Raw genomic sequence first — 56,125 nt, forward strand, 5'->3', positions numbered from 1 at the left:
CCGTGCCGGTGCGCACCACCTTGCCTTGCTCCAGCACGCAGGCGTGATGCGACAAACGCAGAGCCAGCCGGGCATTCTGCTCAACCAGAATGATCGACAACCCGCCCTCGCGGTTCAGCGTCAGAATGGCCTGCGCAATTTCCGCGATGATCTTCGGCGCCAGCCCCAGCGTGGGTTCGTCCAGCATCAGCAAGCGCGGCTGCGCCATCAGCGCGCGGCTGATCGCCACCATCTGCTGTTCGCCGCCCGACAGCGACCCTGCCATCTGCGCGCGCCGTTCGGCCACGCGCGGAAACAGCGTGTACACCTGGTCCATCGTGCGGCGGCGCGTGGTGGCGCTGCCCACGGTATGGGCGCCGACTTGCAGGTTTTCCAGCACCGACATCCGGGGAAACAGCCGCCGGCCTTCCGGTGACAACGCGATGCCATTACGCACGCGGGCGGCGGCGGGCAGGGTGGTGATGGCCTGGCCGTCCCAATGCAACGTGCCGCGCGTCAGCGGCTTCAAGCCCATCAGCGCTTTCAGCGTGGAGCTTTTTCCTGCGCCGTTGGAGCCGACCAAGGCCAGGATCTGGCCGTTTTCCACGGTGAACGACACGTCGTGCACGGCCGTCAGCGGGCCGTAGCTGACGGCCAATTGCCGCGCTTCAAGAGTGGGCATAGTCGGGGGCTCCCAAATAGGCTTCGATGACGGCGGGGTCTTGGCGGATGGCGTCCGGCGTGCCTTCGGCCACCTTTTCGCCTTGCACCAGCACGACGATGCGCTGGCACAGCTCCATGACCAGCGCCATATGGTGTTCCACCAGCAGCAGGGACAAGTGGCGTTCGTGTTGCAGGCGTTTGAGCAAGCGGCCGAACTCGGCGCATTCCTCGCCGTTCAGGCCGGCCGCGGGTTCGTCCAGCAGCAAGACGCTGGGACGCGTCGCGATGCCAATGGCCACGCCCAGCTTCTTCTGGTGCCCATAGGCCAGCCCGCCCGCCTGTACATCGCGGAAAGGGCCTAGCCCGGTCAGCTCCAGCACGTCGTCCACTTCACGGTGGATGCGCGCAAGACCCTCGCGTTGCGCCGCCGTGTTGATGCCGTGCGTCCAGATTGAGCCGGGCAGGGTGGCCAAGGCGCCGCGATGAATGTTCTCGGCCACCGTTGCGCCCGGATAGACCGACGCGGATTGAAACGTGCGCGCCAGCCCATGCCGCACCACGCGGCTGGGCGACATGCCCGTGATGTCGCGGCCATCCAGCCGCACCTTGCCCGCGCTGGGCCGGATGGTGCCCGTGATCAGGTTGAAGGCGGTGCTTTTGCCCGCGCCGTTGGGGCCGATCAGGCCGACCACTTCGTCACGCGCCACCGAAAAGCTCAAACCCGACACCGCCTTCAATCCGCCGAATTGCTTCGACAACCCGTCCACCTGCAATAGCGCGTTCATCGCTTGTCTCCCACGAGGCGTCCCAGGCTGCTTAAGCCTTGAGGCAGAAAGCGCAACATCAGGATCAGCGCCGCGCCATAGAAAATGTTCTGCGTTTCCACCGCGCCCCGGAACAGCTCGGGCAACGGCGTCATGACCAGGGCGCCCACAAGCGGGCCGAACAGATAGGCGCGCCCGCCCACGACCATCATGATGATCAGCGCCACCGACAAGTGCATGTTGAACGACTCGGGTGACACATAGCCCAGGTAATGCGCCGTCAACGCGCCGCCCAGCCCAGCCAGCGCGCTGCCCAGCGTGAACGCAAACGTCTGCGTGCCGCGCACACCCAGGCCACTGGCTTCCGCCAGGTTCGCGTTTTCACCGACCGCATCAACGGCATGGCCGGCAGGTGAGCGGTAGAGCCGATGCAGCAGGAAGAACACGGCGGCAGTGATGACGACGGCCAGGCAATAGAACGACGCCTTGGTTGAAAACACGTAGCCGAACAGCGCCGCGGGCGGAATGCCTGTGATGCCGTTTGCGCCGCCTGTTACCGTGTCGCCTTCCAGCAGGCATAGCCGCACCAGTTCGCCGAACGCAAAGGTCACCAGCACGAAGTACACGCCGCGCAGGCGCAGCACGATCGCGCCCAGCAGCCAGGCGAACGCCGCGCTGGCCACCACCGCGACCAGCAAGCCAGCGGCAAACGGCAGGCCCGCGCCCATCACCACGGCCACCGACGCGTAAGCGCCGATGCCCGCAAACGCGCCGTGGCACAGCGAGACCTGTCCTGTGCGCGCCAGCAGCGACAAGCCGCTGACCTGGATGGCGTTCAGGCAGATGAAGATGGCCAGATGCAGGTAGAACGCGTCGTTCAAGGCCAGCGGCAAGACGGCCAGCGCGACCAGCGCCATCAATCCGGCGATGCTGCTGGGCCGCAACGCGCGGCGCGGCGGCGTCACCGCTAGAGAACGCAGTGCTTTGGTATGGTTCATGTCAGGCCTCCGCCCGGCCCAGCAACCCCGACGGGCGCAAGACCAGGACAAGCATCACCAGCACCAGGATCAGGATCTCGGCAATGCTGTTGTTCATGAAGGTGCTGGCCACGCTCTCGGTCACGCCAAGCAGCAGGCTGGCCAACGCCGCGCCAGGAATGCTGCCCAGCCCGCCCAGGATGACGACGACAAACGCCTTGAGCAGCGGCGTCGCCCCGATGAACGGCGACACCGAGAACAGCGGCGCCATCAGCGCGCCGGCAATCGCGGCCAACCCCACCCCGATGCCGAAGCCCAGCGGATAGATCAGCCGCGCCCGGATGCCCTGCGCGGTGGCGATTTCCATGTCCTGCACCACGGCGCGCAGCGCCCGGCCGTTGCGGCTATGGCCCAGGAATACGTACAGCGCCACCAGCACCGCCACCGAGAAGGCCACCACATACAGCCGCGACATGGGCAGCACCACGCCGCCAATCGTCAGGATGCCGTCGGCAACCGAAGGCATGAATTGCGGGTCGGGGCCGTACAGCATCAAGGCGCCAGCCTGCAAGATCATGGCCAGACCAATGGTGGCGATCATGCCGTTCAGCTCGTCGTGCCGGAACGGTTTCAGCACCAGTTCTTCGATCACCCAACCCAGCACCAGGGCGATGACAAAGGCCAGGCCGACGGCGGCGATGAAGGGCATCTGATAGTGCGATACCAGCAGATAAGCGGAGAAGGCGCCCAGCATGTAGAACTCGCCATGGGCGAAGTTCACGATGCGCATGACGCCAAACACCAGCGTGAAGCCCACCGCCATCAATAGATACAGCAGGCCGATGATGACGCCGTTGACCAGCGCCTGGGCAAGTAGGGTGGATACGCTCATGGCCGCCTACCGGTTGATGGTTTCGCAAACCTTGACCGAGCAACGCGCGCGGATCACTTCCTGCCCGTCCTTGACCTCGGAGATGAAGAAGGGCGCTTCCACCTGGTGGTCGATGCCGTAGCGCGCCTTGCCGCCCCAGTTCAACTTGCCCTGGATGCCGGGGTAGTCTTTCAACTGTTCAAGCGCCGTGCGCACCTTGTCGGAATCGGCCACCGTGCCTGCCGACTGCATCGCCGCGAACAGCATGTGCGTGGCGTCGTAGAAAGCGGGGCTGAAGCCGTTCATCTTTTTCTTGTACTTGTCCTGATAGCGCTGCGCGTAGTCCGACACCGCCTTGCTGTCCGGGTCGGTCAGGGAGCCCACCAGCATGCCTTCGGTGGCCGGCTTGCCGGCTACCGCGACGATCTCCGGCGTGGCCGGGCCGCCGTTACGCACGATGCGGCCCTTGAAGCCCAGTTCGCGCGCCTGGCGCACGATCAGGCCGGCAGTCGCCGGGGAATTGCCATCCAGCTCGATCGCGTCAATGCCGGACGCCAGCATGCGCGTCAAGAGCGGCACCATGTCCACCCGCTGGCGTTCGAAGAATTCCTTGGACGACATCTGCGAGCCGGCTTTCTCGTAGGCCTTTTCCAAGTCGCGCGAAATCTGCTGGCCCGATTCATCGTTGGGGAACAGCGCGCCCACCTTCTTCAGCTTGTATTCCTTGACCATCCATTCGATCGACGGGTAGGACGTTTCCTCGGTCGTCAGGTTGGGGCGGAACGAAAACGGCTTTTCGGGGCTCAAGGCTTTGGCGGTGAAGCCCAGCGTCATCGTGATGACCTTCTCGCGTTCGGTCAGCGGCGCCACGGCCAGTGCGGGCGCGGAACCGGTAGGGCCGATGATGTACTTGACCTTGTCGTCCGAGATCAGCCGGTTGGCGGCCGTGACGGCGTCGTTGGACTGGTACTTGTCGTCATACGGAATGATCTGCACCTTGTAGCGCTTGCCCCCGACCTCCAGCCCGCCTTTGGCGTTGACGTCATCGGCGGCCAGCTCGGCCGCGTACAGCATGGCCTGGCCCCACGCGGCGCCAGCGCCAGACAGCGTGACCAGCGCACCAACTTTCAGGGTTTCCTGGGCCTGCGATACGCCAGGCACAAGGCCGGGCGCAAGCAGCAGGGCGGACAGCAACAGGCTTTTTTTCATGGTTGTCTCCTTGGGGGCACTTTTTGGGGCATTGCCTGGCGGCATTGCTTGGTTCTTCGTGGAAACCGGGGCGCACTCGCCCCGGCCGGCCTCGCTATGCTGCGATGTCCAAAGGCACTTCAATATCCAGCAACGGCGCATGCTGCTGCGCGCCATACACGTCCGTGTCGCCCACCGCACCCGACGGGATACGGCGGCGCAAAGTGGCTTTCCAGGCCAGCGCCGGGGCGTACTCGGTGAACAGCACGTCTTCAGGGCGCACGTGATACAGCTCGGAGATCAGTTCGGCATTGATGACGCCGGTGGCGCGCACGGCTTCGAACAGCGCGGGCTTGTCGAACATGATGTCCAGCGTGATGTGGAAGGGCCCGGCGTTCTTGCTCTTGCAGGCGCGAGCGATGTGTTTCAGCTTGATCATGGCGCTAGACCTCTTCGTATTCGATGGGGAACATGGCCAGCGGATCGTCCACGCGGACGACGTGCTGCAACATGAATTCGTAGATCGCGCCGCGTTCGATATCCGACGGCGAAAACGGGAACGCCATGTTGCCCTCGCGGCACATGCGGCCCGGAAAGTCCGAATGCAGCAGCGTCACGCGTGCGAGCGACAGGGCAGCGTTGGCCACTTCCTGCGTGGGCGCCACCACCTCGGCGATGATGGCGACCTCCTGCGGCGTGGTGCCGGCGTTGGGCTCCCATTGCCCCATCACGCCATCGCGCCCGTAATGGCGCAGCACCAGCTGATAGCCCGCCGGGTCGATGCCCAGCGCCTGCACCTTGGTGGCGGTGGATTCGCGAACGAACGCCAGAAAGCTGTCGATCTGCCCGATCAGGCCGGGGTCGCGCGTGGCGGCAAACGCGATGGCGCTATAGCCCGCCAGCCGTGCGCCTTCCAGCTTCACCGTGTACGGCGCCGGATGCCATTGCATGCCGGTGATACGCACGCGGCGGTCGCTTATTGCATCCAGGCGGCACGCGCTGGCGTCGGCGACGCCGCCCGGTTCGTGGCGCAACACGGGGCTGGCGGTTTCATGCAGCGCCTGCACCGCAACCGACAGCGGCGTGCAACGCAGCTCGGGGTTCAGCGGTTCGGCTTCAACATAGTCTTCACCCACCGTCACCATCAGGCAATCGTGCTTCTTCGGTATGGCGGCGTTGCACGCGCACTCCAGCATCTTGCCGGCGTACCACGCGGGCGCGGGCGGCAGGCCGTGATGCATGGCAAGCGCGGCCCAGGGCGCGGGGTCGGTGCCGCGTCCGCCCAGAATCACCTGCGCACCCGCCTTCAAGGCTTGCAGATACGGCTCCGGGCCCATCATGCCCACGATGCGCACGGCGTTGTCGATGGCGCCCGCAGTMAGCGCCGGGGCGTTGTCCAAGGGCTCAACGCGGCCGGCGCGCAGTTGCTCGATGAGCCAGCCCTTGTCTTGCTCGGCATGAATCAGCGCCATCTTGAAATGCAGCCCGTGTTCGGCGGCAATGTCGCGGATGATGTCGGCGCAGGCTTCCAGATGGGGTGCGCCGCCTGCGCCGCCGCAGGTGCCCACCATCAGCGGAATGCCGTTGGCGATGGCGCCACGCAGCAGCAGCGACAGGTCGCGCTTCATGGCCATCCGGGAGTTCAGCGTCTTGCCAGAACCCAGGTAATGCGGGCCGGGGTCGCTGCTGCCGCCGTCCACGCCGATCATGTGAGGTTTCAGCCGCAATGCCGCGGCCAGCGAGGCTTCAGGAAAGCCATAACCCAGGATGCCGCTTGCCGACATCATGCGTACGGGGGGTGTCGTCATGGCCGGGCGCTCAACGGGCAGCGCGCCAATCGCCGGCGCGGGGAATGGTCAGGCCCAGCGTGCCGCGCAGCGTGGCATCGCCATATTCCTTGCGGAAGAGACCCCGCTTTTGCAGCTCGGGCACCACCAGACGCACGATGTCTTCATAGGTGCCGGGCACGGATGTGGCCGACAGCACGAAGCCGTCGCAGGCGGTGTTGAACCATTCCTCCATCTGGTCGGCGACTTGTTTGCCGGTGCCGCAGAACACCGGCCCATCGTTCAGCGTGCCGCGCCCCGAGGCTTCAACAAAGTCCTTCACGGATGGGTTGCGCTTGCCGCTGACTTGCACGACCTTGTCGCGCAGGCTTTGCCACGACACCGCCGCCAGCTCTTCGTCTGTGAACGGCTGTTCGTAAGGGCGGCCGGAAAAGTCGATGTTCAGGGTTTCCCCGATCATGGTCAGGCCATCGATGGGGCGCGACAGGCTGGCCACCAGATCCCGCTGTTCTTCAGCCTGCGCCTGCGTGTCGGCCACGATGATCTTCAGCTCGGGGCAGATCTTTACGCTGCCGGGGTCGCGGCCGGCGCTTTCCACGCCATCCTTCAAGGCCTTGTATTGCTTCTTGCCGTTGTCCAGCGTGGGGTACTTGGCGAACACCACTTCGGCCCAGCGGGCGGCAAACGCCAGCCCGCGTCCGCTTTGGCCGGCTTGCAGCACCACCGGATGCCCTTGCGCGGAACGCGGCACGGTCAGCGGCCCGCGAGATTGAAAGAAGCGGCCTGCGTGGTCCAGGCGGCGCACCATGTCAGGGTCGGCGAAATGGTCAGCTTCCTTGTCGGCCACGATGGCGCCTTCGGCCCAGGTGTCCCAGTGGCCCATCACCACTTCCATGAATTCGTCGGCGCGGTCATAGCGCAGATCGTGTTCCAGGTGTTCGGAGTGGCCGAAGTTCGCCGCTTCCGAATCATTCATGGACGTGACCACGTTCCAGGCCACGCGGCCCTTGGTCATCAGGTCCAGCGTGGCGAACAGGCGCGCCACATGGAACGGTTCGTAATAGGTGGTGGAGTAGGTGGCGCCCAGGCCCAGGCGCGACGTCACCATGGCCATCGCCATCAGCACCGACGTGGGTTCCAGCTTGATGGCGCGCACGCCATGGGCCACGGTTTCGCGGTGGCTGGCGCCGTAGATATCGGGCATCGCCAGGCGGTCGTCAAAGAACGCCATATCGAATTTTCCGTCTTCCAGCGTGCGGGCGATGCGTTGGTAGTATTCCGGCGACAGGTAGTCGTTCATGCTTGACGGATGTCGCCACGAGCCCACATAGTTCGAGCAGTTTTGGGCTTGCAGGAAGGCGACAAGAGTCATCTGGCGGGGCGTCTTGGGTGTCATGTTTGATCCATCGGCAGGGTTCGAAAACTGTCAGGAAGTATTGACGTCGCGCCGCCACCCACACAATTTCCCTAGCGTGATACTTTTATAACCACCATGAATAAATCGTCGGACCGCCCCTCGCTGACCCGGATCGAACTCGACGAGCTCGAAACGTTTCTATGGGTGGTGCAAGAGGGCAGTTTCAGCGTCGCCGCGCGCAAGCTGCACCTGTCTCAGCCGGCGGTGACCAACCGCGTCAAGCGCCTGGAAGACAAGCTGCGCGTGAAACTGCTGCTGCGCACGACCCGCCATGTGGAGCCCACCGAAGACGGCCTGTTCCTGCGTGATGCGGCTGAGCAGGCGGTGTCCGGGTTGCGCGCGGCGCTGTCGCGTTTCCAAAGCGCTGCCGAAAGCGAACGCAACCGCGTCACGGTGGCCGTCACCCCGATGATCTCCGCCACCGTCATGCCCGCGATCATCCACGCCTATCAGGAACGCTATCCCGACGTGCGCGTCGTGCTGCGAGATCTGCCTTACGAACAAGTGGTGCGCAGCGTGGTCGACGGCAAGGCCGATATGGGCGTGGCCGCGCTGGACGGCACGCCGCGCGGGCTGCGCTTTCAGTTGCTGGCCGAAGAGGACATGCTGCTGGTCGTACCCGCCAACCATCCGCTGGCCGACGCGGGCGTCGTCACGCTGGACATGGTGCGCCACCATCCCCTGATGTTCCTGGACCGGTACGCGGCGCTGCGCAAGCGCCTGGCCGACGAGTTCGGGCGGCGCAACCTGGCCTTCAACCCGGAAATCATCTCGACGCTGCCGGTGCTGCTGGGCATGATCGACGCCGGCAACGGCATCACCTTCCTGCCGCGTTCCATGGCGCAGAACAACGCGCGCCGCACGCGCACTACCGTGCAGGTGCAAGACCTGGACGCCTCGCGCCGTTACGGCAGCGTCGTGCGCAGCAAGGCCGAGCTCAGCGCGGCGGCGCAGAATTTTCGCGCCTACCTGCGCCAGCATTTCCGCGAACGCCTGGAAGCGCTGGGCTAGCAATTTATTCGCGATCGTTATAAGTCAATTCACTTCCGCAAATTGTGGCCGCCGGTAGCCGCTCCTAGACTGCGCTTGTTCAGTCAGAAGGAGAGGGACCATGGAGGTTCTGCGGGCAGATCTGCGCAACGTCACGGCCGACCGGCCAGAGCGCGCATTGGATTCGGTAGAAGGCGCCATCGCCGCCATTGCGCGCGGTGAATTCGTCATCGTCGTGGACGACGAGGGCCGGGAAAACGAGGGCGACCTGATCATGGCCGCCGACGCCATGACGCCGCAGGCGCTGGCTTTCATGCGGCGTCACACCAGTGGCTTGATCTGCGTGGCGATGCCAGGCGCGGCGCTCGACCGCCTGGCGCTGCCGCTGATGGTGCAGGACAACGCCGAGTCCTTTCAGACTGCATTTACTGTCAGCGTGGACTTGCGTCACGGCATATCCACGGGCATCTCCGCCGCCGACCGCGCAGCCACCTTGCGCGCGCTGGCCGACCCGGCATCCCGCGCCGAAGACTTCGTGCGACCCGGCCACATCTTTCCGCTGCGCGCGCGTAGCGGCGGGGTGCTGGAACGCCCGGGCCACACCGAAGCCGCCGTAGACCTGGCGCAACTGGCAGGCAGAAACCGCTGCGGCGTGCTGTGTGAAATTGTCCGCGACGACGGCGGTATGGCGCGGCGCGACGACCTCGTCCGCTTCGCACTGCATCACGCGCTATGCATCATTTCGGTCGCGCAATTGATCGACTATCGGAAAAGCAAGGAGGGCAGGGCATGAACACGTTTGATTCCCGCGAATTGCGCCGCACGCTGGGCGCCTTTACCACCGGCGTCACGGTGGTGACCACGCTGGACGCCGAGGGCCGCCCCTTTGGCGTCACCGCCAACTCCTTCAGCTCGGTATCGCTGGACCCGCCGCTGATCCTGTGGAGCCAGTCGCTGAAATCCAGCAGCTATCCCGCGTTTCGTGACGCGCCACGCTTTGTCGTCAACATTCTGGCCGACCATCAGGTGCCGGTATCAAACCGCTTCGCCAAATCCGGCGGCGACAAATTCGAAGGCGTGGGCTATCGCGCAGGCGAAGGCGGCGTTCCCATTCTTGACGACTGCGCCGCTTATCTGGAATGCGAAAAGATTGCGGCGTACCCGGGTGGCGACCATGTCATCTACCTGGGCCAGGTTCACAACCTGCATCGCGCTGGCCAGCGGCCATTGGCGTTTGGCGATGGCGCCTATCGGCTGACCTTTGCGCATGACTTGGGCGAAGCGTCTGGCACCGCAGCGGAGCCGGGCTCCGGGCTATCCGCCTTGCACGCCGTGCGATACGCCACGGCGGCATTGCCCGAGATTTGCCAGCGGATCGGCCAACGTACCGTTGGCCTGGCGGTGTGGGGCAACCAGGGCGCCACCATCATCCGATGGGAACCGTCGCCCACGCCCGTCAGCCCGTACTTGCAGACAGGCGTCGTCGTCAGCCTGACGCAATCGGCGACCGGCGCGGTGTTCGCGGCGTTCATGCCGCCAGAAGTCGTGCAATCCGTCATCGCGCACGAACTGGATGCCCGCGCGGCAGAAGGCCACCCCGACACCGGCAATTTTGCGCAACGCGTGGAAGAGGCCCGCGTTCACGGCTTGGCGCGCGTGGTCGGCAGCGCGCCATCGCCGCGGCACAAGGTCACGGTCAATGCGTTTTCGGCGCCGGTGTTCGACGCCAATGGCGACATGGTGCTGGCGCTATCCACCACCTGCGAAGCGGCGCGCCTGCCGCCGGACTGGGATGGCGACGTGCCGCGCGCGTTGCTGGCGTGCGCGGCGGAGCTGTCGCGGCAGTTGGGATTTAGGGGATAGGGGATAGGGGATAGGGGATAGGGGATAGGGGATAGGGGATAGGGGATGGCGCATTCAGGGTGGCGGCTCTGCGCCGCCGCTATTCCGTTTAGCGCACCGCGTACTGCGCGTCGCTGACTTTTTCCATCCAGTCGACCGCCTTGCCATCCAACGCTTCGGCAATCGCGATATGCGTCATGCCCGTAGCCGGCGCCGCGCCATGCCAATGTTTGACCTGCGGCGGAATCCAGACGACATCACCCGGGCGTATCTCACGTACCGGGCCGTCCCATTCCTGCACCAGTCCGGCGCCCGCAGTCACGATCAAGGTCTGACCCAGCGGATGCGTATGCCACGCGGTACGTGCTCCGGGTTCAAACGTGACCGTGCCGCCACCGACTCGGGCAGGCGCGGGCCGGTTGAACAACGAATCGACACGGACAGAACCGGTGAAGTAGTCCGCCGAGCCCTGCGCGGACGGCTGCGTGCCAATGGGGGTGACGGTAATCAACGCGCCATCTTCCTTGGCGGACGCCGCAGAGACGGCAAGCGATAGGGAAACGGCGGCAGCGGCTAGGGGTTTCATGATGGGTGGGCGTCCAATCGAAGGCGGTGGGGAAGGGACCGGGGCCGCAGCGTTTATGCGGGCAGGTCCGTCGTTGAAATGAGTATAGGGAGCCATCCATTGGGCGATAAGATGGCAAAATCCGCATACACCTATGCATGGAATTCACCAATGGCCACGGAAAACCTCAACGACTTGCGCGCGTTTGTCGCTGTGGCGCAGGCGCGCAGCTTTACGCGCGCGGCAGCTCAGTTAAATGTGTCGCGGTCGGCGCTGAGCCACACCATGACCACGCTGGAAGCCCGTCTGGGCGTGCGTCTGCTGACGCGCACGACTCGCAGTGTGTCTCTGACCGAAGCCGGCGCGCGCCTGTTGAGCACCTTGTCACCGATGTTCAGCGAGCTGGACGCCGAGCTGGCCGCGTTGCGCTCGGCGCAAGACAAACCCGCTGGCACCGTACGCATCACCGCCAACGACCACGCCATTGCCACGGTGCTGTGGCCCAAGTTGCGCGAACTGCTGCGCGCGTACCCGGACGTGCGTGTGGAGTTGAACGTGGATTACGCGTTGACCAATATCGTCGAACAGAATTTCGACGCCGGCGTGCGCGTGGGCGATATCGTAGACAAGGACATGATCGCCGTGCGCATCGGGCCGGATCTGCGCATGGCGGTGGTGGCGTCACCCGATTGCCTGGGTTCGCAGCCGCTGCCCTCAACGCCCAACGACCTGACCCGCTATCCGTGCATCAATCTGCGCTTGCCGACGCATGGCGGCCTGTACGCCTGGGACTTCGAAAAGGGCAAGAAGTCGTTGGCCGTTCGCGTGCAAGGGCAGGCGATTTTCAACAACACGTTCTTAATGCTGCAAGCGGCGTTGGATGGGCAGGGGCTGGCGTATGTGCCCGAAGATCTGGCCGCGCCGCATCTTGAAAGCGGCCGCCTGATTCCGATTCTGCAAGACTGGTGGCCGCGGCTGCCGGGATATCACCTTTACTACGCCAGCCGCCGCCAGATGGCGCCGGCCATGGCGTTGGTGATTGAGGCATTGCGGGTTCGGCGTTAGGGCAGCGTGGGGCGCAGGCAGAGCGGGGCGGACATTGATGAATCGATTTCACGAGTGAATGCGGAATAGGGGGCTTAATCCAACAGCCCTAGGCCCGTACCATTTCAGCTTCAGTCACGCCAAGCCGGAGCGAAGCCCGAAATGAAGAAATCCCTCAGTGCGCTGTGCGCGTCGTTCTTGATGTCGGGCATGATGCCGGCCGAATCCCTCGCGAAATCGGGGGATGCGGCGGCTGGTACGTCGGCCGCCGCGGCATCGGCCGCCGCGGCATCGGCCGCCGGTGCCGCCGCGTCGACGAATGCAACGGCCGACACCTCCGACGCCTTGAACGCACGGCAACAGGCGATTCCGCCTATTGCCGCATTCATGGCCACCAGCGACATGCCCCGGCTTAACGCCGCCTTGAACGCCGGGCTTGACGCCGGCCTGACCATAAACGAATCCAAGGAAATTCTGGTTCAGCTTTACGCGTACACGGGCTTTCCGCGCAGCCTGAATGCGCTGTCTGAACTAATGAAAGTCGTGGACGCCCGCAAGCAGCGCGGCATTCAAGACCCGATCGGCGTAGAACCCAGCCGCGCCGTCGCCACCGGCGATGCATTGTTGGCGGCCGGCAAGGCCAATCAGACGAAGATCTCCGGCGCGCCGGTACAAGGCCCGTTGTTCGACTTTGCGCCCGTCATCAACCAGTTCCTGCAAGCGCATCTGTTCGGCGACATCTTCGAACGCGACAACCTGGATTGGCAAAGCCGGGAGCTGGCGACCGTCGGCGCGCTGGCTGCGACGCCCGGCGCGGAGCCGCAATTGCTGGCGCATGTGCGGGCCAGCATGCGCGTAGGATTAAGCGCCGGCCAGATGCGTCAGCTGACGCAGGTGCTGGCGGAACAGGGCGATGCGCAGGCGGCGGAACGCGCAAAAGCGGCGTTGGCGCAGGCGTTGGCATCAAAGTCCTGAGTGGTGAACGGCTCCAACTGACGCAGGCCCAATAGAATACGTTGTCACATGCTCTCGCCCTTCAACGCCGCAAACGGCTTGGGCTGGAATTGAACAACCGAGTTTTGCTGCGGCTTGCTCCGCAAAGAGCCAACCAGGATGGAAACCACCACACAATCCACCGTCGCCATCATCGGCCCGGGCGCCATCGGGACGACGGTTGCGGCCGCACTGCACGAGGCCGGCCGTACGCCATTGCTGTGCGGACGCTCGCCGCGCGATAGCCTGACCCTTCTGGATGGCGATCGCCGCATCATCGTTCCCGGTCCGGTGCGAACTGATCCTGACCAGATCGATCGCACGGTCGAGCTAGTGTTCCTCGCGGTAAAGGCGACACAAGTTGAATCCGCCTCGGAATGGCTTGCGGCATTGTGCGGGCCGGAGACCGTCGTGTGCGTCCTGCAAAACGGCGTAGAGCAGTTGGAGCAAATTGCCGCGCATGCCCCGCGCGCGAAGATCGTTCCCGCTGTGGTGTGGTTTCCTGCCCAGGCGCAGCCCGATGGCTCGGTACGCTTGCGCGGCGATGTGCGGCTAACGTTGCCGGACACGCCGGCATCCCGCGTGGTGGCCAACACGCTGCGCGACACCCGGTGCGCCGTCGACATCACCGCAACCTTCAAATCCGAGGCCTGGCGCAAGCTGATGCAGAACGCGGTGGCGGGGCTCATGGCGCTGACGCATCGGCGTTCAGGGATGTTCGCCCGGCCCGACATCGCCAAGCTCGCCCTGGCGTATCTGCAAGAGTGCCTGGCCGTGGCGCGCGCCGAGGGCGCCGAACTGGGCGACCACGTCCCGCAGGAAATCCTGCACAAGTTTCAAGCGGCGCCGGCCGACATGGGAACATCCATCCTGACAGATCGCGTAGCGGGCCGGCCCCTGGAATGGGACATCCGCAACGGCGTCATTGCACGTCGCGGGCAGGCTCACGGGATTCCCACGCCGATCAGCGACGTGCTGGTGCCGCTGCTTGCTGCGTCGAGTGATGGTCCGGGTTGATCCTGGGCGTAATGCGCATGCTTGGTAACTGCGGTACCTGTCGCGCAGGCGTGTTTTCAACGTTGGGCCGAGCAGCGACGCCAAACGCCTCCATTTCCACGTGGGAGGTGTTGCACGGACACATCAGGCGTCGTCGTTGCACTTGTTGTGTGTCGCCCCGAAAAGGGCGGAGGCTGCCGTCTGGAATTCGCCGGAAGGCAATTGCGGGGATGGCAGCCGGGCTTCTCCGTTGCCGGCTTCCGACCCACAAGCGACAGTAGCGCTTTCCGGATGCGGATGCCCCAGTCTGATTCCGGCGACGATACATTCAGCAATGCCCTGTACGAAGGGCCTTTTCCCATTCAGGTCGCCGGTTCCGGGCGGCTACATTCGCAGCCTCGTGCCAGTCGTATTCAACAGCGCGAAACTCGACGTCCCATCCCGATGCAGTTCTCGTGACGAGGGCATAACGAGCGTGCGGTGATCCCATTTCCATACGATGCGGAAACGGAAGACTATCCTCGTATGCTTGCAGCCCGACACTGCCTGGGTTCACGATCAGGCACCTCTGATCTAGTCGCATCGATCGTTGCAGGTGCGTGTGTCCACAGAGAATCAGAGTCGCGTTGGCATCGCAAGCGCGGCTTTCGACCTCATCAAACGTCGCTGGCCGACATCCATGTTCCGTTACGGTCTCGAGGAAATAGAACAAATCGCTTTCTGGCGTGCCATGCACAAGCAGGACGTCGTCGGTGAGTCGTAATGTCGCCGGCAAATCGCGTATCCATGCCAGTTGATCATCTCGTAGCGCGCGGTGGGCAAAACGGTCTGACAGTCCCATGCGGGACGGATCGCCAGCAAGCAGTTGTCTTTCGTGGTTGCCCTTGATTGTCGGTAGTCCGAGAGGCATCAAGCGATCAGCCGTTTGAGATGGATAGAGTGCACCGGAAAGTATGTCACCGAGATTTACGATCACGTCGGCGTTGTGCTGATGGGCGTCATTCAGCACGGCGTCCAGAGCCGCGAGATTGCCGTGAATGTCCGATAGGGCTGCGATCTTTGTGATGCTCATCATGGTTTATTGGGTCAGTGATCAGTCGTGATTGTCAGCGATTCAGGGCGTTGTGTCGATTGTCCGGAACTGGCCGCGGACCGCCCTTGATGATCGGCCGATGGCGACCCTGAGCGGACATCTGAAATAGATCATCGTCGAATATATTCCCATGGGTTGTTAACCATTCCAGACAGCTTTAAGATCGACACGTATCGAAAGGGACTTAGCCTCATACGTGTGCTCAGGTGAATAAGAAGGACATGAGAAACCGATTATTCGGTAGCTAGGAGAAAGATGGTCACACGATCGATGGAAGAAGTTCGGGAGGACTACATCTCCAGCATGGGACATGAGCTTGGTCCCAGTTTTCATGAGCTGTCCCGAAAGCTAATCGAGCTTCATGTGGTGTGGCAGCAGTACCGGCAACTGTATGGCGATGAACCAGAGATCGTTCATTTACTCAATCGAACTTCGGGGTTGTTCTTTAAGATTGTCCAGGACGAGCTTTGGGATAGTGTGCTTTTGGGAATCTCTCGAATGACAGACCCGCCCCAGACAGGCAAAAGGAAAAACTTGACGGTCCAGTCGCTGCCAGTACTGATTGATGATTTCACTTTGCGTTCTGAGATACAGGCACTATGTGATAAGGCTTTGACTTCAGCAGCGTTTGCGCGAGAGCATCGGCACAAGCGGATCGCCCATCAGGACCACGACTACCTCAGCACACGCGACTTAAATCCTCTCAACGGAGTTAGCAGGGCTTTGGTGGAGGAGATATTAGCTGCGCTTAGAGCTGTCTTGAACCGGCTCAATAGTCACTTTAGAGGTAGTACGGTCATGTATGAGGGCTTCGTGGATGAGAGCGGCGCCCGACTTTTGATTCATAAGCTGAAGAAGCTGGAGCGGCTGTGTTGCGCAGACAAGTAGCTCAGCAAAGGGGTACTCTGCCCTACACTACCGACCTGGGCCATTGTCCTCCCATGCCTCATAAAGAACTGTCCGCACCATTGCAATTGAAAACATGGCAATAAAAATCACGCCACACCTTGTCCATCTTGCGTATGAAGCGGCGCTTAGATCCTTCTGGAGAAAAGAATCCCTTCGCAAGTTTCTGCGACAAGCCCATGTTGCAGAAACGCACTTGGCAACGTGGTCTCTCGAGGAAAGTAAACGCGATTTCCTCGACCGAACGTTCGCGTCACTGCAACGAAGTGATAGAGGCAAGGCAGTAATCGGTGAAATGGCACGTTTTCTTGCCGAACAGACCACTTTTCCGGACCTCCGAAACTGGGAAGATTCTGCAGCGAAGATCCAAGACGCATCCAAAGCAGTCGCGGAACTGAAGGCGCTTATAGTGCGACAGTCAGAAGAGGTTCGATCTGAACGTGAGCGCGAGGCAGTGAGGGCCAAGGCGCGGGAGGAGCGAGAAACGCTTCAACGTCAAAGATCCTCCCTTGCAGGACTGATGCAACGGCTCAACGAACTTTCGCGGCAGCAAGGAACGGCTTCAGGGGGCTATGCCTTTCAAGATTTTTTCTACGATCTGTTGTCATTCACTGAAATCGAACATCGTAAGCCATACAACACAGGCGGCCGACAAATTGATGGCTCCCTCACTATTGACGGAACCACCTATCTCATCGAGCTGAAGTTCACTTCGGACCAAGCAGGCGGCCCAGACATTGATGTATTTCGGAGCAAGGTCGAAAGCAAAGCCGACAATACAATGGGCTTGTTTGTCTCCATGGCGGGATACTCGTCGGTGGCGGTCCGAGAAGCATCCGGCAAGAAAACCACTTTGCTGCTTCTTGACGCGTCGCACATATATCTGGTGCTCAGCGGCGGCATGCCTTGCATCGACGTCATTCGGCGAGTTCGTCGGCACGCGTCTCAAACTGGGGAGTCACTCCTTCCGGTTGCGTCTTTCGGGGGCTAAGGTGACATCGATTGGGGGTCGATTTGTTACTGCGTAGCCAATTCCAGCCCCGCTCAACTCGGACCTCCAACGGGCTAAGTCTCCCAGTTTTAGTAGCCGTTGCTTCGGGAGGCTGGCGGTCCCTTGATGGTGCTCTTATTTTTCCTATTTCGGGGCTCGTCAGCCTAGGGCGTTGAACTCTCGCGCCTTTGATGCCGTTGACCGCTCCTGGCCGGAAGCGGCCAAGTGAATCCAGTACAGGCACCATTTCGACGGAACTTGTGGTGGCGCTAAAGCCCCGTTAGCATCGGCTCACCTGCATTCCCGTTCTGCGCCCACATCCATGATGGAAGCCACCGTGACCAAACCCACCGCCATTGAAGTTTCAGGCGAAGCCGCATCTCATAAGGGCAAATTTTTCCTGATCGACGCCAGCTTCTTGGAAAACGGCAGGGTGTCCGGCATAGAAATCGCCAACGAACAGAAGCTGATCGATCCGGGGATGAATGTCGTCTCGCGTCCTAATGGAATGCCAGATCAGTATCCGCAGCGTCCGCACCTGGTTCATGTACCGGAGAAGGGCGCAATGCCACGCGATCTGGAAGAGCTCGCCGGCATATGGATTGTGTCGGAGCCGTTGAAGCAACTGTTTGAGCAATTGGACGCCGAGGCGTTTGCATTTGTGGCATGCGACTTCAGCCTTGCTGACGGGAGCCCCGGTCCTAAGTACTACCTAGGCAATGTGCTGCGCAGACTCGATGCCCTGGATGAAGCCGCTTCTTGCGTGAGGATCAAGCTCGACCACAATTATCAGACCGGCGAGGACGAGAAGCTTTATAGCCTCGTTGGCGGGGCCAGCTTGGTGTTCAAACAGGATGTTGTGGGAGATGCCCATATCTTCCGCCAAGATCGCATGGGCGCACCTCCCATTTGCGACCGCGCGATGTTTGATGCATTGAGTGCGGCCAACTTCTCCGGCGTACGGCTGCGCGATGTAGCCGATATTTAGAGCTGATACGCCAGAGGAGGGTTATGGCCGCTGCGGGACCCTAAGCGGCCACCCTCGGATGTCGGTGCGGTGACGCGAATGCTCGCTTTCCTCTTCACGGGCGTCACCGCACCCCTCAACGCCGCTCGAATTTCGGTGCGCGCTTTTCTTCAAATGCCTTCCGTCCTTCCTTGGCGTCGGCGGTGGCGAAGCAGATTGCTTGCAGATCGCGCTCGTATTCCACGGCCTTCTCAAGCGGCATCGACAACGCGGCGCGCAGATTGACGCGTGCCGTCTCGGCCGCTATAGGCGCGCGCGAGGCGATGGTGGCGGCAAGCGCTTGTGCGCGCTCGCGCAACTGTTCCTGCGGAACCACCTCGCTCACCAGGCCCCACGCCAGGGCCTGCTCGGCGCGGATGGGGTCGCCGGTCAGCACCATCAGTGCGGCGTTGCTCGGGCCGACCGCATGGACAAGCTGCGCCGTCATGCCGCCGCCGCCGATCCAGCCCAGCTTGATCTCGGGCGCGCCCAGGCGCGCGTTGTCGGAGGCGATGCGGATATCGCAGGCCAACGCCATCTCGAGGCCGCCACCGAAGGTATAGCCGTTGATCGCCGCCACCGTGGGCTTCTTCAGCATGCGCACGCAGTCGCAGTAGTCGAGCCGATTGCGGAAATCCCAGGGCGTGGCGTAGCGGTCAAGCTCGGTAATGTCCGAGCCGGCGCAGAAGGCCTTGGGGCCCGCGCCGGTCAGGATCACCGCGCGCACCTGCGAATCGGTGTTGCATTGCTCCACCGCCGCGATCAGCAGGTCGGCCATCTCGGGCGTCATTGCGTTCAGCTTCTCGGGACGACTGAGTTCGATGATGGCGACATGGCCATCGATACTGAGATTAACGAGTGCGCTCACGTCGAAATCCTTATGTTGCGGTGTGCTTGTGGGCGCCGGCCAGGCTGGCCTGGAAACGCTGAGTCAGGCCGCGCGCCAATGCGTGGGAGGATGCGCGGGCGGCGACGCCGTTACGCAGAAACTGCGAGGCCTCGGTCTGGAAGGCGATGTAGCCATCGTGCCGCGGCCGGATCGAGGCGGCTTCAAGCGTGCGGGCCGTGTTGGCATAGAAGTTGCCGCTCGCCGCATTCACGTTTGCATCGGCCCAACTGCCGCGATGGCTGGGCTGCCCTTCGTGCTGCGGGATGAAGCCGCTTTGGGTATCGGCCGCCAGCAACCACAGTAGATGCGCGCGCAACTCCGGCCCCACGATGCAGCGCCGTGATATCGCAATGCCGGTGCCACCGAGGATCGAGCCGGGCCTGCCCGCTTCGGCCTCGGGCGCGTCGCGGAACGTGAGCGGTTTCGCGACCGCAGAGGTGGCGTAGTTCACATAGCCATAGACGAGCGGGCAGAGCGCGATGTCATCGCGCGAGCTCATGTGGCCGAGCAGCGCGATCGGGTTGTAAGCCAGGGCGTGCGCGGGCGTGAGCCGCGCCAATTCGCTGAGCACATCGCACGCGTCGGCGAGCGTCGCCTCGTCGTGCCAAGCGCCGTGCGGGCGCAGGTCGGTATCGGGCGCGATGGCGGCCGCGATCGACAGCAGCGACAGGAACGGGTGTGGACCGCCCCAACTGAGCGCGACCGCGCCGCTGCGTTGCGACAGCGTCAGCACCTCGCGCCAGGTGCGCGGCACGGGGCCGTCGAGCCGATCGGCGCGCGTGGCCATGACCTGCGTGGCGGCGTCCAGCGGCAGCGCCCATTGGCGGTCGGCCATCCGATAACTGTCGTATGACAGCCCGATGCTATCCCGCGCGATGCGCGCCAGCTCGTCGGGCGCGAACACGGTGTCCAGCGCTTGCAGGCAATCATGCGCCAGGGCCTCGCCCAGATGGGGATGATCCAGCACCACCAGGTCGTAGCGGGCGCAGAGTTCGGCGATGGGCGCCGATTCGAAGCCTTCAAGCGACTGCTTGTCCCAGTGCACCAGCGGCGTGAGAGCGGTGGCGGCGTGCAGGGCATTGAAGCCGCGCGGATGGTCCCAGGTAAGGCCGCGGTAGGGCAGGGCGCGCTCGCTCATTCCGAGGCTCCACGCAGCACCGCGCCCGAGGCCGCATGCGCGGCGATCTCGTCGGCGCTGAAGCCAAAATCGCGCAGCACTTCGTCGGTGTGTTGGCCGGTGAGCGGTGCGCCGCGCGCCACCTGGCTCGGCGTCTTGGAAAAGCGGATCGGAAAACCCGGTGTCTTGATCAGGCCTTCGGTCGGATGCTCATACTCGACGAAGGTGCCGTTGTGCGCGATCTGCGGATCGTCGACCAGATCGGCGTATCCATAGACGGGGCTGCACCAGATGCCGGCGGCATCGAGCTTGGCGAACCAGTCGGCCGTCGAGGCCTTTGCGAGGGTGTCGCGAACGAGCCCATAGATCTCGTCGCGCTTTTCCCAACCGTCGCGCTCGCCGGTGTACTCGGCCAGGCGCGGCTCTTCGGTCACGCGCGCCAGCACGTTCATGTCGGGCATGGCAAGCGCCAGATAGCCGTCGCTGGTCGCGAAGGTGCCGTAGGGCGCGCGGATGTACACGTGGGCATGCGGCTCGGCACTGCGCACCTGCGGCTTGTGCCCCACGGTGTAGACCGAAAGCTCCTGCATCTGGATTGTGGTGATCGCATCCAGCATGTTGACCTCGACCTTCTGGCCTTCGCCGGTGCGCTCGCGGTGCAGCAGCGCGGCCAGCACGCCTTCGAAGGCGCAATACGCAGTGACGGCGTCGACCACATACTGGCCTGCCGCGCGTGGCGCTTCGCCCGCACGGCCCGACGACAGCATTGCGCCCGACATCGCCTGCAACAGCAGGTCCTGACCTGGGCGCGTGGCATAGGGGCCGTCTTCGCCGAAGCCCGACATCGATACATAGATCAGGCGCGGGTTCAGCGCCGACAGGGTCTCGTAGTCAACCCCCAGACGGCCGGCGACACCCGGACGGTAGTTCTGGATGAACACATCGGCCTGCGCCGCGAGCTTCTGGATGATCTCCTTGCCGCCGGCGCTCTTCAGATCGATCGCGAGCGAGCGCTTGTTGCGGTTCAGCGAAAGAAAGGACACGTTGATCTTGTTGCCCGTGATGCCGCCGGCGGGCGCGTGCCGCTGCCATTCGCCGGTGGGCGGCTCGATCTTGATCACGTCAGCGCCCAGGTCGCCCAGGCGCTGCGCCGCGAAAGGCCCCGCCATGGCGATGGAGCAGTCCAGAACCTTGTAGCCAGAAAGAATACTCATGCTTCTACCCTCTGCGTGCGCCGATGCGCCTCAATGCATGACCCAGCCGCCGTCAACTGCCAGCGTCTGTCCGGAAATGAAACCCGCCTCGTCCGAGGCAAGGAAAATGATGGCCGCGGCGATGTCGCCTGCGTGCCCGCGGCGCTTCACCGACTGGCGTTCGAGCACCATGCGGTTGTAGCCGTCGGGATCGGGATGGATCTTCTCGGCGTCGGTGGGAAACGCGCCCGGCGAGATGGCGTTGACCGTGATGCCCCATTTGCCGAACTCGCGGGCGAATGCACGCGTGGCGCCCACCATCGCACCCTTGGATTGCACGTAGGGCAGCAGGTTTTCCCAACCGCCGGACAGCGTGATCGACGAGATGTTGATCACGCGGCCCCATTGCTGCTCGCGCATGCCGGGCAGCGCCGCTCGGACGATCTGAATCGCCGCCTCCACGTTGACGCGGTGCACGCGCGCCAGCTCTGCGTCGCTGTATTCCTCGAACGGGCGCGAGGGGTAGATCGCCGCGTTGTTGATGACCACATCAATCGGGCCCTGGGCGGTCAGCTGCTGAAGGTGCGACTGCAGCGCGCTGGCGTCGGCAAGATCGGCCTGCAGAATGTGAAGCTGGTCGGAAAACCGCGCCGGCACGGTGCTGCGCAAGCGATCGATATGCCCGGCGTGGTTGTCCAGCGCGATCACGCTTGCGCCTGCTTCCAGCAGCGCAAGCGTGGTGTCCACCCCGAAGCCGCCCGCCGCGCCCGTGAACAGCACGCGACGGCCCTGCAAGGAGAAGGGCGCGCTCATGAACGCTCCGCGATGGGCGCGAAGCGCCCCGACAACGGCGGATAATCGGCCTCGGGCTGCACCGCGATCGCGCGGATGCGTGCTTCGCATGCCGCGATATCGGCGGGCGAGCCCAGCACGCTGAACGTAGTGTCGTAGCGGCGTTCTTCCCCATGCTCGAGCCAGATGAGCTCGTTGCGCTCACGCGCGGCACCCTGGCCCAGCACATGGTTGGTCGAGGGCTCGATGCCCATCGCATACTGGCCCGATTGCAGGTTCTGCCATTGATACTGGCACGGGAATTGATGCTTGAAGGTGYTGACCTGCATGCCCAGGGCCAGCTTATCGTTCACCAGGGCCACCGGGACGCTGCCGTCGGCGGCGGCGGCCATCTCGTGCTGCCACACCTGCTCATGAAAGCCCAATTGCGGCGCCGGCATGCGGCGGTAGCCCACGCCCTGCTCGCGGTAGGTTTGCTCGTGCGCCGCCCACACCACATCGCGGATCGGCGCCAGATAGCGCGAGTCGGCGTCCAGCACCGGATAGCCCAGGTTGATGTGATAGCAGAGCATGTGCGGCGTGCGGTAGAAGCCGCGATTCACCACGCGATCCGACAGTTTGATGTCGTTGGTGCCCACCTCGATCTCGATGCGGCGGTGCAGCTCCAGGTGCTCACCGAACACGGTGCCCTGGCTCACGACTCCCTCCGCCCACAGCACGCAGCGATCGCCGTCCCAGCGTTCGCCGTAGCCGGTCAGGCGCGCCGGAATGGTGCCCACGCGGCCGTGGATGGACTGCTTGGCGGTCTTGCGCGGGCCGTACACATAGTTGTCGGCCGGTGCGTCGTACATGAACAGAATGTGGTCCAGTCCGCAGGTGATCATGAGGCCCGAGAACGAGCGCATCCAGCCCAGTCCGCCTTCGCCTTCATAGTCATGCAGGCCAGGATGGCGAAAGCCCGACGGCGACTGCCATCCCATGGCGAAGCCGCGGTATTCGCAATCGGCGATGTCCATCGCGCGATCCACCAGCACCGTAAAACGCAGGCCCGTGCCGCTGCGGAACTCCAGCATGCGGATACCGCGCTCCAGCCCGTCGTCCAGCGTCATCAGGCGTACGCCGGCAAACTGCGCAAGCTGTCCGGTGCGCGCCTCCACGTCGCGGCGCGTCATCCAGGTTCCGTAAATGTCAGGCATGAGTTCTCCCTGGCAAAGGCGCGGGTGCGCGTTTGCCGGTGTCGGTGTTCAGAATCGTGTTCGCAGGCGCGCCGCGGGCCTTAGGGAAGGGTGGTTCGCGGTGCGCCTCTGTTGCGGCAGGCGGCCTACAGGCCGTTCGCGCGCAGCCGCTCGTCCAGGAAGTTCTTGGCGCGCGGCACGTCGTCTTCGGTCAAGTGCTCGATGATGATGGGAATGTTGGGGTGCTTTTTCGCCAGGCGCTGCAGGTAGAGGTCGTAGTTGAGCGCGCCCAGGCCCGGCGCCGGCAGCTCGATCTCGCCCACGCCACGGAAGGTATGGCTTTCGGCCGCGCCGTCGTCTCCAATGTCGCTGTGCTTTTCCGACTTGTCATCGCCCGAACGCTTCACGTCCTTGGCATGCGCGATGCAGATTTTGTCCGAGAGGGCGTCGAACACCTGATTGAGCGTGCGGTCCATCTGGTCGATGTTGTGCGCTTCGAAGTAGTTCGTCGGGTCCATCAAGAGGCCAAGGCCAGGGTGATCCACCTCGGCGAACATGCGCAGCGTTTCCTCGACTGATCCCACCACGTTGTTCACGTAGGTCTCAAGCAGGAAGACCGCGCCATGGTCATAGGCATGTTGCGACAGTTCCGCGATCATCGCGCGGCACTGGTCCCAGCCTTCCTCGGTCTTGTTCTTGGGGTGATGCACCCAGTCGCTGTCGGTGGCGAACGTGCCGGTTTCCGAGATCACGTAAGGCGAACCCAACTGGCGCGCGTGCGTGAGGATCTCTTTGAGATAGCCGTTGCGGCGTTGGCGTTCGGCGGGATCGGGATGAACGATATTGGTATAGGCCGAGATGCAGGACACCGGCAGGTTGTAGTGGCGGAAGGTGTCGCGGATCTGTGTGCATTTCTGCGCGGTCAGCTGCCCCGGGCCGAGCTCCATGTCCTTGAAATGCAGGTCCAGCTGCACGGTGTTGAAGCCGTGCGAGCGGATCACCTTGGCGGTGCGCTCCAGCTCATAGGGAAAGTAGCCCGAGAAGATTCCGGTCTGGATCATGATGCTTGTCTCCGTCTGTTTTTTCTGTCTGGTTATTCAACAGCCGGCAGCCGTACTGTGCGGCCTTCGGCGATGGACGTGTACGCGGCCTCGACCAGCGCCATCGTGCGTACGTTGTCGGTCACGCTCAACGCAGGCTCGGTGCCGCTGGCCAGCGCGTACTGCAACTGCTCCATCACGCCGATGAAGGCATGCGGAAACCACATCGTGTCCCACGTGGGAGTGACCCAACGCCCGTCGGTATGGCCCTTGGCCGCGCGCGAGGCGTAGCTCAGGGTCGACGGCTCGCCGGTGGGCCAGCCGATGGTGCCGCGCGCGACGCCCTCGGTGCCTTCCACGCGCCAGCGGATGTGCTGGTCGTCGGGGTATCCCTCGGCCCGCGGGCCTGACCACACATCTTCAAGCGACAGCGCGAGCAGGCCGTTGCCAAAGCGCAGCGTGGTGCTCACCAGCCCATCCTGATGCGCGAACTCGGTGCGCGGATCGGGGCGGGTGATGCTGGTGATCTCGGTGGGCTCGCCAAACAGATAACGCAAGGCATCGAGGTGATGCACGCTCATGTTCGAGAGCGTCAGCCTGTCATAGCCGCGCAAGAAATCCTGCCAGTGCGGGATCGCGTGCATGTCGATCTGCGCGAACACCGGCGTGCCCAGCACGCCCTGGTCGAGCAGCTGTTTGAGCGTGCGCATCGACTGGTCGTAGCGCATGTTCTGGTTTACCGACAGGATCTTGCCGGCGGCCCGCGCCTCGTCGCGCAAGGCGCGGGCTTCGTCCAGCGAAAGGGCAAGCGGCTTCTGTGCCAGCACGCCGCGCACGTGCGGGGCGCGCAACGCAGCGCGAATCAGCGCGGGTTGCAGGTCAGGCGGATACGCGATGTCCACGATGTCGATCTGCGGATCGGCGATCAGGGCCAGCGGATTCTCATGCACACGCGGGATGCCGTAGCGTTCGGCGACCTCGGCCGCTTTGCTGCGGGTACGCGACGCGATCGCCGCCACCGTGAAGCCGGCCTGCTGGTAGGCCGCCAGATGGCACTCGGCCATGATCATGCCGGCGCCAATGCAGCCGATGCGAAAGCGCCGTTCCCGAACGGGCGGGTCGGGCACCAGGGTAGGGTGCGACATGTGCTCCTCCTGCCGGCTTGGTATGCACTGTCGACTGCCAGGCATCCTGCCGTGCGGTGTTTGATGTTATTGAGCCGCGATAATCACATCAAAACAATCAGTGGTAAAGGTAGATGGCGCTTCCAGGGCCAGAACGTTACCTTTTTGATCCCGAATGATTGCAAATGATGGGTTATGATGGCCTCGCCACCATCGTCCTGATGGTGTTTTGAGAGCCTGGCCCCGCATGCGTCCCACAATTTCCCTCATTGCCCGTGAAGCCGGCATGTCCACCGCCACCGTGGACCGGGTGCTGAACGACCGCGACGGAGTGCGCGGCAAGACGCGCGACCGCGTGCTGGCAATCGCCAATCGCCTTGGCTACTTCGTCCAGGGCGCCGATGCCGCCAGCCAGGATGTGCGGGTCGATTTCGTTTTACCCGCCGGCACCAACAGCTTCATGACTGCGTTAGGCCAGCACCTGCTTGAAGAAGCCGCCACCCGGCCCGATGTGCGGGCCCGCCTGCATCTGATCGAAGGATTCGACGCCAATAAGCTCGCGCAAAAGCTCTACGAGCTGCGCGAGCAGACGCAGGCCGTTGGCCTGGTCGGGCTGGATCATCCCCAAGTGCGCGACGCCATCATGGCGCTGCGCGACAGCGGCGTGCATGTAAGCACCCTGGTGTCGGACATTCCAATCTCGGCGCGCCTGGGTTACGTGGGCATCGACAACCGCGCCGCAGGCCGCCTGGCTGCGCTGTTGCTGGGCCGGTTTCTGCCACAGCACACAGAGCGGAAGGTCGCGGTGTTCGTGGGGTCACTGGCGTATCGCGGCCACGAAGAGCGGGAGATGGGCTTTCGCTCGCTGCTGAGCGAAGAGTTTCCGCACCTGCGCATTGCACACATTCTTGAGATCGGCGACGACCGCGACCGCGCCTTTGCCGTCACGCAGGATCTGCTGCGCAAAGAGCCGCCGCACGCGATTTACAACATCGGCGCCGGCAATCAAGGCATCGCGCGGGCGCTGAAAGAGGCGCGGCCGGCTGAGGCGCGGCCCGCCGAGGCGTGGCCAAACGAGGGTCGCGCAGGTAAGGCAGCCTCCGCTCATCGCATTGTCTTCGTGGGCCACGACCTCACCGAAGCCACGCGCCGCCTGTTGCTCGATCGCACCATGGACGCCGTGATCGACCAGAACCCGCGCGTCGAGGCGCGCGAGATCGTCAAGCTGCTGGTGGCGGCCGTGAAGGGCGCGCCCGAACCCAGCTACCTGCCGCGGCTTCAGGTCATCTTCCGGGAAAACATTCCGGAGCCGTGATGGCATTGCGACGGCGGCCAAGGCTGGAGGATGGGGAGCAGGGGTTGCTCCTCGGATGAAGATTAGCTTTGGCACAGGCTGGGTGGTGGGTACCCCGCTAGCTCTGGGCGTAATACGCATAATGTGTATTATGTAAAGTAAGGTTTATGGGTGAAGCCCTACTTATCGACCCATTCAGGCTCGTTGCACGAACCAAAGCCACGCAGCCAGGCCAACGCTCACCCACACTGCCACGATCAGCACGGCTCCCATCCTGCTGCGCGGCTTTGAGGCTGCCGACTCCATCCAGGCCTCTGCGTGGCGTCTGCAATCGGCAAGCACGTCCGGCGGCAAGAGTTTGATGGCCAGGTAGATCAAGCCTGGCAGCAACAGTACGTCATCGACATACCCCAACACCGGAATGAAGTCCGGGAGCAGATCGAAGGCGCAGCGCGTTTGCGCCGCTCAATGTTGAAAACTCAAAGCGACAAGCGGACGTCCATCTTCCCGATCACAAACTCGTACTGTTCTACAGTTCTACAATCGTTGTATGATCGAACAATGAACGAAGATCAAACAGTTTCAGCCCTCGGCGCCCTCGCCCACGCCCAACGTCTACGCGTTTTTCGCGCGCTCGTCGTGGCTGGGCTCGGCGGTCTCACTCCCAGCGTCTTGGCCGACCAGCTCGGCGTGGCGCGCAACACCTTGTCTTTCCATCTGAAAGAGCTGTCGCACGCCGGCTTGGTCACGGTTGAGCAACAAGGCCGAAATCTGATCTATCGCGCTGACTTCTCGCAGATGAATGCGCTGCTTGGCTACCTCACTGAACACTGCTGCCAAGGCGCCCCTTGCGAGGCCTCCGACTCCAAACTCTCCACTCGTTGCTGCTAGGACTTCCCATGTCGCACCCCCCTTTCAATGTGCTGTTTCTCTGCACGGGCAACTCGGCCCGCTCCATGCGCGGCATTGGCAAAGCCCAGGAGTAAGCCGATGTCAGTCCCTACACAGGCAGCGGCGCCCGTGCCTCACGCGAACGGTGGAATGAGCGTCTTCGAGCGTTACCTGGCGCTCTGGGTGTTTCTCTGCATCGTCCTCGGCGTTGCCTTGGGCCAGCTCATGCCCGCCCTATTTCAAACCATCGGGCATTTAGAAGTCGCGCAAGTCAACCTGCCGGTTGGCATCCTGATCTGGGTGATGATCATTCCGATGCTGCTGAAGGTGGACTTCGGCGCACTGGGCCAGGTCAAACAGCATTGGCGCGGCATTGGCGTGACGCTGTTCATCAACTGGGCAGTCAAGCCTTTCTCCATGGCGTTCCTGGGGTGGCTATTCATCCGCCAGGTCTTTTCGCCGTGGTTGCCGGCTGATCAGTTGGATAGCTATATCGCTGGCCTGATTCTTCTTGCCGCAGCCCCATGTACCGCCATGGTGTTCGTCTGGAGCCGGCTGACCGGCGGTGATCCGGTGTTCACGCTTTCCCAAGTGGCGTTGAACGACACGATCATGGTGTTCGCCTTCGCGCCCATTGTCGGGCTGCTACTGGGCTTGTCGGCCATCACCGTGCCGTGGGACACCTTGCTCGTGTCCGTTGGGCTCTACATTGTGATCCCGGTCATCCTCGCCCAGCTCTGGCGCCGCGCGCTGCTGCGTCGTGGGCACGACGCATTCGAAGCGGCGTTGGCGCGGATCGGGCCGTTTTCCATGGCCGCCTTGCTGTTGACGCTGGTGCTCCTGTTCGCATTCCAGGGCGAAGCCATCATTGGCCAGCCGTTGGTGATCGCCATGCTGGCGGTGCCGATCCTGATCCAGGTGCTCTTTAATTCAGGCCTGGCGTACTGGCTGAATCGTCGCGTGGGTGAAAAGCACAGCATCGCTTGCCCGTCAGCGCTGATTGGCGCATCCAACTTCTTCGAGCTTTCCGTCGCCGCCGCGATCAGCCTGTTCGGGTTTCAGTCGGGCGCCGCGTTGGCGACGGTGGTCGGCGTGTTGATCGAAGTGCCGGTAATGCTGCTGGTTGTGCGGGTGGTGAATCAGTCCAAAGGCTGGTACGACGCTGGCGCGAAACGGGGCTAAGGTCAGAGCGATAACGGACGACTACTCCAAGGCAGCCGCGCGCAGCGTGGCTTCCAGCGCCAGCACCGCCTCGGACACGACCGACGCACGGTCGATCACGAAGTCCAGTTCGCCCAGATCAGGCAAACCGGCGTCCAGCCGCACCAAGCCATCTGGCACCACATAATCGGCGAAGGCGCTGATACCCAGCCCCGCAATGGCCGCCGACTTCAGAACCGCGATACTGCTGCTGACGGTGGCGATGCGGTATTCGCGGTTCGCCGCCTTCAAGGTTTCCAGCACCCGAGTGCGCGACACGCTGGGTTCCGGATGCAAAGCGAGCGGCAGCACAGACTCGCCACCGGTAATTCTGGATTGCGGACCCACGCACCAATACAGCCTTTCGGTACGCACGACCTGGCCGCGATGGCTGCCTGACAGCCGCTTGGCGAACACCAGGTCATGGCGGCCTTCGTCCAGTTCCCGAAAAAGATCACCGCTAAGTCCCGTGGCGATGACCAGTTCTACCTGGGGATTTCGCTGCAGAAAATTGGCCAGCGCGAGCGTCAGCCGGGTTGACGCGAAGTCTTCCGACAGGCCCAGGCGCACGGTGCCATTTAACGCCGGACCAGATATCGCGGTAAACGCGTCATCCATCAGTTCCAGAATGCGTTGAGCGTAGTCGTACAGGGTTTCGCCCTGGCGCGACAGCCGCACGTTGCGCGTGTTGCGCTCGAATAGTGGCTGACCCACGATGTCTTCAAGACGGCGTATGTGCTGGCTGACCGTCGATTGTGACAGGCTGACGCGCTCCGAGGCCGCAGTGAAGCTGCCGCTTTGGACGACCGCCACAAAACTGCGCAGCAACTCGGGAGATAAAGGACGCATTACGAAACCCTCTGAATGGCAGCAGATAACTTCATAAATCAAGGCCGCGACTGGCGTTAGGATTTTACGCAGACGGTTGCCGATCAACGGCGGCCGTACGGATCAACAGTGGAGAATGCCTGATGACGGCCTGGAATAGCGCCCGGCGCGCGAAAGAAGAACGGATAACGGCCGGAGCCCGGTACGCCCAGGGCAAGGAGGTGGCCGCGGACGACGCCACCGCCTTGCTGGAGGCGGTGATCCGGCCCGGCGACCGTGTCTGCCTGGAAGGCGACAATCAAAAGCAAGCGGATCTGCTGGCCGTGGCGCTGGCTGCCGCTAACAACCAGATCCTGTATGACCTGCACATGGTTCAGTCGGGCGTCGTGTTGCCCGAACATCTGGATGTGTTCGAAAGCGGTATCGCAAAGCGGCTGGATTTTGCGTACTCCGGTCCTCAATCGCAACGCATTGCCCAATTGTTGTTCGGCGGCAAGATTGCACTGGGCGCCGTCCATACGTATCTGGAGCTATTCGCGAGGTACTTCGTTGATTTGACGCCCCAAGTCGCCCTTATCGCTGCGGTCAGCGCCGACCGGGACGGCAATCTGTACACCGGGCCGAACACCGAAGACACGCCCACGGTCGTCGAGGCCACCGCGTTCAAGGACGGCATCGTCATTGCGCAGGTGAACCAGATCGTGGACAAGGTGCCGCGCGTGGACATCCCCGGAGACCGCGTGCATTTCGTGGTGCAGGCCAACAAACCGTTTTATGTGGAACCGCTGTTCACGCGTGATCCAGCCGCCATCACCGAAACGCAGATTCTCACCGCCATGCTGGCGTTAAAGGGAATCTATGCGCCGTACGGCGTCCAGCGTCTGAATCACGGCATCGGCTTTAACACGGCGGCCATCGAATTGCTGCTGCCCACCTACGGCGAACGGCTGGGCTTGCGCGGCAAGGTCGCCACGCAATGGGCACTGAACCCGCATCCGACATTGATTCCGGCAATCGAATCGGGCTGGGTGCAGAACATTCATTGCTTTGGCTCCGAAGTCGGCATGGACGAATACATCCGTGCGCGCTCCGACATTTACTTCACTGGGCCGGACGGGTCGTTGCGGTCCAACCGCGCGTTCTGCCAGACGGCGGGTCTGTATGCCTGCGACATGTTCATCGGGTCCACGCTGCAGATTGATCTGCAGGGGCATTCGTCCACGGTGACCGCGGGTCGTATCGCCGGCTTTGGCGGCGCGCCCAATATGGGCAGCGATGCGCGGGGTCGCCGCCATTCCAGCGCACCCTGGCTGATTGCCGGCGAACAGGCGGACCCTGCTACCCCCGCCGCGCTGCGGCGCGGCCGCAAACTGGTCGTGCAAATCGGCGAGACCTTTGGCGACAAGAATGCACCGTTGTTCGTAGATCGTCTGGACGCGTTGACGCTGGCTGAAAGACTGCAGTTGGATCTGGCGCCCATCATGGTCTATGGCGACGACGTGACGCACATCGTGACCGAAGAAGGCATCGCCAACTTGCTACTGTGCCGCAACGCGGATGAACGCGAACACGCGATCCGCGGCGTTGCCGGCTACACGCCGGTTGGACGGCAACGCAACAAAAAGCTGGTCGAACAGCTGCGTGAACGCAAGATCATTCAACGTCCGGAAGACCTGGGCATTGATCCGCTAGACGCCGACCGCAGCCTGCTGGCCGCACGCTCGGTCAAGGATCTAGTGCGCTGGTCGGGCGGTTTGTATTCGCCGCCCGCGCAATTCCGCAATTGGTAAAGGTGAACACATGGAACATTTAAATTATCGCCACAAGACGACGCGGCAAGCGTCGGGCACGCAGACCAGCGCGGTGGTGGGCGTCGTGGCATCGGGCAATCTGGAAGTCCTGGTCGAGCGCGCCCTTCCCCACCATGACTGCGAAGTCGACATACACAGTCAGGCCACGGGTTTTGGCGATGTATGGAGTGCGGTGATCGCGGATTTTGTATCGCGCCGCGCCGTGGGCGGCCTGCGATTTTCGATCAACGATGGCGGGGCGCGCCCCGACACGGTGGCGCTGCGCCTGGCGCAAGCCGTGCGTGTCATGGAAGGAGGACAGCAATGAGCGCCCAACCACACGAGGTAACCACGCGGCCGCAGCCGGCCTTGGCGCCCATCCCGGCAAGCTGGTATGAATCCTCCGCGCGCAAACGCGTGACGGGGCTGTTGGACGAGGGAACGTTCATTGAATTCCTGGGTCCCGAGGCGCGCGCGGTCAGCCCGCACTTGCCGCTATTCGACCTGCCGCAACAATTCGACGACGGCATGATCGTGGGCAAAGGCCTGCTGGATGGCAAGCCCCTATTCGTCGCGGCGCAAGAAGGCCGTTACATGGGCGGCGCCGTGGGTGAAGTCCATGGCGCGAAGCTGACGGGGCTGCTGCGCGCCGCGCGCGACCTGGCCACCGTGCCCGTGCTGATTCTGTTCGACACCGGCGGCGTGCGGCTGCAGGAAGCCAACGCTGGCGAACTGGCTATCGCGGAAATCATGCGTGCCGTGGTGGAAGCTCGCTTGGCGGGTGTGCCGGTGATCGGTCTGATCGGCGGACGCTCCGGATGTTATGGCGGCGGCGGGCTGATCGCCGGTTGTTGCTCGGCGTTGGCCGTTTCCGAATCTGGCCGCATCAGCGTGTCCGGCCCAGAAGTCATCGAGACCAATCGCGGCATTGAAGAATTCGATTCATCCGACCGGCCGCTCGTGTGGCGGACCATGGGCGGCAAACACCGGCGCTTGCTGGGCGGCGCGGATGCGTATGCCGACGACACGTTGGCCGGATTCCGCCAGGCCGCGTTGAACTTGCTGGCCACTGCCCTGCCCTTAAGTGCTTCGGTATTGCAGAACGAACAAGCACGTCTGGAAGACCGGTTGACGCAATTCGGCGCCTGCGCCGACGCCCGGGATATCTGGGCGGCGCTGGGAGTTCCCTTACCTGCGGACGTACCCGATCTGGACTACGAGGCATTTTCGGAATTGGCGGATAGATTGCAGGAGGCGCGTCATGACGCTCGATGACATTCTGGGTTCGCTATTCGCGGACTCGCAGGGCTTGGTGCGGGAAAACGGCTTGTTGTGGGGACGCGCTCGGCTGGCGGATGACGGCCAGGACCGCATGCCAACCGTGATCGGTGTGGAAGGACGTGCGTTTGTCGGCGTGGACGATGCCATTGTGCTTGCCCGCGTGGTGCTGCAGACGATCGCCCAAGGCGCGGCGCAGGGCTCGCAAGAACCCATCCTGGTGCTGATCGACAGCAGCAGCCAGCGCATGAGTAAACGCGATGAATTGCTGGGCCTGAACGAGTTCCTGGCCCATCTGGCCAAAAGCCTGATCTACGCCCATGCGCGCGGTCATGCGACGGTGGGATTGTTATACGGCCATACGGCCGCCGGCGCATTCATCGCAACCGCCCTGGCAACCAGCACCTTGTTAGCACTGCCCGGCGCGCATCCCGCCGTCATGGATCTGCCGTCGATGGCGCGTGTGACCAAGTTGCCGCTGACGGTGCTGGAAGAAAAGGCCAAATCCACGCCGGTGTTCGCGCCCGGTCTGGACAATCTGGCGCAAACCGGCGGCGTGGCGCAGGTGTTGAATCCGGACCAGCCGTTGTCGGCGCAGGTGCGAGACGTCCTGGCTACGTTGACCACGGGCTTGACCCCGCGCGAGCGCGCACAAGATCACCGCGACCGCTTGGGCAAAACGCGCGGCGGCCGGCCCGTGGCCGCGGATATCGCCGACCAGGTCTATGCGCTGGCTCGCGCCGCAATCTAAGGGGCGTCAATGACACGCGCCAGCCCGCCTTATCCCCGTCATAGCCTGGTATGGGTGCGGCCCGATGCGTGGCGGGCCGTGATGGCAAGCCGGCCCGATTTGGCGGCGCTGCCACGCGTAGAACACTGGGCGTTACAAGACTATCCGCTGATCGTGCGCCGTTATGGCCACGAGGACGCCCAGGCCACCGATGACCGGGTGCCACTGGGCCTGCCGTTGCCGCCCGCCGATGGCAAGCAGCGCCTGTTCCTGAGTATGTCGCGAGCCGATATCGTGACGCACGGCCCCTGCCCGTTGCTGCAGGACGTCCTGTACGTGGCGCCCGCGGCATGGTTGCCATCCCTGCGGCGCGTGCTGCATTGCGCCCAAGCGCATGCCGTAGAAGTCAGAGTGTTTGGCAGCCTGGCCTGGCAGCATCTGACCGGTCTTCCTTATCTGTCGCCACACTCCGATATTGATCTGTTGTGGCGTTTGACCGCCAATTCCAAACAGATCCGTCAGTGGCTGGACGAGCTAGCCATGCTGGATGCGGCTGCGCCCATGCGGCTGGACGGCGAGCTGCTGCGTGCCGATGGCGCAGGGGTGAATTGGCGCGAACTACAGGGCGGCGCAGCCACGGTGCTGTTGAAAGCGACGCACGAAGCACGCTTGCTGACGCCCATGGAGTTTTTCAGGACTGGACATGACTGCGCTGCTATCGCGTGAAACCTTCAACCGGCAAGCGAACGGTGGTGATGCGAATGCCAGCCCCACCCCTGAATCCTGCGGCTCGCCATGGTCGGGGCAGGGGCTGGGTGCGTTGGCGGCGCGAAGTTTGTGGCTAGAGGTGCATACCTGGCCCAAGCCCGGCCTTGTCAGTCATGTCGATGCAGGCAGTCACGACGACATGAATGCCGCCACGTTTGAACGCAGCGCCCTTGCGCTGCAACCCTTTTTCACGGAATTGGCGCAAGCGGGATCGGACAATGCCCCGATGAGCACGCTACGCAAGATCGGCCTGCGTGCTGAGACCGCCATGTTTGCCGCGACAGGCGGCATCAACACGCATCGCGGCGCCATTTTCGGACTGGGGCTGTTGTGCGCCGCGGCGGGCCTGCGCGCCAAGCAAGAAGGCGCATCGACCACACACGGTCCCGCGCTGGGCGACATTGTGCGCACGCGATGGGGCGCCGACATCCTGGGCGGCCCGCGCCTGCCCGGCAGCCATGGCGAAACCGTGGTGCGGCGTTATGGCGTGGGTGGCGCGCGTGCGGAGGCCGCTTGCGGATTTCCCTGCGTGTATGAACTGGGCTTGCCCGCATTGCGGCAGGCCCTTGCGGGTGCGTGCATGGATGACAACGCTGCGCGTGTGCATGCCTGTCTGGCGCTCGTGTCGCAAGTTCAAGACACCAATCTGCTGCATCGCGGTGGCGAGGCGGGATTGCAGTATGCGCAGTTGCAGGCGCGGCGCTTCATGGCGGCGGGCGGCGTATTCCAAGCCGGGTGGCACGCCCGGGCGCAACGCATGCATCAGTCGTTCGTCCAACGCCGCTTAAGTCCCGGCGGCGCGGCGGATCTGCTGGCCATGACGCTGTTTGCGCATGCGGCCGGAGACTGACCATGGCCTTGGCTTTACTGTGCTCGGGTCAGGGGCGCCAGCACGCAGGCATGTTCGACCTGACAGGCGCGGCGCCCGCGGCACGCGGCGTGTTCGACCACGCCGCGTTGCTGCTGGGCGAAGATCCGAGGACCTGGGTCCGCCATGCCACTGACGAACAACGGTGCGTGAACCGCACAGCGCAGGTGCTGTGCGTTGTGCAGGCCATTGCCGCACACGCCGCATTGCGCTCCCTGTTGCCGCGCCGGTTGTGCGTGGCGGGATACAGCGTGGGAGAACTGGCGGCGTGGGCAGTGGCGGGGTTGCTGCCCGTTCAGGCTGCCTTGGACTTGGCCGTTACGCGTGCGCAGGCCATGGATGCCGCCAGCGGCGGTGCCCAAGGCATGTTGTTTGTGCGAGGGTTACCCCTGGCGGACATCCAAGCGTTGTGCCAGGGCCGGCAGGCTGCGGTGGCCATCGTCAACCCGGGCCAGGCCTGGGTGCTGGGCGGCCGCCTGACCGACCTGGCGGCCATTGCCACCCAAGCGGAACATCACGGCGCCAATCGCGTGGCCAGCATTCCTGTGTCGGTCGCGTCGCATACCTTTTTGCTGGCCGACGCGGTGGCGCCCTTCGCCAACGAGTTGCATCAAGCGGCGCCTCCCACGGCGCGCGCCACACCTGGTATCCGGCTATTCAGCGGCATCGATGCACAGGCCGTGCTGAACGTTGACGAAGGATTGAACAAACTGGCGCGGCAGATTGCCGAACCCATTCAGTGGGAACAGTGTCTGCAGGCCTGTGTCGAAGCAGGCGCCACCGCTTTTCTGGAACTGGGGCCTGGCAGAGCGTTGACCGACATGGCGGCAAGCGCCTTTCCCCGCGTTCCCGCAAGATCACTGGACGACTTTCGCACCTTGCAGGGGGTGAGCGACTGGTTGGCGCGCATTCCAGACTAACCATGAAAGCGTGTTCCAGGCAGCGTGGCCCTTCATTCAAATAAATTTTGTTTTTTAATAATATTAAATGTATCGATTCATGCCATTTTTATTATGCGGATGGTATCCAGATAACTAGTATTAAAAATCGGTTGGTATCCAAATTTCCTAGTTATTTCAAAGGGATGGTATCTGTTAACCCGTATTTTGTGCTGTAAACAAATTGGTATACATTGCGTCCTTTTTTCGACGGCGCGTTCCATTTATTCGCCTATTTCGCCGTAACGCAATTATACGTTTACAGCGATTTAGTAATGCGTGGGCGCCGAGTTTAATAATCAGAAGATAGAGGACTCACGTTTTGATCAATGGCACGAAGAAGTGGCTGACAGCAACGCTCGCTTTGAGTAGCACGTACTACGGCGGCGTCATGGCGGCGGACATGACGGTTACGCAAGGTAATACCCAGGTGTTCGATGGTTCGGTGAACTATCCCGGCGGCGTCGATGTGAACGGCGGCACGCTGGTGATTGGCGGCAATGGCGGCGGCGCTGGCGTTGCCGTCACGGGTAACGTCAATGCCGCGTCGAACGGCACCGTCGCAGGCTTTGGCCGGATCAATGGCGACTTGAACGTGTCGGGCAACTCGCGCGTTGCGCCGGGTTATTCCGTCGGCACGCCGACCGGTGTGTCCAACGGCAATCTGGTCGTGAACGGCAACCTGTCGATGAACAATGCCGAATTTGCATTTGAAACCGGTTACGCCGGACTGCCGATTACGCAACCCGGCACCGGCGACAACATCACCGTTGGCGGCAATGCAGCCATCAACAACACCACGTTGAACGTCACCGTCAACACGCTGGGCGTCAACGCGGGCTACTACCGAATTCTGTCTTACGGCGGCACGTTGAGCGGCAACGGCCTGACGTTGGGCACGGTAACGGGCGACTCGCAGCCCGGCGCCACCATCCAGTCGCTGACGGGTGACAAGCAGATCAACCTGATCCTGGGTCCCAGCACGACCAATTTGTGGAACGGCAATGGTGTGGCGTCCGCGACCCGTTCGGGCGGCGGCGATGGCACCTGGACGGCGGCCAGCACGAATTGGAACAGCCCCACCAACGCCACGGGCGCCCTCCCCGATGCCGGCTATGCCATTTTCACGGGCGCGGCCGGCACGGTCACCGTCGACGGCAGCGCCGGCCCGGTGCGCGTATCGGGCCTTCAGTTCGCCACTGACCGGTATCGCCTGCAAGGCGCGCCCATCACGCTGGTTGGCAGCGGTGGCAACCCGCCGGCCATTGTCGTGGGCGACGGCACGTATGCGTCCGGCCAGTTCGTCGACATCATCGACAACCCGCTGCAAGGCACGCAGGGCTTCGTCAAAACCGGCCCCGGCTCGGTCATCCTGACCGCCGACAGCAGCGGCCTGACCGGCCCCATCCTGATCGCCGACGGCGCGCTGGAGATCGACGGCAAGCTGAACGGCCCCATTGATATCGGCCGCGAAGTGGTGCTGGCAGGCGTTGGCCAAGTGGGCACCACCACGCTCTACCCCACCGCTGTCGTGTCGCCCGGCAACGATGGCTCGCCCATCGGCACGCTGACCGTCAACGGCAACATGACCTTTGGCGAAAACACGATCTATCGCGTGCATGCCGACCCGGCCAGCAGCGCCAGCGACCGCATCCACGTCACGGGCGTCGCCTACCTGGATGGCACGGTGGCGCATGTGGGCCCCGACGGCAATTACGCGCCGCGCACCACCTACAACATCCTGACGGCGGACGGCGGCGTGCAAGGCACGTTCAAGGGCGCATCCAGCTCGTATGCGTTCCTGACGCCCACGCTCAGCTACGACGCCAAGAATGCGTTCATGACGCTGACGCGCAACGACGTGCCGATCGGAAGCATCGGCGGCTCGGACAACGCGAACAACGCGGGGAATGCGTTGGATCAGCAAGATCCGCCCGCGACCGGCAACGGATCGTCGTCGGCTGGAAACGGCTCGGCGTCTACGGGGAATGGGTCGGCCTCCACGGGTAACGGCTCCACGGGTAACGGCTCGACGTCGACGGGTAACGGCTCTGCCACGACCGGGAACGGATCGACTTCGACGGGAACGGGGACGACCACCGGGACCACTGGCACGACTACTGGCACGACCACCGGAACGACCACCGGAACGACCACTGGCACGACGGCGGGGACCACCCCTGCACCCACCACCGGATCTTCCGTCGTCGCAAGCGGCAGCGCAGCGGACAAAACCTCTGGCGCCAGCCAGGTGACCGCGGCCGTCCTGACCATGACCCCGGGCGAAGCGCGCTCGGCGCTGTCGATGCTGTCCGGCGAAGCCTACGCCAGCACGACGAGCGTCTTGCAAAGCCAGGGCGACATGGTGCGCACGTTGCCGCTGTCGCACTTCCGCGGCAACCTTGACGCCCCGGTGCTTGCTGGCCGGCCGACGGCCCAATTGGGTGCGCCCTCGGCTGACGCGCTGCCGCAAAGCGGCGCCTCGCCCGTTTGGGCGCAAGCGTTCGGCAATTGGAGCAAGTTCGGCGGTGATGGCAACGCGACAAGCGTCAGCCAATCGGCGGGCGGCATTTTCATTGGCGGTGATGGCGCGGTCGGCAACGGCTGGCGCCTGGGTGGCGCGTTGGGCTACATCGGCAGCCACAACTCGATGGCCGACGTGTCTTCACGCACGAATGTCGACAGCTACACGGCGGCGTTGTTCGGCGGGCGCAACTTCGAGGCTGGCGCGGGCCATATCCGCTTCATGGCGGGCGCGGCCTACACCTGGCACGAGATCGACGCGAAGCGCGATGTGGTGGCGGGCAGCCTGAATCAGCAGCTCAAGTCGTCCTATAACGCATCGTCGACGCAGTTGTTCACCGAACTCGGCTACAACGTGCCGCTGAACGATGTCACCAGCATCGAACCCTACGCCGGCCTGGCGTGGAACCAGCTGCGCACGCGTGACTTCAAGGAGTCCGGCGGAACGGCTGCGTTGCATGGGTCGAGCAGCACTGACGACGTCACCAGCACCACGCTGGGCCTGCGCGGCGCATGGCAGTTCGGTTCCGACGTGGCGCCGGGCCGTCTGACCGCATCGTTGGGCTGGCGCCATGCCATGGGTGATGTGAAACCCAAGCAGGAATTGGCGTTTGACGGCGGCAGCACGTTCTCGGTGACGGGTGTGCCCATCGCACGCGATGCCGCTGTGGTGGGTCTGGGCGCCGAAATGGCGATCACGCGCAACACGACGGCGGGCGTTTCCTACGACGCGCAGTTCGGCGGCGGCAACCGCCAGCAATCCGGCGTGTTGAAGCTGGCCGTGCGTTTCTAAGCAGACGCCAACAGGCAAGCAGGCGTCGTGTTTGCGGCGTCTGCTTGCAAGCGGCGTGTTTGCGGCGTCTGCTTGCAAGCGCCAACATCGCGGCTCGCAGCAAGCACGCGTCATCATTGGGGCGCCTGCCTCGGCCAGCCCTTGCGAGGATAATGGCGGCTCTTCACATCAACTCGGACTTTCCGGATGCTGATTGCGCTGTTTGTCTTCGCTTACGGGCTGGCCGCTTACTTTTGGGGCGTGCCGCTGTGGGTCGGGCTGGCTTATGTGGCGCTTAGCCTGATCACGTTCGCCGTGTACGCCTATGACAAGTCCGCGGCCAGGGCCAAGCGCTGGCGGATATCGGAACGGACGCTGCATGCGTGGGCGCTGGTCGGCGGTTGGCCGGGCGCGTTGCTGGCGCAGCAACGACTCCGGCACAAGTCCGTGAAGCCCAGCTTCCGGGCGTGGTTCTGGGTCACGGTCGGGCTGAACGTGGCGGCGTTTGCGGGCTTGGCGTCGCCCATCGGCCGCACACTGCTTGGCCGCCTGACGCCGCTGCTGGCTTGACTGCCCCCTACTTCGAAACCCCCTCTGCCGCGCTACCCATCGCCTGCCGTTGCGACAGCAGCAAGGCGTCGCTTTGGTCGATGCGTATCGCCCCGATACGCGGAAATTCGAAGTCAACAATGATGTACAGCGCCACCGCCATCACCAGCGCGTAGATCATCTGGTGCAGCAAGGTGTCGCGCTTGGCGCCGGCCAGGTTGATGCCGATCAGGCACGCGCACACCAAGGCGAGGAAGCCCAGGAACAGATACGTGACGATGGGCGGATGCACTTTCTGCGCCACGGTTTGCGCCGTGGCCGAGTCGAACATGTCATTGACCGACGCGATGTATGACGCGGCGAACGGTGGCACGGCGTGCTTGCTGGCGGCGATGGAGCTTTTCCAGATCTCGTTCTGCAGGGCGCCCACCTTCGTGGCGATGGCGTCGCGGTGCTCCAGGTCGGCCACGTGCTTGTAGTAACTGACCCGTTCGTCCACGTAGCGCCGGAATTGGTCGCGCAAGAGGGGCTGGTCGTCGGCATTGAGCAAGTCAATGCGCAGCCACGCCGTGCCGATCGCGTTGACTTCGACAACCAGCAGGTTGCGCCGGTCGGCCATGCGTTGGGCCGCGCCCGAGAACGTGAAGGCGATCAGCAAGCCAAGCAATGCGAACACCGAGGCCTCAATGGCCGCCGACCCCGCCGTGCCTTTGTCATCGCCGGCGTGCCGGCGCCCCAGGTATCGCCCCACGCGGATCGCGCCAAGCAACAGAAAAAAGAAGACAACCGCCGCGCCAACCAGAACAAATGAATAGTTCAAAGTGCCACCTACGCTCAGCCTTCGTTGATCGGACTACCCTCTTCCCACAGCGTGACCCGGTTGCGGCCTGCTTCTTTCGAGGCATACAACGCCAGGTCAGCGCATTTGACAACAGCTTCGGGTGAATTTCCATGCTGTGGCCATAACGCCACGCCCACCGACACCGTGACGTGGCCCACGCCCTCCGGCATCGGCTTGGCGGCCACACTTGCCCGGATGCGTTCGGCCGTGTGCATGGCCACGTCGGCCGTGGGCGCGTGAACAATCACCACGAATTCTTCGCCGCCGATGCGAAACGGCCGGTCTTGCTGGCGCACGCTGCTGATCAGCGTATTCGCCAATGAAATCAGCACCTTGTCACCCACCGGGTGGCCATGGACGTCGTTGACCTGTTTGAAATGGTCCAGATCCAGCGCAATCACCGCAAAGGGTGAACCGGCAGCCACCAGTTCGTCAAAGCGCTGATCCAGGGCGCGGCGGTTCATCAGCCCCGTCATGGGATCGGTCATCGTCTCTGTATTCAGCCGCCCCACTTCGCGCCGATGCTGCGCCAAGGTGGCGACCAGCGCCTGCCGCAGTTGGTCCGCTTCGTCGTACCAGGTCGTCAGCGTGCTGGCGCGCGGGTCTTGGGCATCTACGGCTTTGGAGCTGGCCAGGGCGCGCGTCAACCGCGTCAAGGGGTGTGCGATGGCGTACGCCAATGCGCAAACCAGGATCAAGGTCAGGACAATGGCGGGGATGGCAAGCCGCAATGATTCGGCCAGCAGCGATTTCACCGGTGACAAAGCCTCGTCAAGCGGCCGTTGCATGACGACGGCCCATTTGCCTTTGGTGATGGGCGCATACCCGGCAAGCATCGTGCTGCCCGTGGCTTCTTTGATTTGCGCGGAGCCTGGGCCAGAGGTCGGCGAGATGTCGGCCTTGATCAGGCTGAGCACCGACGGGTCTGGTCCGCTGGTCTGGTGGCTATAGAGCACCTGCCCGTCCACGTTCACCAAATAGACGTCTGTGCCGTCGGCATAGGCGTGTTCACCGATGAGCTTGTCCAGCCGGCTGCCGCGTTCCAGGATGACGACCGCCGCAACAAAGCCCGCGATAGCGCCTGCCGGGTTGACGATGGGTTCCACCAGCATCAGCGCGGCGCGTTGGTCTTCGCGCGTGCAGCAGGGCATGACCCAATCCGCCCGCCGGCGTTCTTTCATGCCCAATTCTTGAAGTGTTTTCACGCCGGACAACACCGCCGACGCCTGGCCCGAATGCGCGATGACCACGCCGCTGGCGTCCGCAAGCATGGCGGCGGAAACGCCCTGGGTCTGGCTGGCCAGACGCGACAATTCCGTCACTGCCGCCGCCCCTGCGTCCGATGAGACTGACGCGGCCGGAGAGGTGGCAGATGGTGTGGCCGAGGACGGGACTGACGCGGCCGACAGGCGGCCCGCACTGGCCGTCAGCTGCCGGTGCACCGAATCGATATACAGGTTGATGAATTCGGCCAGCTTTTCCGAATAGGCCAGATTGGATTCCAGCGAATTCTTGACCACTTGCGCCTTCTGCACCTGATAGCCGGCGTAGAGCGCGTTGAAAAAGCCGATGGCCACGCTGAAGATGGCCAAGGCGATCAGTACCGTCAACAGCCCTACTTTTCTTTTCATCGGGAAGCGTCCTACCCGCTAGCTGCCAGCGTGCAGAATACAGAATCGATGAAACAGGGTCTAGGCCGGTGGAGCGGGTGACTTGGGCGGGTTCACTTGGGCCCGTCACTTGGCCGGATCGAACTCCACCGCCGCCATCGCGCGGCCCACCGCCTGCGGCGCGTAGCCGTCCCACGGGGTGTTGCCCGCATCCAGCCGCGTATGGATATTGTTGATGGTCCAGTGCGAGCTGCTCTTCAAGTCCGCCAGTTCGTCCCAGGCGACCGGCACCGACACCCCCATGCCTGGCCGGGCGCGGGCCGACCAGGCGGCTACCGTTGTGGCGCCGAAGCCGTTGCGAAGATAGTCGACGAAGATCTTTCCGACCCGGTTTTTCGGCCCGCTCTTGGCGACGAATATCTGCGGCAAGGTCGCGGCCATATGCGCCACGATGCGCTGCGAGAACGCCTTGATGGTGTCCCAATCCTGTTGCCGGCGCAGCGGCACGACCACATGCAAACCCTTGCCGCCGCTGGTTTTCAACCACCCTTGCAGGCCAATCTCTTGCAGCATCGTGCGCATGAGCTGCGCCCCCTGTTGCACCGCGGGCCAGTCCACGCCTTCGCCGGGGTCCAGGTCGAACAACATGCGGTCGGGTTTGCTGATGGCGGTTTTCACCGCATTCCAGGTGTGGAATTCCACCACGTTCATCTGCACGGCCGACATGATGGCTTCGGCCGTAGGCACTTCCAAGAGCGGAGGATGATCAGGGTCGAGTTTGGCCGGCAGGGATTTGACGCCGGGCATGGCCGCTTCCAAGTGCTTCTGGAAGAAGAAAGGCGCGCTCAGGCCGCCGGGCGCGCGCAGGAATGACACGGGGCGGTCTTTCAGGTGCGGCAGCAGCAAGGGCGCGACGAGTCTGTAGTAGCGGGCCAGGTCCAGCTTGGTGATTCCGGTGGACGGGTCAATCACCCTTTCGGGATGCGTGAGCTTGGCGGGCTTGGCGCGCGGCGTGGCTGCGGTTCGCGGTTGAGCGGATGTTGCGGCCTTGCTGGTCTTGTCTGCGCGGCTCGTTTTGTCTGCGCCGCTTGTCTTGGCCGCCTTGCTGGCTTTATCCGCCGGGCCGGCTACCGGACGTTCCCGAGTTATCTGCCGTGCCGGTTTGTCGTCGCGCAGTCCCCGGAACACCGAGTGCCGGATATGGCCGTCGCTGGTCCATTCGCCAAACGACACCTCGGCGACGCGTTCCGGCTTCACCCAGTGCACGCCTTTCGCCTGTCCGCCTGACACGGGTTTGTCGTGGGTTTCAATGCGCGCCAGGTCCTTTTGCAGCGCGATCAGCTTCGCCCGGTCAAAGCCCGTGCCGACCTTGCCCGCATAGCGCAACGCGCCATCTTCATCGTGCACCGCCAGCAGCAGCGCCCCCAACCCTTCGCGGGACCCTTGCGGCGCGGTGTAGCCCACGATCACAAATTCCTGGCGCTTGGCGCATTTGATCTTCAGCCAGTTGTCGCTGCGCCGCGACACATAGCGCGACGACAGGCGCTTGGCGATGATGCCTTCCATGCCCATCTTGCAGGCGGACGCCACCAGACTTGCGGGCGTCGCGTTGAAGGCCTCGCTGAAGCGCAGGTGGTCGTCGTGCGATGTTTCCATCAACTGCGCCAGCAACGCCCGGCGCACGTGCAGCGGTTCGTCCCGCAAGTCGCGCTGGCCAATGAACGGCAGGTCGAAAGCGTAGAAGATGATGTTTCCGGTGCGGTCGCCATCGAAGGCGTTTTGCAAGGCCTGGAAATTCGGCACGCCGTTCTCGTCCAGCACCACCGCCTCGCCGTCCACCCAGGCGCATTTGGCGGGCAGCTTGCCGAAGGCTTCGGCAATATGCGGCAGCTTGGACGTCCAATCATGCCCGTTGCGGGTATACAGCTTGACGTCGTCGCCATCGATGCGGACCAGCAAGCGGTAGCCGTCGAACTTCAATTCGTACAGCCAATCGTCGGACTCGGGCGGCGCGCCGTCGATCAAGGTGGCCAGTTGGGGTTTAAGCGACGCGGGCAAGGCAGCCGCGTGGCCGGGCAGCCTGCCCTCTTCTGCGGCGGGCTTGGACTTGGACTTGGAATCGGGCACGGCGTCAGGTTTGGAGTTCGGCTTCGCCCGGGCGTTGGCCTTGCCCGTCGTTTTGCCCTTCGCCGCCTTCGCCCCTTTGTCCCCCTTTGCCCTTAATGGCACGACGCTGTCGGGCATCTCATCCACCACGCTGAAGTCAGCCTCGGCGCGCGCGAAATCGTCGCGGTCTTTGATCAGCAGCCAGGGCGGCTGCTTGTCGCTTTCCTTGCCCTTCATTCGAACCAGCGCCCATCGGCCCTGCATTTTCTTGCCCTGCAAGTCGAACTTCAGGTGGCCTTCCCGATAGCCTTTGCGGGCATCACCCACGGGGACCCACACGCCTTCGTCCCAGATAATGACCTTGCCCGCGCCGTACTGCCCTTCGGGGATCTGCCCTTCGAACTGGTTGTAGGCGATGGGGTGATCTTCTACCTGCACCGCCATGCGCTTAACCGACGGGTCGTAGCTGGGCCCTTTAGGCACCGCCCAGCTTTTCATCGCCCCATCCAGTTCCAACCGAAAATCGTAGTGCAGCCGGCTGGCCCAGTGTTTCTGAATGACGAAGGCGCGCGCGCTTTCATTGGGTTGGCCGCCTTCCGCCGGTTCAGACGTCACCTGAAAATTGCGCTTGTTCCGATAGGTCTTGAGCGAATCGGCCATGTCACGCCGCCTTGAGAGACTTCGCCGCGGTTTTCTGGGCGGGCGCTTTCTTTGCGGCTGCCTTTATTTCAGCTGTCTTATTTGCAGCTTTCTTATTTGCAGCGGTCTTTTTTGCGGCCGTTTTGCCAGAGGCCGCCTTCTTCGCCGCCGGCGCCTTCTTGGCGGCGGGCGCCGTCTTCTTGCCGCCCTTCAAGCTGCGTTGCAGCAACTCGGTCAGGTCGATGACGTTGTCCGCATAGGCCGGTGATTCTTCCTGCGGTTCCAACACCGTCTCGGTCTTGCCCGCTTTCACCTTCTTCTCAACCAGCCCCATCACGGCGGCCTTGAACTCATCCTTGTATTCCGTCGGGTCCCACTTGCCGGACATGTCATCCACCAGCATCTTGGCCATCTTCAGTTCGCTGGCGCTGGGGGTCATGCCTTTGGCGCCGGACTTGGGCAGCTCCAGATCATCCATCGATTTGACGTCGTCGCCCCAGCGCATCAGGTTCAGCACCAGCGCATCGCCCGACGGAATCAGCGCGGCCAGGTGCTGCTTGGTCTGGATCACGACCTTGGCGATGCCGATCTTGCCGGTCTTGGCGAGCGTGTCGCGCAGCAAGGCATACACCTTCTGCCCTTTATTGATGGGCGCGACGTAGTACGGCCGTTCCAGATACACGAACGGCACGTCCGCCATGTCCACGAACTGTTGTATTTCAATGGTTTGCGTGGTGCGGGGGTAGGCGTCGGCAATCTCTTCCGGGGAAATGATGACGTACTGGCCGTCTTCGTATTCCACGCCCTTGACGATGTTGTCGCGGTCGATTTCCTTGCCGGTGCGCTTGTTGATGCGCTTGTAGCCCACCGGGTCCATCGAGCGCTTGTCCAGCCAGTCGAAGTCCACGCCGGACTCGGTGGTCGCCGTGTGCAGGCCGACCGGTATGTGGACCAGGCCAAACGAAATGGCCCCTTTCCAGATGGTTCTTGTTGCCATGATCAGCTCCTCTTATTAGAGAGTGATCAGCAAATAGTATTCCTGCGCGGGGTCGGTGCGGGCGGCTAGGGGCCGGTCTGCGGGCGGCTAGCCGGCGGTCTGCGGACGCCCTGCCCGCTTGATGGCCCGCCGTCGCCACCACAGCCAGGCGCCACTGATGCCCAGCCCGCCCAGCGCCAGTCCACCGATTGCCACCGCCGTTTCCAGCGCGACCCCACCTAATTCACCCGTATGCAGCGGATAGATCACCGCCGTGGCGCGGGCGCCCGGGTCCAGCTCGTTCCAGCGATGTACCGCCAACACTTGCGCCGTGCGAGGGTCGATCCAGACCGAGGTCATGCCATTGGGATGCGGATCATCGGCCAGCATCATCCGGAATCGGGTGGGCGCGCTGGCATGAGGCGGCACGACGATATAGCCGATGGGCGGCGCGTCGGGGAATTGCGCAACGGCGCGGACCGCCAACTGATCCAGCGTCCAGGGGGAACCGCCGGCCGGTTCGCCAGCCAGGGGCGGCAGCTTGGGCGCCTTGACGGGGGTTGCGCCGCTTAGCCAGGTGACGGCCGCGCCCAGCGGCCGCCAGGCCATGTAGGCGCCGGTTGCCACCGACACCGCAATGAGCAGGCTCAACGTGGCGCCACCAACGCGATGCAGATCAAACAGCGACCGCAGCAAGCCCCGGTTCAACGCAATATTCCAGCCCTTTGCCCAATGACGCGGCCACCACAGGATCAGGCCCGTGATCAGCAGGAAGAGATAGGCCAGCGCCACCCAAGCCAGAATGGCTTTGCCCGTGCCGTCCAGGTACAGCGCGCTGTGCAGCTTGAACAGCACGTTCGCCGCGCCCTCGGCGTCACCGCGCCGGCCCTGCTCGGCTCCCGTGGCGGGGTCCAGGTACAGCGTGCCGCGCCACGAACCGCGTACCCGCACTTGCAGCGTTTCGCCGGGGTTGCGGGCGGGCCGGAATACCAGGTTGGCGCCGTCGCCGAATTCTTTCCGGACGCGGCCCAACACGGTATCAAGGGCTACGGGGGCTTGCGCAGGCGCGATTGCAGATCGGACGTCGGACGAGGCTTCGGGCCGGACGTGGGACTGCGCCTCGGGGCGGATGTCGGACTGCGCTTCGGACCGGACGTCGGACTGCGCATCGGGGCGGACTTCAAAGAGCTGCGGGTTCGCCCAGCGGTCCAGCGCCGGCGTCACCACAAGCGCCGCGCCGGACAAGCCGGAGAAGATCAGCACCCAGCCGGCGCTAAGCGCCAGCCAGCGGTGCACCCGCAGCCACACGCCGCGCAGGCCCTTCATAGGAAGGCCCCGTTTTCGATTGTGCGGGCGCGGTTCAGAATGCCACCGACGCTTGCAGGTAGACGGTGCGCGGCTGGCCCACGAACTTGCCGCCGTTATTGTCGGTGGAGCGCGTGTAGTAGCGGCGGTCAAATAGGTTCTTGATGCCCACGGCCACCTTCATGTTGTTCATTTCCTTGCCAAAGTCGTAGCCCGCGCGCACCGCCACCGTCGCAAAGCCGGGGATGTCACCCAAGCGGCCGCTGGCGTCTTCCTCGGTAACGTAGCCTGCTCCCGCATCCGGAGAACCGGGCGAATGTTGTTTGGATTGCGCGAAGACGTCGGCGTTGAACGTCCAGCGCTGCACCGCGTAGCGTGCACCAATGGAGGCGACCTGGCGCGAATACAGCGGCAGGTCGCGCCCTTCGAAAGCGCCTGCCTTGGCGATGGCTTGCGTGTAGGTGTAGGTGGCGTAGACGGACAGGCCGCGCAAGGCGTCGCTCAGGTCGCCCAGGTCGTACCGCAAGGCGGATTCCAGGCCACGATGGCGCGTGGCGCCCAGGTCCGTCCACATGCCCTCGCCCACGATGGAGCGCGTCAGCTGCAATTCCTTGTCGAAATCGATATTGAACAAGGTGAATTCGCCGCTCCAGGCCTCACCGGCAAAGTGCGTGCCGATTTCATAGGTCTTGGCCGTTTCCGGGTGCAAGCCTTCGGTGGTAGACGCCAACTGGCTGTACTGCTGCGGCCCGAACGACTTGCCGGCGTTGGCGAACAGCGACCATTTTTCATCCACGCGGTACAGCACCGACAAGGTTGGCAGCGTCACGCGCGAGTCGATCGACGGCGACAAGGCGCTGGTGACCGCGCCCGTGGCGGTATTGAAGTTGGTGACGTTGTTGTACGTGCTGATGCTTTCAAAGCGCACGCCGGGGGTGATGGTCCATTTGCCGATGTCGATACGGTCGTCGATATAGAAGGCGTGGGCGGTGGTGCCGCCGTCGCTCGTCTGGTAGGTCGGCATCTTCAGGTCGAAGGCGTCGCCACCGGCCGCCGGGTTGTAGTACGCCGTGCGCCCCGCCACTTCCGAGCTGCTTTCCTTCAGGTAGCGGTAGCCCACGCTGATTTCCTGCACGAACGAACCCGAATCAAACAGGCGCGAATAGCGCGGTTCAAACCCGAAATAGTGGTAGCTGCGGGGGGCTGAGGTCAGGCGGAACTGGTTAGCCGTGGCGCCGGTTCCGGCTTGTTCGATGTCGCTGCCGCGATACGAGTCCACGTAATACGTCAGCACTTCGAAGTTGTTCACGCCGTCGTTATGCGTGTACTTCAGTGACCCGTCCGTGCGGCGGCCGGTGAATTGGTCGTACTGGCGGGTGGATTGGAACGGGTCTTCTGAGTATTGCGCGGTGGTCAGGCCGCCCGGCATCCGGCCTTTGCCTTCGAAGTGGTGCAACGAGACGGCCACGTTGTCGGTCGACGAAAAGCGATAAGCGCCTTTCAGGATCACGTCGTCGATGTCGGTGGAATCGTTGCTGGCCCGATAGCCGTCGCCGTGCGTGCCCGAATACAGCAGCGCGCCGCCCAGGCCTTGGTCAGTGGTGCCGCCCAGGAACAGGCTGGGCGTGGTCTTGACGTTGCCGCCGTGGCTATAGATTTCGCTGCCTACGTTCAGGCTGGTCGTGAAGTCCGTCGGAATCTGGCGCGTCACAAAGTTGATGATGCCGCCCACGTTCTGCGGGCCGTAGCGCACGGAGCCCGCGCCGCGCACTACGTCTACCGACTCCAGGTTGCCCAGCGACACCGGCGCCAGCGACAACTGCGGCTGGCCGTAAGGCGCATAGGCCATCGGCACGCCGTCCATCAAGATGGTGGACCGGGGCGACAGGCGCGACGTCAGGCCACGCACGCCCACGTTCAGCGACACGTCACTGCCGCCGGTGCCGTTGCTGTCTTGCACCTGCACGCCCGGAATCTGGCGCAGCACGTCACGCACATTGCTGGACCCGCTTTCCACGATCTGCTGCTGCTCGACGACCGTGCGGGCGCCGGGATGCGACAACACCTTTTCTTCGGTGGGCGTGCCAAGCCAGTCGCCAGTTACGGTGACGGCGGCCAACTCCCCTGCTTCGCCGGCGGCGGCCGCTGTGGCCGGTACGGTAGCAGATGCTGTAGCAGATGCTGTAGCAGATGCTGTAGCAGGCCCCGGGGCCGTCTGCGCCTGAGCCAAACCGGACAGACCAGCCAAGGCGGCGGCAATCGCCGCGGCGCGGCGGTTCAGCGGGAACGATGCCCGCGCTTGCTTAAGGTTGGCCTTAGCCATCTTGCTCTTCTCCAGACGCCTGCTGAGACGTCACCACAGGTAGCGGTCATCCTCAGTGCGACAGGAGGCAGCAAGAGTCAATGACACGACAGCCGGACACCCAGCGTCCGACTCCGGGCGGGAGTATAAATAGGATCTATTTGCAAGTAAATAGGCGCCAAAATGGTTGCCGCGTTAAGCGAAATTGGCGCCTGGCTTGGGTTTCCGCTGAATGCAGAGGCAGCTGACGGGGCTGTTTAGGCTCCAACGGCGGAGCAACCGCGTGGCAACTTTTGGGGCAACTTTTGGGGCAATTGCAGGCGAACTACGGCTTCAATTCGCGCGGCAAGGTCTTGCCCGCGTCGTCATCGCCGTAGACCAAACCGGGCAACGGCGACCTTCCCTTCCCCGCCTGTTCCCACAGCACTTCGATCCAGTCCGCTGCCGTATCCGCAATGGCGTCATGCACGGCAAAGCCGGTGCTGTCGGGGGCAAACTGCGGCACCGCCGGGCTAAGGCCCTTGCTGGTGTGGCGGACATCGAACAAGGTTCGGTGGGCGTCCACCGCCTTGTTCAGCACATACAAGTCGGGGCCGTCCAGGCTGATGACGACCGAGAACGTGCCCTCGCCGTCCTGGTCGGGGAATATGCCAAATTGAATTTCGCGGGCTTTTTCCGGCAAGGCGGCAATCAGCGCAGCCAGTTTTTCTTGGGCGCGGGAGGTGTGCTGGTCCAGCACGCGGCGAAGTGCGATTTGGTAGTCGTGTTGATTCATCTGGAAATTTTACGGGTGGAGATGGCTAAAAAATACTTCATAAAGCACTTTAACTACATCACTTTAGGTGTAGGGAGTTTTATACGCTAAATCAAGATGTTGCATTGCATTTGTGAAGTCATTTATAGATGCCGCGCGCAATGATCGTTCGATAGGTTTGGACTTTCCCGGGAAAACCCGCAGAAACTTTTCTGCTTTCGTTCGGGTCGCTAATGATTCAGGTTAATGTCAGGCGCCTTCTCCGGCACGCGCCGCGCCTGTGTCCCGCCGCCTATCCGAGAGCCTCCGATGACTATCTCCTCCTCGCCCGCCGCCCACACCGAGGTGGAGGACCCGCGCGCCGGTTTGTCAGTCATGGACGCGATCGTGGTCTTGGTGGGCGTGGTGATCGGCATCGGCATTTTTGGCTTCCCGCCGCTGGTGGCGCAGCATGCCGGCTCAGAAGCCATGTACATCGGCTTGTGGTGCGCCGGCGGCCTGGTGATGTTGGTGGGCGCGCTGTGCTACGCCGAATTGGGCTCGGCGTACCCCGGCGCAGGTGGCGAATATCTGTATTTGACTCGGGCCTGGGGCTCACGCGTGGGGTTGATGTTCGCCTGGGCGCGGTGCACGGTCATCCAGACTGGCGCCATCGCCGTCGTCGCCTATATCTATGGCGATTACGCCCAGCGCTTGATGCCGTTGGGCGCGCACGGCCCGGCGCTGCATGCCGCGATTTCCGTGGTCGCCCTGACGGCGCTGAACGTGATCGGCACGAAACACTCCAAGCGGCTGCAATGGGTATTTACCGTGCTGACGCTGCTGGCGCTGGGCGCCGTGTTGATCGCCAGCCTGTCCACCACCACCGACAGCACAGCCTTGGACGCCGCGCCCGCCGCGCTTACCGGCAACCCCGCGGGCTTGATGGGCATGGGCATGGTGTTTGTGCTGCTGACCTACGGCGGCTGGAACGAAGCGGCCTACCTTAGCGGCGAACTGCGCAACCCGGGGCGCAACATGAGCCGCGTGCTGCTCATCGGCACGGTCGTTGTGACGGGTGCGTATGTCCTGACCAATCTGGCGTTGCTGGAGATTTTCGGCCTGCAAGGCCTGCGTGACACGCCGGCGCTGGGCGCAGACGTCATGCAATTGGCGGCCGGCCCCTATGCCGCGGCCTTGCTCAGTTTGATGATCTGCGCGACGGCGTTAAGCACCATCAACGGCACCATCATCACCGGGGCGCGGGTGTATTACGCGCTGGGGCGCGACGTGCCGCGGCTGCGGGGATTGTCTGGCTGGAGCGCACGCAATGCGACCCCGGTTGCGGCGCTGTTGGCGCAAGGCGCGATCACGCTGGCGCTTGTGGCGCTGGGCGCCTTCAGCCAGAACAGCGTGCAAACCATGGTGGCGTATACCGCGCCCGTCTTCTGGATCTTCATGCTGCTGGTCGCGGCGTCCGTCTGGCGATTGCGCCAGATAGACCCGGATCGCGCCCGGCCGTTTCGCGTGCCGTTGTATCCGCTGCCCCCGCTGCTGCTGGCCCTGACGTGCGCCGGGCTGGTCTATTCCAGCGCCGTGTATGCGGGCGCTGGCGCGTTGATCGGGCTGGCCGTGCTGGCGGCTGGCGTCCCCATGTTGCGATTGCTCAAGCCTGCCCGGCTGCCGGGCTAACCCAAGGAACCTTCCATCATGAAACCTTCGACTCTGCCTCCCTACTCCGCCCGCCCGCCCGTTGCCGGCGTCCAGCGCGCTACGCAGACGCGCACACGCATGATGATGGTGGCCACCGCCATGGCGCTGTCGCTGGCGTTCGTGGCCGCTGCCAACGCCCAGCAGGCGGCCAAGACAGAGGCTAGGACAGTCACTACGACAGACGCCAAAGCGTCCGGCGACTACGTGCCCGACGTGGGCCAGGATGGCAAAGACGTCATCTGGGTGCCCACGCCGCAAACGCTCGTGGACAAGATGCTGGACATGGCCAAAGTCACGCCGCAAGACCGGCTGATGGACCTGGGCTCGGGCGACGGCCGCACCGTCATCACCGCCGCGCAGCGCGGGCTGACCGCGCAAGGCATTGAATACAACCCGGATTTGGTAGAGCTGTCGCGCCGCAACGCGCAACGCGCGGGCGTGGCCGACCGGGCCACCTTCGTGGCGGCCGACCTGTTCAAGACGGATTTGTCCAAGGCCGACGTGATCACCATGTTCCTGCTGTCGACCATCAACGAGAAGCTGCGCCCCACCCTGCTTCAGTTGCCGCCCGGCACCCGCGTGGTGTCAAACACGTTCCGCATGGGCGATTGGGAGCCGGATGCGGCCGAGACCGTCACTAAGGAGTGCTCCACCTATTGCACGGCGCTGCTGTGGATCGTGCCGGCCAAGGTCGACGGAAAGTGGGAAGTTGATGGCCAGACGCTGCATCTGACGCAGCACTACCAGATGCTGTCGGGCAAGCTGGGTTCGGCGGATATCTCGGACGCGCGCCTGGACGGCAAAGCGATTTCGTTCGTGGCCAACGGCGTGCGCTACACGGGCGAGGTCAATGGCAAGACCATGAGCGGCAGCGCCGCCGGCAAGGGAAGCTGGACGGCCAAGCGGATATAGGAAATGGCGCGAGGCCAGGCCGCGGATTACGAGATGAAAGCTGGAGGTGAACGCAGGCGGCGGCTGTGTAAGAGGTGAAAGCTAGCGGCGAACGCAGGCGGCGGCTGTGTAAGAGGAGAACGCTGGCGCTGAACGCAGGCAGCGGCTTAGATTGCCGCCTGGCGCACGCGCTTGGACAGCGCTTCGGCAGACTCTTTGCGTTCGCTATAGCGATCCACCAGATACGGCGAGACATCGCGCGTCAGCAGCGTGAACTTCACCAGCTCTTCCATGACGTCGACGATCCGGTCGTAATACGCCGACGGCTTCATCCGGCCGGCGTCGTCGAATTCCTGCCATGCCTTGGCCACCGACGACTGATTCGGAATTGTCAGCATGCGCATCCAGCGGCCCAGAATGCGCATCTGATTCACCGCATTGAACGATTGCGACCCACCGCTGACCTGCATCACCGCCAGCGTCTTGCCCTGCGTGGGCCGCACCGCGCCTAGCGTGAGCGGAATCCAGTCGATCTGCGACTTCATCAGCCCGGTCATCGCGCCGTGGCGTTCCGGCGAACACCAGACCATGCCTTCGGCCCATTGCACGGCATCGCGCAGCGCCACCACTTTCGGGTGATCTTCTGGCGCGTCGTCCACCAGCGGCAAGCCAGCGGGATCAAAAATGCGCGCTTCCGCACCAAAGCGCTGGAGCAAACGGGCGGCCTCTTCGGTGGCGTAGCGGCTGAATGAGCGCTCGCGCAGCGAACCATACAGCAAGAGGATGCGCGGCGCGTGGGTGGACCGTGGACGGTCGAGGGCGGCTCCGATGTTGCTATCCACATGCTCGGCAAGCAGGTTTGGCAGATCGGACGGGGAATCAGTGGGGGAATCCGCCGGAGATACGGATGGGAAGGAAGACGGCATTTGCATTGATGACAGCTTTTGATTCAGGGAAATTCAAAGGGAAACGTCGGGGCCGCAAGGTGCGCCCTGGCAGCAATGTTCGGTCAGATACGCCAGCAGACCGTTCATCTGCGGGTACGCGGCGCGGTAGATAAGGTTTCGGCCCTGCTGCTCGGCCGTGACCAGGGCCGCATGCGACAACTCTTTCAAGTGGAACGACAGCGCATTGCGCGCCACGCCAAGCTGGTCGGCCAGCACACTGGGCGTCAGGCCCTCGGGGCCGGCAACGACTAGCGCGCGGAACACACGCAGGCGCTGCACATGGGCCAAGGCGGCAAGAGCGGATACGGCTTGATCTTCAGTCATGCGTGGATAATACAACGATTATTGAATCAATGAGAAGCGCTTATTTAGCTTGCGGCTGAGGGGTTGCTTGGACGCTGATGGGCGATGCACTGCGGGGGGTGGTGCCGCTAGTGTTCGATCGCCCCTTGCGTTTGACCCTGCCCCAGCTCATGCAATAGCATGCGTTGCATGAGACGAGACAGCAAACTTTCCGGTGTCCTCCACGTGTTGCTACACATGGCCGAAGCGCCCGGCCCCATGACCTCCGAAGACCTGGGCCGGGTCATGCAGACCAACCCCGTCGTTATCCGCCGCATCATGGCGGGCTTGCGCGAACAAGGCATGGTCCGATCGGAAAAAGGCCACGGCGGCGGATGGACCATCTYGTGCGACTTCAACGACGTCACGCTGCGCGACATCTACGAAGCGTTAGGGTCGCCAGAGATCTTCGCCATGGGCAACCGCAGCGAATCCCCCGGCTGCCTGGTGGAAGCCGCCGTGAACAAGGCGCTGGACGGCGCCTTCGAAGACGCGCAGGCGTTGCTGATGGAGCGGTTTGGCGGCGTGACGCTGGCCGCCCTTAGCCGGGATTTTCACGAAGGCATGGTCACGCAAGGACGCCGCATCGACTTCAACGCCATCCATGCGAACGACGGTGAAGGCGCCGCAGCGGAGGCGTCGTCTTAGGGCGGGTTCCTGATCAGGGTGCAGATCAGCGCCCAGATCAGCGCCCAGATCAGCGTACAGACCAGGTTCCAGGCCACTTTTTTAGCCTTGGACGCGCCACGCCGCCAGCGTCGTTTCCACCAGCTCGATCTCGCGCGGCGGCATACCAGCCGCCTCGTAGTACCGCCGGCGTTGCGTGACGACGTCGCGCACCGGGTCCAGGATGGAACGCGCAGCCGCTTCCGACCGCAGGCCGAAGCGCCGGTACTCCGTCAGGCAATTCTCGAACGTACTGTCCCGGCCCGCCGCGCCAATATGCAGGTAATGCTTGGCGGACCCTTCCTGCGTCACCACATCGAATAGCGGCGACAAGCGGTACGTGTGCGCGCCGTCATCCTTCAGAAATCCCACGTTCTTCAGGTGATCATCGGTGTTGTGCACCGCCACGTTCAGGATCATGCGGGCGTATAGCTCTTTCAGATCCTGCACGGGGTTCGACGACACGCGGCGCACCACGTCCGCCAGGCGCGCATAGGAATAGGTCGCCTTGCCGCGCGCGCCGTCCAACTCGCGCTTGCCAATCTGTACCGATGGGCTGATCAGCGACGCGCCGCTCAGGAAATGGCGCCGGGCGACAACCGGGTCGGCGCCGCTGGCGGCAGGCAGGCGCTGGCGGTCAAAGCGATGCGTCAACAGCACCGCGCCCAGATGCGTTTCGGTCAAACGCACCTCGGGCACGGTCAACCCGATCTCGCGCGCCATCTGCAAATTGGCGAACTCCACGCGCTGCCGGTCGTAGGAATCGCCCTTGCGCGGAAACTTGGCGATCCACATTTCGCCGTGTTCGTCGCGAACAATCGTCTTTGGCCGCGCCCCGCCGATATCCCAGGAACTGCCCAGAATGTCGCGGTACAAGCCTTTGGGTTTCACACCTTGGTCGATATCTGTCAGCAGATCGGCCAGCGATTCCACCTGGCTGACTTCAGGCAGCCGGTAGGTTTTGCGCATGTTCGGCGTGAGCAAACGCGCGCTGAAGAACAGCGCGCCCACGCCCATGCCGCGCCCGCGCAGCAGGACTTCATCTTCGGTGACGCGCGCCCCCGCTTTGTCGACGCGCATGACGTTGCGCCCCCACGCGTCCGGCGCGGCGTCGAAGATGGCGCCCAGCGTTTCGTAGCGGCTTTCGGTGCGAAAGGTGGTCTTGGCGTCGATGAGCGGCAGATTCAACGGGTCCAGCGCAAAGGCGCGGGGGTCGTTGACGT

52 protein-coding genes and 1 pseudogene (2 of these 53 only partly in view) are annotated in these 56,125 nt (G+C 63.4%); 24 read left to right on the forward strand and 29 right to left on the reverse strand.

The window, feature by feature from the left end:
• The 8 genes from AC1DB0_RS27785 to AC1DB0_RS27820 form a co-directional block, all read right to left on the reverse strand.
• Window positions 1-661, reverse strand: the 5' portion of a protein-coding gene (locus AC1DB0_RS27785) for an ABC transporter ATP-binding protein (protein WP_054426767.1). 68 nt of this gene lie to the left of the window's left edge; the window shows 661 of its 729 coding nt (coding positions 1-661); the start codon lies at window positions 659-661; its stop codon lies beyond the left edge, outside the window.
• Window positions 648-1,427, reverse strand: a complete 780-nt coding sequence (locus tag AC1DB0_RS27790; protein WP_054426766.1) for an ABC transporter ATP-binding protein — start codon at window positions 1,425-1,427, stop codon at window positions 648-650. Before AC1DB0_RS27790 ends, AC1DB0_RS27785 begins: the two co-directional genes overlap by 14 nt.
• Window positions 1,424-2,404: a branched-chain amino acid ABC transporter permease gene (locus tag AC1DB0_RS27795; protein WP_476758393.1), complete on the reverse strand. Its 981-nt coding sequence runs from the start codon at window positions 2,402-2,404 to the stop codon at window positions 1,424-1,426. Before AC1DB0_RS27795 ends, AC1DB0_RS27790 begins: the two co-directional genes overlap by 4 nt.
• A 1-nt stretch (window position 2,405) precedes the next feature.
• Window positions 2,406-3,275 (reverse strand): branched-chain amino acid ABC transporter permease, encoded by an 870-nt coding sequence (locus tag AC1DB0_RS27800; protein WP_054426764.1) that lies wholly within the window; start codon window positions 3,273-3,275, stop codon window positions 2,406-2,408.
• A gap of 6 nt (window positions 3,276-3,281) precedes the next feature.
• Window positions 3,282-4,463, reverse strand: coding sequence for an ABC transporter substrate-binding protein (locus tag AC1DB0_RS27805; RefSeq protein ID WP_054426763.1), 1,182 nt, complete (start codon window positions 4,461-4,463; stop codon window positions 3,282-3,284).
• 94 nt (window positions 4,464-4,557) lie between these two features.
• The gene (locus tag AC1DB0_RS27810; protein WP_476758394.1) at window positions 4,558-4,881 is read right to left on the reverse strand and encodes a DUF4387 domain-containing protein; all 324 of its coding nucleotides are present in this window, start codon (window positions 4,879-4,881) and stop codon (window positions 4,558-4,560) included.
• A gap of 4 nt (window positions 4,882-4,885) precedes the next feature.
• Entirely contained in the window at window positions 4,886-6,250 is a 1,365-nt protein-coding gene (locus AC1DB0_RS27815) for an acyclic terpene utilization AtuA family protein (RefSeq protein ID WP_476758395.1), read from the reverse strand.
• A 10-nt stretch (window positions 6,251-6,260) separates the two neighbouring features.
• On the reverse strand, window positions 6,261-7,625 hold the full coding sequence (locus AC1DB0_RS27820) for an LLM class flavin-dependent oxidoreductase (protein ID WP_476758396.1): 1,365 nt from the start codon (window positions 7,623-7,625) through the stop codon (window positions 6,261-6,263).
• 96 nt (window positions 7,626-7,721) lie between these two features.
• On the opposite strand from AC1DB0_RS27820, the gene AC1DB0_RS27825 reads away from it, so the two are divergent.
• From AC1DB0_RS27825 to AC1DB0_RS27835, 3 genes are all read left to right on the forward strand, one after another.
• A complete protein-coding gene (locus AC1DB0_RS27825; RefSeq protein WP_054426760.1) occupies window positions 7,722-8,657 on the forward strand; it encodes a LysR family transcriptional regulator in 936 nt (311 codons plus the stop codon).
• 100 nt (window positions 8,658-8,757) lie between these two features.
• Window positions 8,758-9,429, forward strand: coding sequence for a 3,4-dihydroxy-2-butanone-4-phosphate synthase (gene ribB, locus AC1DB0_RS27830; RefSeq protein ID WP_447577806.1), 672 nt, complete (start codon window positions 8,758-8,760; stop codon window positions 9,427-9,429).
• Complete coding sequence (locus AC1DB0_RS27835; RefSeq protein ID WP_476758795.1) at window positions 9,426-10,499, forward strand: flavin reductase; 1,074 nt, start codon at window positions 9,426-9,428, stop codon at window positions 10,497-10,499. Before ribB ends, AC1DB0_RS27835 begins: the two co-directional genes overlap by 4 nt.
• An 88-nt stretch (window positions 10,500-10,587) precedes the next feature.
• Here the strand turns inward: AC1DB0_RS27835 and AC1DB0_RS27840 are convergent, their stop codons facing one another.
• Window positions 10,588-11,064: a (R)-mandelonitrile lyase gene (locus tag AC1DB0_RS27840; RefSeq protein ID WP_054426758.1), complete on the reverse strand. Its 477-nt coding sequence runs from the start codon at window positions 11,062-11,064 to the stop codon at window positions 10,588-10,590.
• A 150-nt stretch (window positions 11,065-11,214) separates the two neighbouring features.
• Between AC1DB0_RS27840 and AC1DB0_RS27845 the strand changes: the two genes are divergently transcribed.
• The 3 genes from AC1DB0_RS27845 (at window position 11,215) to AC1DB0_RS27855 (ending at window position 14,097) form a co-directional block, all read left to right on the forward strand.
• Window positions 11,215-12,108 carry a LysR family transcriptional regulator gene (locus tag AC1DB0_RS27845; protein WP_054426757.1) on the forward strand — a complete coding sequence of 298 codons (894 nt, stop codon included), beginning with the start codon at window positions 11,215-11,217 and terminating at the stop codon, window positions 12,106-12,108.
• Window positions 12,109-12,249: 141 nt separating this feature from the next.
• Window positions 12,250-13,062 carry a carboxymuconolactone decarboxylase family protein gene (locus AC1DB0_RS27850; RefSeq protein WP_476758398.1) on the forward strand — a complete coding sequence of 271 codons (813 nt, stop codon included), beginning with the start codon at window positions 12,250-12,252 and terminating at the stop codon, window positions 13,060-13,062.
• A gap of 138 nt (window positions 13,063-13,200) precedes the next feature.
• Window positions 13,201-14,097, forward strand: coding sequence for an oxidoreductase (locus AC1DB0_RS27855; RefSeq protein WP_476758399.1), 897 nt, complete (start codon window positions 13,201-13,203; stop codon window positions 14,095-14,097).
• Window positions 14,098-14,404: 307 nt separating this feature from the next.
• On the opposite strand, the gene AC1DB0_RS27860 is transcribed toward AC1DB0_RS27855, so the two are convergent.
• Window positions 14,405-15,148 carry a metallophosphoesterase family protein gene (locus AC1DB0_RS27860; RefSeq protein ID WP_476758442.1) on the reverse strand — a complete coding sequence of 248 codons (744 nt, stop codon included), beginning with the start codon at window positions 15,146-15,148 and terminating at the stop codon, window positions 14,405-14,407.
• 276 nt (window positions 15,149-15,424) lie between these two features.
• On the opposite strand from AC1DB0_RS27860, the gene AC1DB0_RS27865 reads away from it, so the two are divergent.
• The 3 genes from AC1DB0_RS27865 (at window position 15,425) to AC1DB0_RS27875 (ending at window position 18,054) form a co-directional block, all read left to right on the forward strand.
• Window positions 15,425-16,057 carry an AbiU2 domain-containing protein gene (locus AC1DB0_RS27865; RefSeq protein WP_476758400.1) on the forward strand — a complete coding sequence of 211 codons (633 nt, stop codon included), beginning with the start codon at window positions 15,425-15,427 and terminating at the stop codon, window positions 16,055-16,057.
• 94 nt (window positions 16,058-16,151) lie between these two features.
• Window positions 16,152-17,066 carry a hypothetical protein gene (locus AC1DB0_RS27870; protein ID WP_476758401.1) on the forward strand — a complete coding sequence of 305 codons (915 nt, stop codon included), beginning with the start codon at window positions 16,152-16,154 and terminating at the stop codon, window positions 17,064-17,066.
• Between the two features lie 322 nt (window positions 17,067-17,388).
• Window positions 17,389-18,054 (forward strand): imm11 family protein, encoded by a 666-nt coding sequence (locus AC1DB0_RS27875; protein WP_476758402.1) that lies wholly within the window; start codon window positions 17,389-17,391, stop codon window positions 18,052-18,054.
• 115 nt (window positions 18,055-18,169) lie between these two features.
• Here the strand turns inward: AC1DB0_RS27875 and AC1DB0_RS27880 are convergent, their stop codons facing one another.
• From AC1DB0_RS27880 to AC1DB0_RS27910, 7 genes are all read right to left on the reverse strand, one after another.
• Window positions 18,170-18,940 (reverse strand): enoyl-CoA hydratase/isomerase family protein, encoded by a 771-nt coding sequence (locus tag AC1DB0_RS27880; protein ID WP_476758403.1) that lies wholly within the window; start codon window positions 18,938-18,940, stop codon window positions 18,170-18,172.
• A 10-nt stretch (window positions 18,941-18,950) separates the two neighbouring features.
• Complete coding sequence (locus tag AC1DB0_RS27885; protein ID WP_476758404.1) at window positions 18,951-20,099, reverse strand: type 2 periplasmic-binding domain-containing protein; 1,149 nt, start codon at window positions 20,097-20,099, stop codon at window positions 18,951-18,953.
• The gene (locus AC1DB0_RS27890; protein WP_476758405.1) at window positions 20,096-21,292 is read right to left on the reverse strand and encodes a CaiB/BaiF CoA transferase family protein; all 1,197 of its coding nucleotides are present in this window, start codon (window positions 21,290-21,292) and stop codon (window positions 20,096-20,098) included. Before AC1DB0_RS27890 ends, AC1DB0_RS27885 begins: the two co-directional genes overlap by 4 nt.
• Before the next feature lie 30 nt (window positions 21,293-21,322).
• Window positions 21,323-22,084: an SDR family NAD(P)-dependent oxidoreductase gene (locus AC1DB0_RS27895; RefSeq protein ID WP_476758406.1), complete on the reverse strand. Its 762-nt coding sequence runs from the start codon at window positions 22,082-22,084 to the stop codon at window positions 21,323-21,325.
• Window positions 22,081-23,259 (reverse strand): aldose 1-epimerase family protein, encoded by a 1,179-nt coding sequence (locus tag AC1DB0_RS27900; protein WP_476758796.1) that lies wholly within the window; start codon window positions 23,257-23,259, stop codon window positions 22,081-22,083. Before AC1DB0_RS27900 ends, AC1DB0_RS27895 begins: the two co-directional genes overlap by 4 nt.
• A gap of 125 nt (window positions 23,260-23,384) precedes the next feature.
• Complete coding sequence (locus AC1DB0_RS27905; RefSeq protein ID WP_054422210.1) at window positions 23,385-24,299, reverse strand: sugar phosphate isomerase/epimerase family protein; 915 nt, start codon at window positions 24,297-24,299, stop codon at window positions 23,385-23,387.
• Between the two features lie 32 nt (window positions 24,300-24,331).
• Complete coding sequence (locus AC1DB0_RS27910; protein ID WP_476758409.1) at window positions 24,332-25,423, reverse strand: Gfo/Idh/MocA family protein; 1,092 nt, start codon at window positions 25,421-25,423, stop codon at window positions 24,332-24,334.
• Window positions 25,424-25,649: 226 nt separating this feature from the next.
• Between AC1DB0_RS27910 and AC1DB0_RS27915 the strand changes: the two genes are divergently transcribed.
• Window positions 25,650-26,717: a LacI family DNA-binding transcriptional regulator gene (locus tag AC1DB0_RS27915; protein WP_054422208.1), complete on the forward strand. Its 1,068-nt coding sequence runs from the start codon at window positions 25,650-25,652 to the stop codon at window positions 26,715-26,717.
• Window positions 26,718-26,891: 174 nt separating this feature from the next.
• On the opposite strand, the pseudogene AC1DB0_RS27920 reads toward AC1DB0_RS27915, so the two are convergent.
• Window positions 26,892-27,137, reverse strand: a pseudogene (locus AC1DB0_RS27920) (YkvA family protein); the annotation flags it as partial.
• 120 nt (window positions 27,138-27,257) lie between these two features.
• Between AC1DB0_RS27920 and AC1DB0_RS27925 the strand changes: the two are divergent.
• Together AC1DB0_RS27925 and arsB are read left to right on the forward strand one after the other, a co-directional pair.
• Entirely contained in the window at window positions 27,258-27,587 is a 330-nt protein-coding gene (locus AC1DB0_RS27925) for an ArsR/SmtB family transcription factor (RefSeq protein WP_342065482.1), read from the forward strand.
• Window positions 27,588-27,686: 99 nt separating this feature from the next.
• On the forward strand, window positions 27,687-28,769 hold the full coding sequence (gene arsB / locus AC1DB0_RS27930; protein WP_476758410.1) for an ACR3 family arsenite efflux transporter: 1,083 nt from the start codon (window positions 27,687-27,689) through the stop codon (window positions 28,767-28,769).
• 21 nt (window positions 28,770-28,790) lie between these two features.
• Here the strand turns inward: arsB and AC1DB0_RS27935 are convergent, their stop codons facing one another.
• On the reverse strand, window positions 28,791-29,636 hold the full coding sequence (locus tag AC1DB0_RS27935; RefSeq protein ID WP_175168890.1) for a LysR family transcriptional regulator: 846 nt from the start codon (window positions 29,634-29,636) through the stop codon (window positions 28,791-28,793).
• A gap of 122 nt (window positions 29,637-29,758) precedes the next feature.
• Between AC1DB0_RS27935 and mdcA the strand changes: the two genes are divergently transcribed.
• The 9 genes from mdcA to AC1DB0_RS27980 all read left to right on the forward strand — a co-directional run bounded on the left by mdcA (window position 29,759) and on the right by AC1DB0_RS27980 (window position 39,852).
• Window positions 29,759-31,405 carry a malonate decarboxylase subunit alpha gene (mdcA, locus tag AC1DB0_RS27940; RefSeq protein ID WP_175168891.1) on the forward strand — a complete coding sequence of 549 codons (1,647 nt, stop codon included), beginning with the start codon at window positions 29,759-29,761 and terminating at the stop codon, window positions 31,403-31,405.
• A 10-nt stretch (window positions 31,406-31,415) separates the two neighbouring features.
• Window positions 31,416-31,733, forward strand: coding sequence for a malonate decarboxylase acyl carrier protein (gene mdcC / locus AC1DB0_RS27945; RefSeq protein ID WP_175168892.1), 318 nt, complete (start codon window positions 31,416-31,418; stop codon window positions 31,731-31,733).
• Window positions 31,730-32,680: a biotin-independent malonate decarboxylase subunit beta gene (locus tag AC1DB0_RS27950; RefSeq protein WP_175168893.1), complete on the forward strand. Its 951-nt coding sequence runs from the start codon at window positions 31,730-31,732 to the stop codon at window positions 32,678-32,680. The genes mdcC and AC1DB0_RS27950 overlap by 4 nt, the downstream gene beginning before the upstream one ends.
• On the forward strand, window positions 32,667-33,434 hold the full coding sequence (locus AC1DB0_RS27955) for a biotin-independent malonate decarboxylase subunit gamma (protein ID WP_175168894.1): 768 nt from the start codon (window positions 32,667-32,669) through the stop codon (window positions 33,432-33,434). The genes AC1DB0_RS27950 and AC1DB0_RS27955 overlap by 14 nt, the downstream gene beginning before the upstream one ends.
• Before the next feature lie 9 nt (window positions 33,435-33,443).
• Window positions 33,444-34,139, forward strand: a complete 696-nt coding sequence (mdcG, locus tag AC1DB0_RS27960; RefSeq protein ID WP_175168895.1) for a malonate decarboxylase holo-[acyl-carrier-protein] synthase — start codon at window positions 33,444-33,446, stop codon at window positions 34,137-34,139.
• Complete coding sequence (mdcB, locus tag AC1DB0_RS27965) at window positions 34,117-35,031, forward strand: triphosphoribosyl-dephospho-CoA synthase MdcB (RefSeq protein WP_175168896.1); 915 nt, start codon at window positions 34,117-34,119, stop codon at window positions 35,029-35,031. The genes mdcG and mdcB overlap by 23 nt, the downstream gene beginning before the upstream one ends.
• A gap of 2 nt (window positions 35,032-35,033) precedes the next feature.
• Entirely contained in the window at window positions 35,034-35,969 is a 936-nt protein-coding gene (gene mdcH / locus AC1DB0_RS27970; protein WP_175168897.1) for a malonate decarboxylase subunit epsilon, read from the forward strand.
• 340 nt (window positions 35,970-36,309) lie between these two features.
• A complete protein-coding gene (locus AC1DB0_RS27975; protein ID WP_175168898.1) occupies window positions 36,310-39,303 on the forward strand; it encodes an autotransporter family protein in 2,994 nt (997 codons plus the stop codon).
• 186 nt (window positions 39,304-39,489) lie between these two features.
• The gene (locus AC1DB0_RS27980; RefSeq protein WP_346553368.1) at window positions 39,490-39,852 is read left to right on the forward strand and encodes a DUF1294 domain-containing protein; all 363 of its coding nucleotides are present in this window, start codon (window positions 39,490-39,492) and stop codon (window positions 39,850-39,852) included.
• Between the two features lie 7 nt (window positions 39,853-39,859).
• Here the strand turns inward: AC1DB0_RS27980 and AC1DB0_RS27985 are convergent, their stop codons facing one another.
• From AC1DB0_RS27985 to AC1DB0_RS28015, 7 genes are all read right to left on the reverse strand, one after another.
• Window positions 39,860-40,651, reverse strand: a complete 792-nt coding sequence (locus tag AC1DB0_RS27985) for a bestrophin-like domain (protein ID WP_054422201.1) — start codon at window positions 40,649-40,651, stop codon at window positions 39,860-39,862.
• A gap of 14 nt (window positions 40,652-40,665) precedes the next feature.
• A complete protein-coding gene (locus tag AC1DB0_RS27990) occupies window positions 40,666-42,303 on the reverse strand; it encodes a sensor domain-containing diguanylate cyclase (RefSeq protein WP_476758411.1) in 1,638 nt (545 codons plus the stop codon).
• 105 nt (window positions 42,304-42,408) lie between these two features.
• On the reverse strand, window positions 42,409-45,048 hold the full coding sequence (ligD, locus tag AC1DB0_RS27995; RefSeq protein WP_476758412.1) for a DNA ligase D: 2,640 nt from the start codon (window positions 45,046-45,048) through the stop codon (window positions 42,409-42,411).
• Window position 45,049: 1 nt separating this feature from the next.
• Complete coding sequence (gene ku / locus AC1DB0_RS28000; RefSeq protein ID WP_476758413.1) at window positions 45,050-46,024, reverse strand: non-homologous end joining protein Ku; 975 nt, start codon at window positions 46,022-46,024, stop codon at window positions 45,050-45,052.
• 87 nt (window positions 46,025-46,111) lie between these two features.
• Window positions 46,112-47,329, reverse strand: a complete 1,218-nt coding sequence (locus AC1DB0_RS28005; RefSeq protein WP_476758414.1) for a PepSY-associated TM helix domain-containing protein — start codon at window positions 47,327-47,329, stop codon at window positions 46,112-46,114.
• A gap of 34 nt (window positions 47,330-47,363) precedes the next feature.
• Window positions 47,364-49,631, reverse strand: a complete 2,268-nt coding sequence (locus AC1DB0_RS28010) for a TonB-dependent receptor family protein (protein WP_476758415.1) — start codon at window positions 49,629-49,631, stop codon at window positions 47,364-47,366.
• 304 nt (window positions 49,632-49,935) lie between these two features.
• Complete coding sequence (locus tag AC1DB0_RS28015) at window positions 49,936-50,385, reverse strand: DUF6389 family protein (RefSeq protein ID WP_346553360.1); 450 nt, start codon at window positions 50,383-50,385, stop codon at window positions 49,936-49,938.
• A gap of 354 nt (window positions 50,386-50,739) precedes the next feature.
• Here AC1DB0_RS28015 and AC1DB0_RS28020 point away from each other — a divergent pair, with 354 nt between their 5' ends.
• Window positions 50,740-52,035, forward strand: coding sequence for an APC family permease (locus AC1DB0_RS28020; RefSeq protein WP_082386973.1), 1,296 nt, complete (start codon window positions 50,740-50,742; stop codon window positions 52,033-52,035).
• Window positions 52,036-52,053: 18 nt separating this feature from the next.
• Complete coding sequence (locus AC1DB0_RS28025; RefSeq protein ID WP_342065467.1) at window positions 52,054-52,968, forward strand: SAM-dependent methyltransferase; 915 nt, start codon at window positions 52,054-52,056, stop codon at window positions 52,966-52,968.
• A 146-nt stretch (window positions 52,969-53,114) separates the two neighbouring features.
• Here AC1DB0_RS28025 and arsH read toward each other — a convergent pair whose 3' ends face one another.
• Both arsH and AC1DB0_RS28035 read right to left on the reverse strand, forming a co-directional pair.
• Complete coding sequence (gene arsH, locus AC1DB0_RS28030; RefSeq protein ID WP_447577826.1) at window positions 53,115-53,873, reverse strand: arsenical resistance protein ArsH; 759 nt, start codon at window positions 53,871-53,873, stop codon at window positions 53,115-53,117.
• 33 nt (window positions 53,874-53,906) lie between these two features.
• Complete coding sequence (locus tag AC1DB0_RS28035) at window positions 53,907-54,218, reverse strand: ArsR/SmtB family transcription factor (RefSeq protein ID WP_175168906.1); 312 nt, start codon at window positions 54,216-54,218, stop codon at window positions 53,907-53,909.
• Between the two features lie 168 nt (window positions 54,219-54,386).
• Between AC1DB0_RS28035 and AC1DB0_RS28040 the strand changes: the two genes are divergently transcribed.
• Window positions 54,387-54,884: an Rrf2 family transcriptional regulator gene (locus tag AC1DB0_RS28040; protein ID WP_476758797.1), complete on the forward strand. Its 498-nt coding sequence runs from the start codon at window positions 54,387-54,389 to the stop codon at window positions 54,882-54,884.
• Between the two features lie 81 nt (window positions 54,885-54,965).
• On the opposite strand, the gene AC1DB0_RS28045 is transcribed toward AC1DB0_RS28040, so the two are convergent.
• Window positions 54,966-56,125, reverse strand: partial view of a type II toxin-antitoxin system HipA family toxin gene (locus AC1DB0_RS28045; RefSeq protein ID WP_476758417.1) — the 3' portion only. Its footprint extends 148 nt past the window's final position; 1,160 of the gene's 1,308 nt are visible here — the last part of the coding sequence; the start codon falls outside the window, past its right edge; its stop codon occupies window positions 54,966-54,968.

Source organism: Achromobacter sp. 10T422 (genome assembly GCF_056394065.1).

Bases quoted from the DNA above. Each gene is read 5' to 3' on its own strand.
- AC1DB0_RS27790 (WP_054426766.1), bottom strand. From the start codon at position 1,427: ATGAACGCGCTATTGCAGGTGGACGGGTTGTCGAAGCAATTCGGCGGA.
- AC1DB0_RS27795 (WP_476758393.1), bottom strand. From the start codon at position 2,404: ATGAACCATACCAAAGCACTGCGTTCTCTAGCGGTGACGCCGCCGCGC.
- AC1DB0_RS27800 (WP_054426764.1), bottom strand. From the start codon at position 3,275: ATGAGCGTATCCACCCTACTTGCCCAGGCGCTGGTCAACGGCGTCATC.
- AC1DB0_RS27805 (WP_054426763.1), bottom strand. From the start codon at position 4,463: ATGAAAAAAAGCCTGTTGCTGTCCGCCCTGCTGCTTGCGCCCGGCCTT.
- AC1DB0_RS27810 (WP_476758394.1), bottom strand. From the start codon at position 4,881: ATGATCAAGCTGAAACACATCGCTCGCGCCTGCAAGAGCAAGAACGCC.
- AC1DB0_RS27820 (WP_476758396.1), bottom strand. From the start codon at position 7,625: ATGACACCCAAGACGCCCCGCCAGATGACTCTTGTCGCCTTCCTGCAA.
- AC1DB0_RS27825 (WP_054426760.1), top strand. From the start codon at position 7,722: ATGAATAAATCGTCGGACCGCCCCTCGCTGACCCGGATCGAACTCGAC.
- ribB (WP_447577806.1), top strand. From the start codon at position 8,758: ATGGAGGTTCTGCGGGCAGATCTGCGCAACGTCACGGCCGACCGGCCA.
- AC1DB0_RS27835 (WP_476758795.1), top strand. From the start codon at position 9,426: ATGAACACGTTTGATTCCCGCGAATTGCGCCGCACGCTGGGCGCCTTT.
- AC1DB0_RS27840 (WP_054426758.1), bottom strand. From the start codon at position 11,064: ATGAAACCCCTAGCCGCTGCCGCCGTTTCCCTATCGCTTGCCGTCTCT.
- AC1DB0_RS27845 (WP_054426757.1), top strand. From the start codon at position 11,215: ATGGCCACGGAAAACCTCAACGACTTGCGCGCGTTTGTCGCTGTGGCG.
- AC1DB0_RS27850 (WP_476758398.1), top strand. From the start codon at position 12,250: ATGAAGAAATCCCTCAGTGCGCTGTGCGCGTCGTTCTTGATGTCGGGC.
- AC1DB0_RS27855 (WP_476758399.1), top strand. From the start codon at position 13,201: ATGGAAACCACCACACAATCCACCGTCGCCATCATCGGCCCGGGCGCC.
- AC1DB0_RS27860 (WP_476758442.1), bottom strand. From the start codon at position 15,148: ATGAGCATCACAAAGATCGCAGCCCTATCGGACATTCACGGCAATCTC.
- AC1DB0_RS27865 (WP_476758400.1), top strand. From the start codon at position 15,425: ATGGTCACACGATCGATGGAAGAAGTTCGGGAGGACTACATCTCCAGC.
- AC1DB0_RS27870 (WP_476758401.1), top strand. From the start codon at position 16,152: ATGGCAATAAAAATCACGCCACACCTTGTCCATCTTGCGTATGAAGCG.
- AC1DB0_RS27875 (WP_476758402.1), top strand. From the start codon at position 17,389: ATGATGGAAGCCACCGTGACCAAACCCACCGCCATTGAAGTTTCAGGC.
- AC1DB0_RS27885 (WP_476758404.1), bottom strand. From the start codon at position 20,099: ATGAGCGAGCGCGCCCTGCCCTACCGCGGCCTTACCTGGGACCATCCG.
- AC1DB0_RS27890 (WP_476758405.1), bottom strand. From the start codon at position 21,292: ATGAGTATTCTTTCTGGCTACAAGGTTCTGGACTGCTCCATCGCCATG.
- AC1DB0_RS27895 (WP_476758406.1), bottom strand. From the start codon at position 22,084: ATGAGCGCGCCCTTCTCCTTGCAGGGCCGTCGCGTGCTGTTCACGGGC.
- AC1DB0_RS27905 (WP_054422210.1), bottom strand. From the start codon at position 24,299: ATGATCCAGACCGGAATCTTCTCGGGCTACTTTCCCTATGAGCTGGAG.
- AC1DB0_RS27910 (WP_476758409.1), bottom strand. From the start codon at position 25,423: ATGTCGCACCCTACCCTGGTGCCCGACCCGCCCGTTCGGGAACGGCGC.
- AC1DB0_RS27915 (WP_054422208.1), top strand. From the start codon at position 25,650: ATGCGTCCCACAATTTCCCTCATTGCCCGTGAAGCCGGCATGTCCACC.
- AC1DB0_RS27925 (WP_342065482.1), top strand. From the start codon at position 27,258: ATGAACGAAGATCAAACAGTTTCAGCCCTCGGCGCCCTCGCCCACGCC.
- arsB (WP_476758410.1), top strand. From the start codon at position 27,687: ATGTCAGTCCCTACACAGGCAGCGGCGCCCGTGCCTCACGCGAACGGT.
- AC1DB0_RS27935 (WP_175168890.1), bottom strand. From the start codon at position 29,636: ATGCGTCCTTTATCTCCCGAGTTGCTGCGCAGTTTTGTGGCGGTCGTC.
- mdcA (WP_175168891.1), top strand. From the start codon at position 29,759: ATGACGGCCTGGAATAGCGCCCGGCGCGCGAAAGAAGAACGGATAACG.
- mdcC (WP_175168892.1), top strand. From the start codon at position 31,416: ATGGAACATTTAAATTATCGCCACAAGACGACGCGGCAAGCGTCGGGC.
- AC1DB0_RS27950 (WP_175168893.1), top strand. From the start codon at position 31,730: ATGAGCGCCCAACCACACGAGGTAACCACGCGGCCGCAGCCGGCCTTG.
- AC1DB0_RS27955 (WP_175168894.1), top strand. From the start codon at position 32,667: ATGACGCTCGATGACATTCTGGGTTCGCTATTCGCGGACTCGCAGGGC.
- mdcG (WP_175168895.1), top strand. From the start codon at position 33,444: ATGACACGCGCCAGCCCGCCTTATCCCCGTCATAGCCTGGTATGGGTG.
- mdcB (WP_175168896.1), top strand. From the start codon at position 34,117: ATGACTGCGCTGCTATCGCGTGAAACCTTCAACCGGCAAGCGAACGGT.
- mdcH (WP_175168897.1), top strand. From the start codon at position 35,034: ATGGCCTTGGCTTTACTGTGCTCGGGTCAGGGGCGCCAGCACGCAGGC.
- AC1DB0_RS27980 (WP_346553368.1), top strand. From the start codon at position 39,490: ATGCTGATTGCGCTGTTTGTCTTCGCTTACGGGCTGGCCGCTTACTTT.
- AC1DB0_RS27990 (WP_476758411.1), bottom strand. From the start codon at position 42,303: ATGAAAAGAAAAGTAGGGCTGTTGACGGTACTGATCGCCTTGGCCATC.
- ligD (WP_476758412.1), bottom strand. From the start codon at position 45,048: ATGGCCGATTCGCTCAAGACCTATCGGAACAAGCGCAATTTTCAGGTG.
- ku (WP_476758413.1), bottom strand. From the start codon at position 46,024: ATGGCAACAAGAACCATCTGGAAAGGGGCCATTTCGTTTGGCCTGGTC.
- AC1DB0_RS28005 (WP_476758414.1), bottom strand. From the start codon at position 47,329: ATGAAGGGCCTGCGCGGCGTGTGGCTGCGGGTGCACCGCTGGCTGGCG.
- AC1DB0_RS28010 (WP_476758415.1), bottom strand. From the start codon at position 49,631: ATGGCTAAGGCCAACCTTAAGCAAGCGCGGGCATCGTTCCCGCTGAAC.
- AC1DB0_RS28015 (WP_346553360.1), bottom strand. From the start codon at position 50,385: ATGAATCAACACGACTACCAAATCGCACTTCGCCGCGTGCTGGACCAG.
- AC1DB0_RS28020 (WP_082386973.1), top strand. From the start codon at position 50,740: ATGGACGCGATCGTGGTCTTGGTGGGCGTGGTGATCGGCATCGGCATT.
- AC1DB0_RS28025 (WP_342065467.1), top strand. From the start codon at position 52,054: ATGAAACCTTCGACTCTGCCTCCCTACTCCGCCCGCCCGCCCGTTGCC.
- arsH (WP_447577826.1), bottom strand. From the start codon at position 53,873: ATGCCGTCTTCCTTCCCATCCGTATCTCCGGCGGATTCCCCCACTGAT.
- AC1DB0_RS28035 (WP_175168906.1), bottom strand. From the start codon at position 54,218: ATGACTGAAGATCAAGCCGTATCCGCTCTTGCCGCCTTGGCCCATGTG.